General features: G+C 73.4%; 64 protein-coding genes and 1 tRNA gene (2 of these 65 cut by a window edge). 20 read left to right on the forward strand and 45 right to left on the reverse strand.

Translation table 11 applies throughout. The features are described from left to right. Positions 1-171, reverse strand: the start of a protein-coding gene (locus M3673_RS19280; RefSeq protein ID WP_285839329.1) for an Ig-like domain-containing protein. It extends 3,978 nt beyond the left edge of the window; 171 of the gene's 4,149 nt are visible here — the first part of the coding sequence; the start codon lies at positions 169-171; the stop codon falls past the left edge of the window. A gap of 246 nt (positions 172-417) precedes the next feature. Here M3673_RS19280 and M3673_RS13000 point away from each other — a divergent pair, with 246 nt between their 5' ends. Next, a complete protein-coding gene (locus M3673_RS13000; protein WP_193661423.1) occupies positions 418-1,401 on the forward strand; it encodes a LacI family DNA-binding transcriptional regulator in 984 nt (327 codons plus the stop codon). A gap of 33 nt (positions 1,402-1,434) precedes the next feature. Here the strand turns inward: M3673_RS13000 and M3673_RS13005 are convergent, their stop codons facing one another. The 4 genes from M3673_RS13005 to M3673_RS13020 all read right to left on the reverse strand — a co-directional run bounded on the left by M3673_RS13005 (position 1,435) and on the right by M3673_RS13020 (position 6,937). Beyond that, on the reverse strand, positions 1,435-3,483 hold the full coding sequence (locus M3673_RS13005) for a beta-galactosidase (protein ID WP_251534214.1): 2,049 nt from the start codon (positions 3,481-3,483) through the stop codon (positions 1,435-1,437). Positions 3,484-3,592: 109 nt separating this feature from the next. Continuing rightward, a complete protein-coding gene (locus M3673_RS13010; protein WP_251534215.1) occupies positions 3,593-4,936 on the reverse strand; it encodes an ABC transporter substrate-binding protein in 1,344 nt (447 codons plus the stop codon). A 119-nt stretch (positions 4,937-5,055) separates the two neighbouring features. Continuing rightward, positions 5,056-6,033 carry a carbohydrate ABC transporter permease gene (locus M3673_RS13015; RefSeq protein WP_251534216.1) on the reverse strand — a complete coding sequence of 326 codons (978 nt, stop codon included), beginning with the start codon at positions 6,031-6,033 and terminating at the stop codon, positions 5,056-5,058. Between the two features lies 1 nt (position 6,034). Next, positions 6,035-6,937 carry a carbohydrate ABC transporter permease gene (locus M3673_RS13020; RefSeq protein ID WP_228941089.1) on the reverse strand — a complete coding sequence of 301 codons (903 nt, stop codon included), beginning with the start codon at positions 6,935-6,937 and terminating at the stop codon, positions 6,035-6,037. A gap of 155 nt (positions 6,938-7,092) precedes the next feature. Here M3673_RS13020 and M3673_RS13025 point away from each other — a divergent pair, with 155 nt between their 5' ends. Continuing rightward, positions 7,093-7,515 carry a hypothetical protein gene (locus M3673_RS13025; RefSeq protein WP_251534217.1) on the forward strand — a complete coding sequence of 141 codons (423 nt, stop codon included), beginning with the start codon at positions 7,093-7,095 and terminating at the stop codon, positions 7,513-7,515. A 15-nt stretch (positions 7,516-7,530) separates the two neighbouring features. Here the strand turns inward: M3673_RS13025 and M3673_RS19285 are convergent, their stop codons facing one another. The 5 genes from M3673_RS19285 to M3673_RS13045 all read right to left on the reverse strand — a co-directional run bounded on the left by M3673_RS19285 (position 7,531) and on the right by M3673_RS13045 (position 12,470). Then, complete coding sequence (locus M3673_RS19285; RefSeq protein WP_264674740.1) at positions 7,531-7,662, reverse strand: hypothetical protein; 132 nt, start codon at positions 7,660-7,662, stop codon at positions 7,531-7,533. Beyond that, entirely contained in the window at positions 7,659-8,294 is a 636-nt protein-coding gene (kdpC, locus tag M3673_RS13030; RefSeq protein WP_251534218.1) for a potassium-transporting ATPase subunit KdpC, read from the reverse strand. Before kdpC ends, M3673_RS19285 begins: the two co-directional genes overlap by 4 nt. A gap of 12 nt (positions 8,295-8,306) precedes the next feature. After that, on the reverse strand, positions 8,307-10,310 hold the full coding sequence (kdpB, locus tag M3673_RS13035; RefSeq protein WP_193661429.1) for a potassium-transporting ATPase subunit KdpB: 2,004 nt from the start codon (positions 10,308-10,310) through the stop codon (positions 8,307-8,309). Continuing rightward, positions 10,307-11,971, reverse strand: a complete 1,665-nt coding sequence (kdpA, locus tag M3673_RS13040) for a potassium-transporting ATPase subunit KdpA (RefSeq protein WP_251534219.1) — start codon at positions 11,969-11,971, stop codon at positions 10,307-10,309. Before kdpA ends, kdpB begins: the two co-directional genes overlap by 4 nt. A 238-nt stretch (positions 11,972-12,209) precedes the next feature. Next, positions 12,210-12,470, reverse strand: a complete 261-nt coding sequence (locus M3673_RS13045) for a GlsB/YeaQ/YmgE family stress response membrane protein (RefSeq protein WP_056904218.1) — start codon at positions 12,468-12,470, stop codon at positions 12,210-12,212. A 192-nt stretch (positions 12,471-12,662) separates the two neighbouring features. Between M3673_RS13045 and M3673_RS13050 the strand changes: the two genes are divergently transcribed. Continuing rightward, complete coding sequence (locus M3673_RS13050; protein ID WP_056903558.1) at positions 12,663-14,111, forward strand: MFS transporter; 1,449 nt, start codon at positions 12,663-12,665, stop codon at positions 14,109-14,111. Here M3673_RS13050 and M3673_RS13055 read toward each other — a convergent pair. The 6 genes from M3673_RS13055 to M3673_RS13080 are packed head-to-tail and all read right to left on the reverse strand — an operon-like array spanning position 14,108 to position 17,209. Beyond that, a complete protein-coding gene (locus M3673_RS13055) occupies positions 14,108-14,407 on the reverse strand; it encodes a co-chaperone GroES (RefSeq protein WP_056864537.1) in 300 nt (99 codons plus the stop codon). The genes M3673_RS13050 and M3673_RS13055 overlap by 4 nt on opposite strands. Before the next feature lie 50 nt (positions 14,408-14,457). Continuing rightward, positions 14,458-14,715 (reverse strand): DUF3618 domain-containing protein, encoded by a 258-nt coding sequence (locus tag M3673_RS13060; RefSeq protein ID WP_056863675.1) that lies wholly within the window; start codon positions 14,713-14,715, stop codon positions 14,458-14,460. A gap of 9 nt (positions 14,716-14,724) precedes the next feature. Then, a complete protein-coding gene (locus M3673_RS13065; RefSeq protein ID WP_056863674.1) occupies positions 14,725-15,483 on the reverse strand; it encodes an energy-coupling factor ABC transporter ATP-binding protein in 759 nt (252 codons plus the stop codon). A gap of 28 nt (positions 15,484-15,511) precedes the next feature. Further along, positions 15,512-16,180, reverse strand: a complete 669-nt coding sequence (cbiQ, locus tag M3673_RS13070; protein ID WP_251534220.1) for a cobalt ECF transporter T component CbiQ — start codon at positions 16,178-16,180, stop codon at positions 15,512-15,514. A gap of 1 nt (position 16,181) precedes the next feature. After that, positions 16,182-16,514, reverse strand: a complete 333-nt coding sequence (locus M3673_RS13075) for a PDGLE domain-containing protein (RefSeq protein ID WP_251534221.1) — start codon at positions 16,512-16,514, stop codon at positions 16,182-16,184. Next, positions 16,511-17,209 (reverse strand): energy-coupling factor ABC transporter permease, encoded by a 699-nt coding sequence (locus M3673_RS13080; protein ID WP_251534222.1) that lies wholly within the window; start codon positions 17,207-17,209, stop codon positions 16,511-16,513. Before M3673_RS13080 ends, M3673_RS13075 begins: the two co-directional genes overlap by 4 nt. 151 nt (positions 17,210-17,360) lie before the next feature. Between M3673_RS13080 and bcp the strand changes: the two genes are divergently transcribed. Together bcp and M3673_RS13090 are read left to right on the forward strand one after the other, a co-directional pair. Then, complete coding sequence (gene bcp, locus M3673_RS13085) at positions 17,361-17,849, forward strand: thioredoxin-dependent thiol peroxidase (protein ID WP_251534223.1); 489 nt, start codon at positions 17,361-17,363, stop codon at positions 17,847-17,849. Between the two features lie 31 nt (positions 17,850-17,880). Beyond that, positions 17,881-17,953: transfer RNA gene (locus M3673_RS13090), tRNA-Leu, on the forward strand. Positions 17,954-17,976: 23 nt separating this feature from the next. Here the strand turns inward: M3673_RS13090 and M3673_RS13095 are convergent. Genes M3673_RS13095 through M3673_RS13115 form a run of 5 tightly spaced genes read right to left on the reverse strand, consistent with a single transcriptional unit; the run spans position 17,977 to position 21,651 of the window. Beyond that, the gene (locus M3673_RS13095; RefSeq protein ID WP_193661436.1) at positions 17,977-18,552 is read right to left on the reverse strand and encodes a 1-acyl-sn-glycerol-3-phosphate acyltransferase; all 576 of its coding nucleotides are present in this window, start codon (positions 18,550-18,552) and stop codon (positions 17,977-17,979) included. Next, entirely contained in the window at positions 18,549-19,187 is a 639-nt protein-coding gene (locus M3673_RS13100) for a non-canonical purine NTP pyrophosphatase (protein WP_308196138.1), read from the reverse strand. The genes M3673_RS13095 and M3673_RS13100 overlap by 4 nt, the downstream gene beginning before the upstream one ends. Next, positions 19,184-19,906, reverse strand: coding sequence for a ribonuclease PH (gene rph / locus M3673_RS13105; RefSeq protein WP_056863668.1), 723 nt, complete (start codon positions 19,904-19,906; stop codon positions 19,184-19,186). Before rph ends, M3673_RS13100 begins: the two co-directional genes overlap by 4 nt. Positions 19,907-19,927: 21 nt before the next feature. Next, the gene (locus M3673_RS13110) at positions 19,928-20,728 is read right to left on the reverse strand and encodes an ABC transporter permease (RefSeq protein ID WP_251534224.1); all 801 of its coding nucleotides are present in this window, start codon (positions 20,726-20,728) and stop codon (positions 19,928-19,930) included. Next, on the reverse strand, positions 20,725-21,651 hold the full coding sequence (locus M3673_RS13115) for an ABC transporter ATP-binding protein (RefSeq protein ID WP_193661439.1): 927 nt from the start codon (positions 21,649-21,651) through the stop codon (positions 20,725-20,727). The genes M3673_RS13110 and M3673_RS13115 overlap by 4 nt, the downstream gene beginning before the upstream one ends. Positions 21,652-21,778: 127 nt before the next feature. Here M3673_RS13115 and M3673_RS13120 point away from each other — a divergent pair, with 127 nt between their 5' ends. Then, entirely contained in the window at positions 21,779-22,951 is a 1,173-nt protein-coding gene (locus M3673_RS13120) for a histidine kinase (protein WP_251534225.1), read from the forward strand. After that, entirely contained in the window at positions 22,939-23,613 is a 675-nt protein-coding gene (locus M3673_RS13125; protein ID WP_308196139.1) for a response regulator transcription factor, read from the forward strand. Before M3673_RS13120 ends, M3673_RS13125 begins: the two co-directional genes overlap by 13 nt. 17 nt (positions 23,614-23,630) lie before the next feature. Here the strand turns inward: M3673_RS13125 and M3673_RS13130 are convergent, their stop codons facing one another. From M3673_RS13130 to clpS, 9 genes are read right to left on the reverse strand one after another with little or no spacing between them, the layout of a single operon-like run. Then, a complete protein-coding gene (locus M3673_RS13130; RefSeq protein ID WP_251534350.1) occupies positions 23,631-24,398 on the reverse strand; it encodes an MBL fold metallo-hydrolase in 768 nt (255 codons plus the stop codon). 5 nt (positions 24,399-24,403) lie between these two features. Then, positions 24,404-25,222: a glutamate racemase gene (gene murI, locus M3673_RS13135; RefSeq protein ID WP_193661441.1), complete on the reverse strand. Its 819-nt coding sequence runs from the start codon at positions 25,220-25,222 to the stop codon at positions 24,404-24,406. 49 nt (positions 25,223-25,271) lie between these two features. Continuing rightward, a complete protein-coding gene (locus M3673_RS13140; protein WP_056863662.1) occupies positions 25,272-26,219 on the reverse strand; it encodes a PLP-dependent cysteine synthase family protein in 948 nt (315 codons plus the stop codon). Positions 26,220-26,241: 22 nt separating this feature from the next. After that, entirely contained in the window at positions 26,242-26,796 is a 555-nt protein-coding gene (locus M3673_RS13145) for an NYN domain-containing protein (protein WP_056863661.1), read from the reverse strand. A gap of 19 nt (positions 26,797-26,815) precedes the next feature. Continuing rightward, positions 26,816-27,088: a MoaD/ThiS family protein gene (locus M3673_RS13150; protein WP_056863660.1), complete on the reverse strand. Its 273-nt coding sequence runs from the start codon at positions 27,086-27,088 to the stop codon at positions 26,816-26,818. A gap of 40 nt (positions 27,089-27,128) precedes the next feature. Then, a complete protein-coding gene (locus M3673_RS13155) occupies positions 27,129-27,587 on the reverse strand; it encodes a Mov34/MPN/PAD-1 family protein (protein ID WP_193661443.1) in 459 nt (152 codons plus the stop codon). A 22-nt stretch (positions 27,588-27,609) separates the two neighbouring features. Further along, on the reverse strand, positions 27,610-28,872 hold the full coding sequence (locus M3673_RS13160) for a hypothetical protein (RefSeq protein WP_251534226.1): 1,263 nt from the start codon (positions 28,870-28,872) through the stop codon (positions 27,610-27,612). Between the two features lie 7 nt (positions 28,873-28,879). Further along, positions 28,880-29,464 carry a DUF2017 domain-containing protein gene (locus tag M3673_RS13165; RefSeq protein ID WP_251534227.1) on the reverse strand — a complete coding sequence of 195 codons (585 nt, stop codon included), beginning with the start codon at positions 29,462-29,464 and terminating at the stop codon, positions 28,880-28,882. Then, on the reverse strand, positions 29,461-29,757 hold the full coding sequence (clpS, locus tag M3673_RS13170) for an ATP-dependent Clp protease adapter ClpS (protein WP_082502739.1): 297 nt from the start codon (positions 29,755-29,757) through the stop codon (positions 29,461-29,463). Before clpS ends, M3673_RS13165 begins: the two co-directional genes overlap by 4 nt. Positions 29,758-29,791: 34 nt before the next feature. On the opposite strand from clpS, the gene M3673_RS13175 reads away from it, so the two are divergent. From M3673_RS13175 to M3673_RS13185, 3 genes are read left to right on the forward strand one after another with little or no spacing between them, the layout of a single operon-like run. Further along, entirely contained in the window at positions 29,792-31,096 is a 1,305-nt protein-coding gene (locus M3673_RS13175) for a nicotinate phosphoribosyltransferase (protein WP_308196140.1), read from the forward strand. A gap of 9 nt (positions 31,097-31,105) precedes the next feature. After that, positions 31,106-31,660, forward strand: coding sequence for an isochorismatase family protein (locus tag M3673_RS13180; protein WP_251534228.1), 555 nt, complete (start codon positions 31,106-31,108; stop codon positions 31,658-31,660). Beyond that, complete coding sequence (locus M3673_RS13185) at positions 31,653-32,441, forward strand: enoyl-CoA hydratase-related protein (protein ID WP_251534229.1); 789 nt, start codon at positions 31,653-31,655, stop codon at positions 32,439-32,441. The genes M3673_RS13180 and M3673_RS13185 overlap by 8 nt, the downstream gene beginning before the upstream one ends. Before the next feature lie 39 nt (positions 32,442-32,480). On the opposite strand, the gene M3673_RS13190 is transcribed toward M3673_RS13185, so the two are convergent. Further along, positions 32,481-34,340 carry a bifunctional UDP-sugar hydrolase/5'-nucleotidase gene (locus tag M3673_RS13190; RefSeq protein ID WP_251534230.1) on the reverse strand — a complete coding sequence of 620 codons (1,860 nt, stop codon included), beginning with the start codon at positions 34,338-34,340 and terminating at the stop codon, positions 32,481-32,483. 180 nt (positions 34,341-34,520) lie between these two features. Beyond that, positions 34,521-35,054 carry a DUF1697 domain-containing protein gene (locus tag M3673_RS13195; RefSeq protein WP_251534231.1) on the reverse strand — a complete coding sequence of 178 codons (534 nt, stop codon included), beginning with the start codon at positions 35,052-35,054 and terminating at the stop codon, positions 34,521-34,523. A 71-nt stretch (positions 35,055-35,125) separates the two neighbouring features. On the opposite strand from M3673_RS13195, the gene M3673_RS13200 reads away from it, so the two are divergent. The 5 genes from M3673_RS13200 to M3673_RS13220 all read left to right on the forward strand — a co-directional run bounded on the left by M3673_RS13200 (position 35,126) and on the right by M3673_RS13220 (position 39,387). Beyond that, positions 35,126-35,935 carry a transporter substrate-binding domain-containing protein gene (locus tag M3673_RS13200; RefSeq protein ID WP_193661450.1) on the forward strand — a complete coding sequence of 270 codons (810 nt, stop codon included), beginning with the start codon at positions 35,126-35,128 and terminating at the stop codon, positions 35,933-35,935. Between the two features lie 49 nt (positions 35,936-35,984). Beyond that, a complete protein-coding gene (locus M3673_RS13205; protein WP_193661451.1) occupies positions 35,985-36,779 on the forward strand; it encodes an amino acid ABC transporter permease in 795 nt (264 codons plus the stop codon). Then, the gene (locus M3673_RS13210) at positions 36,779-37,531 is read left to right on the forward strand and encodes an amino acid ABC transporter ATP-binding protein (protein WP_193661452.1); all 753 of its coding nucleotides are present in this window, start codon (positions 36,779-36,781) and stop codon (positions 37,529-37,531) included. The genes M3673_RS13205 and M3673_RS13210 overlap by 1 nt, the downstream gene beginning before the upstream one ends. A gap of 135 nt (positions 37,532-37,666) precedes the next feature. Continuing rightward, on the forward strand, positions 37,667-38,140 hold the full coding sequence (locus M3673_RS13215; protein ID WP_056864533.1) for a MarR family winged helix-turn-helix transcriptional regulator: 474 nt from the start codon (positions 37,667-37,669) through the stop codon (positions 38,138-38,140). 38 nt (positions 38,141-38,178) lie between these two features. Continuing rightward, positions 38,179-39,387 carry an MFS transporter gene (locus M3673_RS13220; RefSeq protein ID WP_251534232.1) on the forward strand — a complete coding sequence of 403 codons (1,209 nt, stop codon included), beginning with the start codon at positions 38,179-38,181 and terminating at the stop codon, positions 39,385-39,387. 106 nt (positions 39,388-39,493) lie between these two features. Here the strand turns inward: M3673_RS13220 and M3673_RS13225 are convergent, their stop codons facing one another. Together M3673_RS13225 and hppD are read right to left on the reverse strand one after the other, a co-directional pair. Further along, positions 39,494-40,162 carry a hypothetical protein gene (locus M3673_RS13225; protein ID WP_193661453.1) on the reverse strand — a complete coding sequence of 223 codons (669 nt, stop codon included), beginning with the start codon at positions 40,160-40,162 and terminating at the stop codon, positions 39,494-39,496. Between the two features lie 128 nt (positions 40,163-40,290). Next, the gene (hppD, locus tag M3673_RS13230; RefSeq protein ID WP_193661454.1) at positions 40,291-41,520 is read right to left on the reverse strand and encodes a 4-hydroxyphenylpyruvate dioxygenase; all 1,230 of its coding nucleotides are present in this window, start codon (positions 41,518-41,520) and stop codon (positions 40,291-40,293) included. 82 nt (positions 41,521-41,602) lie between these two features. Between hppD and M3673_RS13235 the strand changes: the two genes are divergently transcribed. Further along, positions 41,603-42,091 (forward strand): Lrp/AsnC family transcriptional regulator, encoded by a 489-nt coding sequence (locus M3673_RS13235; protein WP_251534233.1) that lies wholly within the window; start codon positions 41,603-41,605, stop codon positions 42,089-42,091. Here M3673_RS13235 and M3673_RS13240 read toward each other — a convergent pair. From M3673_RS13240 to M3673_RS13260, 5 genes are all read right to left on the reverse strand, one after another. Beyond that, positions 42,088-42,750, reverse strand: coding sequence for an IclR family transcriptional regulator (locus M3673_RS13240; RefSeq protein WP_056863645.1), 663 nt, complete (start codon positions 42,748-42,750; stop codon positions 42,088-42,090). The genes M3673_RS13235 and M3673_RS13240 overlap by 4 nt on opposite strands. Before the next feature lie 37 nt (positions 42,751-42,787). Continuing rightward, positions 42,788-44,485 (reverse strand): DEAD/DEAH box helicase, encoded by a 1,698-nt coding sequence (locus M3673_RS13245; RefSeq protein WP_251534353.1) that lies wholly within the window; start codon positions 44,483-44,485, stop codon positions 42,788-42,790. Between the two features lie 110 nt (positions 44,486-44,595). Then, a complete protein-coding gene (locus M3673_RS13250) occupies positions 44,596-44,865 on the reverse strand; it encodes a DUF3039 domain-containing protein (protein WP_056863643.1) in 270 nt (89 codons plus the stop codon). Positions 44,866-44,890: 25 nt separating this feature from the next. After that, on the reverse strand, positions 44,891-45,445 hold the full coding sequence (locus tag M3673_RS13255; protein ID WP_193661457.1) for a YqgE/AlgH family protein: 555 nt from the start codon (positions 45,443-45,445) through the stop codon (positions 44,891-44,893). Between the two features lie 33 nt (positions 45,446-45,478). Beyond that, positions 45,479-46,015 (reverse strand): hypothetical protein, encoded by a 537-nt coding sequence (locus M3673_RS13260; protein WP_251534235.1) that lies wholly within the window; start codon positions 46,013-46,015, stop codon positions 45,479-45,481. 166 nt (positions 46,016-46,181) lie between these two features. Here M3673_RS13260 and M3673_RS13265 point away from each other — a divergent pair, with 166 nt between their 5' ends. Further along, positions 46,182-46,886 (forward strand): TetR/AcrR family transcriptional regulator, encoded by a 705-nt coding sequence (locus tag M3673_RS13265; RefSeq protein ID WP_193661459.1) that lies wholly within the window; start codon positions 46,182-46,184, stop codon positions 46,884-46,886. Between the two features lie 30 nt (positions 46,887-46,916). On the opposite strand, the gene M3673_RS13270 is transcribed toward M3673_RS13265, so the two are convergent. From M3673_RS13270 to M3673_RS13295, 6 genes are all read right to left on the reverse strand, one after another. Beyond that, positions 46,917-47,957, reverse strand: a complete 1,041-nt coding sequence (locus M3673_RS13270) for a DUF3048 domain-containing protein (RefSeq protein WP_251534236.1) — start codon at positions 47,955-47,957, stop codon at positions 46,917-46,919. Between the two features lie 156 nt (positions 47,958-48,113). Next, positions 48,114-48,875: an SDR family NAD(P)-dependent oxidoreductase gene (locus tag M3673_RS13275; protein ID WP_056863638.1), complete on the reverse strand. Its 762-nt coding sequence runs from the start codon at positions 48,873-48,875 to the stop codon at positions 48,114-48,116. Positions 48,876-48,966: 91 nt separating this feature from the next. Beyond that, positions 48,967-49,383, reverse strand: a complete 417-nt coding sequence (locus tag M3673_RS13280) for an HIT family protein (RefSeq protein WP_056903538.1) — start codon at positions 49,381-49,383, stop codon at positions 48,967-48,969. Then, positions 49,380-50,783 carry a M15 family metallopeptidase gene (locus M3673_RS13285; protein ID WP_251534237.1) on the reverse strand — a complete coding sequence of 468 codons (1,404 nt, stop codon included), beginning with the start codon at positions 50,781-50,783 and terminating at the stop codon, positions 49,380-49,382. The genes M3673_RS13280 and M3673_RS13285 overlap by 4 nt, the downstream gene beginning before the upstream one ends. An 88-nt stretch (positions 50,784-50,871) precedes the next feature. Continuing rightward, positions 50,872-52,062, reverse strand: a complete 1,191-nt coding sequence (locus M3673_RS13290; RefSeq protein WP_251534239.1) for a glycerophosphodiester phosphodiesterase — start codon at positions 52,060-52,062, stop codon at positions 50,872-50,874. A gap of 85 nt (positions 52,063-52,147) precedes the next feature. After that, positions 52,148-52,681, reverse strand: coding sequence for a hypothetical protein (locus M3673_RS13295; RefSeq protein ID WP_251534240.1), 534 nt, complete (start codon positions 52,679-52,681; stop codon positions 52,148-52,150). A 165-nt stretch (positions 52,682-52,846) separates the two neighbouring features. On the opposite strand from M3673_RS13295, the gene M3673_RS13300 reads away from it, so the two are divergent. The 3 genes in view from M3673_RS13300 to M3673_RS13310 are tightly spaced (each overlapping or abutting the next) and all read left to right on the forward strand, a layout consistent with a single transcriptional unit that may run on beyond the window. Next, entirely contained in the window at positions 52,847-53,269 is a 423-nt protein-coding gene (locus M3673_RS13300) for a YbaB/EbfC family nucleoid-associated protein (protein WP_193661465.1), read from the forward strand. Beyond that, positions 53,266-53,571 carry a type VII secretion target gene (locus tag M3673_RS13305; RefSeq protein WP_193661466.1) on the forward strand — a complete coding sequence of 102 codons (306 nt, stop codon included), beginning with the start codon at positions 53,266-53,268 and terminating at the stop codon, positions 53,569-53,571. Before M3673_RS13300 ends, M3673_RS13305 begins: the two co-directional genes overlap by 4 nt. Then, positions 53,571-53,867: the 5' portion of a WXG100 family type VII secretion target gene (locus M3673_RS13310; protein WP_056903533.1), read on the forward strand. 609 nt of this gene lie beyond the right edge of the window; the window shows 297 of its 906 coding nt (coding positions 1-297); the start codon lies at positions 53,571-53,573; its stop codon lies beyond the right edge, outside the window. Before M3673_RS13305 ends, M3673_RS13310 begins: the two co-directional genes overlap by 1 nt.

The raw sequence follows: 53,867 nt of genomic DNA on the forward strand, positions 1-53,867 counted from the left end.
GTCGTCGGCGGCGGCCGACGGGTCGGGTGCGGCGGCGGGTGCGGCGGTGGGTGCGGCGGTGGGTGCCGCGGCGGGCGCGGCCGCTGCGGCGGTGGGCTGGCAGGCGAGCCCGGCGACGACCGCCGAGACCGCGAGGGCTGCGAGCCCGCGTCGGGGGGTGGGTGCTCTCATGCTGCGCTGCTCTCTGGAGAGGACGGAAGGGCGCGACGAGGGGTGCGCTCCCGCCCCGTCCGTGACAGAATGTTTGCGCAAACATCATCTGTGACGACCGTCTCACCGCACCCCGCGACCGTCAAGCCCCCGCCTTGCCGGGGAGGTCCCCGGCAGGCGAGGATCGTGGTGGCGCCACCACCACCGAGAGCAGGCCCGTTGACCACCACCGAACCCCCTCCCCCGGCCCCGCACCGGCGCGTGTCCATGGCCGACGTCGCCAAGCTCGCCGGTGTCTCGGCGCAGACGGTCTCGCGGGTCTCCAACGGGGCGGGCGACGTCGTCGACGCCACCCGCGAGCGGGTCCTGCGGGCGATGGACGAGCTCGGCTACCGGCCCAACGGTGCCGCACGGGCCCTCAAGCGGGGCGAGTTCCGCACGATCGGTGTCGTGCTCTTCACGCTGTCGACCACCGGCAACATGCGCACCCTCGAGGGCATCGCCGACTCCGCCGCCGAGCAGGGCTACGCGATCACGCTCCTGCCCGTGGCCCCCACCCAGGCCAAGGTCGCCGGCGCCTTCGACCGGCTCAGCGAGCTCGCGGTCGACGGCGTCATCGCCATCATGGAGGTGCACCTGCTCGACACCGCCCAGGCCGTGCTCCCGCCCGGCATGACCATGGTCGTGGTCGACTCCGGCGGCACCGACCGCCACTCCGTCGTCGACACCGACCAGCACCTCGGCGCCCGGCAGGCCGTGCAGCACCTGCTCGACCTCGGTCACGAGACCGTCTGGCACGTCGCCGGCCCCGAGGCCTCCTACGCCGGGGAGAGCCGCTGCGAGGCGTGGCGCACGACCCTCGAGGCGGCCGGTCGCACGGCGCCGCCCCTGCTGCGCGGCGACTGGAGCGCGGAGTCGGGCTACGCGGCGGGCCAGCGGCTGGCCGGCGAGCCGGGCTGCACCGCGGTGTTCGCCGCCAACGACCAGATGGCCCTCGGTCTGCTGCGTGCCTTCCACGAGGCCGGCCGTCGCGTGCCGCAGGACGTCAGCGTCGTCGGCTTCGACGACGTGCCCGACGCGGCGAGCTACATCCCTCCGCTCACCACGGTGCGGCAGGACTTCGCCGGCGTCGGGCGCCACTCGGTGGCCGGGGTGCTGGCCCAGCTGCGCGACCGGCGCACCCCGCCCACCACGGTGCTGGTGCCCACCGAGCTCGTCGTGCGCGAGAGCACCGCTCCCCCGCCCGACTGAGGCCCACCCCGACGGAGGCCCGGCGGGCCCGGCTCAGTCGGCGCTGCGCACGACGACCACCTCGCGCGGGGCGATCACGAGCCGGTCGGAGGCGGGGGCGGCGCCGTCGATCACCTCGCCGGCCGGGGCCGGGAGCTCGACGTAGCCGTCGGTGCGGTTGACGAGGAAGCGGTACTGCTCGCCGTCGCGCTCACGACGGATCAGCTCCACCGCGCCGCGCGCCTCCTCGGGCAGCTCGGAGACCACGCCCGCGTCGCGGGCCAGGTCGGCCAGCACCGGCGCGACGCCGCTCGCGCCCAGCCGGGTCCCGACGTACGACGCGGAGCCCGCACCGACCGGGCGGCGGGTCACGGCGGGCGAGCCGGCGTGCACGCCGTCCTTGTAGCGCACGCGCACCTCGACGGCCGGGTCGACGACGTCGACGCCGTCGGCCCACACCGAGCCCGCCGAGCCGTTGTCGAGGTCGACGCTCGTGCCGGGCTCCAGCGGGCCGAACTCCTCGATCCGCAGGCCGAGCAGGTCGCGCAGCGCGCCGGGGTAGCCGCCGAGCCAGACGTGGTCGTGCTCGTCGACGACACCGGAGAAGTAGGTGGTCACCAGGTGGCCGCCGCCGGCGACGTAGGCCTCCAGCCGCTCGGCCAGGGCCGCCGGCACGACGTGCAGCACCGGCGCCACGACCAGGGCGTAGCCCGACAGGTCGGCGGCCAGGGGCACGACGTCGGCGCGCAGCCCCAGGTCGAGGCAGGCGGAGTACCAGTCGAGCGCCTCCTGGCGGTAGCGCAGCTCCTGGGTGGGGGTGCCGCTGCCCTCGGCGGCCCACCAGGAGTCCCAATCGAAGACGATGGCGATGTCGGCGGGGCGCCGGCTGCTGCCCACGACCGGCGACAGGGCGGCCAGGCGCGCGCCGAGCTCCTGCACGGTGCGGTGCAGGGTGGTGCCGGTGCCGGCGTGGGGCAGCATCGCGGAGTGGTACTTCTCGGCGCCGCCCTGCGACTGGCGCCACTGGAAGTAGCAGACCGCGTCGGCGCCGTGACCCACGTGGGTGAGCGAGTCGCGCACGAGGTGGCCGGGGCGCTTGGGGACGTTGACCGACTTCCAGTTGACCGCGCTGGTGGAGTGCTCCATGAGGAACCACGGCCGGCCGCCGGCGATGCCGCCGGTGAGGTTGGCCGAGAAGGACAGCTCGTCGAGCGGGCGCTCGCCGTCCTGCACGTAGTGGTCGTTGGAGACGAAGTCGACGTCGGCGGCCCAGGCGGCGTAGTCCATGCCGCGCGTCTCCCCCATCACCATGAAGTTGGTGGTGACCGGCACGTCGGGGGTGATGGCGACCAGCACGTCGCGCTCCGCGCGCAGGTGCTCGGCGAGGGCGTCGGAGGAGAAGCGCTGGAAGTCCAGGCGCTGGGTGGGGTTGATGAAGGAGCCGTGGCCGGCGAAGCGCGGCGGCAGCACCTCCTCCCACGCGCCGTAGCGCTGCGACCAGAAGCTGGTGGCCCAGGCGTGGTTGAGGGCCTCGACGCTGCCGTAGCGCGCCTGGAGCCAGGTGCGGAAGGCGCGCGCGGCGTCGTCGGAGTAGTCGTGGACGTTGTGGCAGCCCAGCTCGTTGCTCACGTGCCAGGCGGCCAGCGCGGGGTGCTCGGCGTAGCGCTCGGCCACGGCGCGCACCAGGCGCAGCGCGTGCTCGCGGAAGACCGGCGAGGTGGGGCGCCAGTGCTGGCGGGCCCCGGGCCACACGGTGTGGCCCTCGAAACTCACCGGCAGCACCTCGGGGTGCAGGGTGGTCAGCCACGGCGGCGGCGAGGCGGTGGCGGTGGCCAGGTCGACGGCGATGTCGTGGGCGTGCATGAGGTCCATGACCTCGTCGAGCCAGGCGAAGTCGAAGCGGTCGGGCGCCGGCTGGAGCCGGGCCCAGGAGAAGATCGCGACCGACACGACGTTGACCCCCGCGCCGCGCATCGCGGCGACGTCCTCGGCCCACACCTCCCGCGGCCACTGCTCGGGGTTGTAGTCGGCGCCGAAGGCCATGCGCGGCTCGTCGGGCCGGGTGGGCCAGCGCAGCCAGCGGTGGGAGGTCGGGGCGGTCATGGTGCGTGCTCCTCGGAGGAAGGGACCGTCGGTACGACGGGACCGGGCCGGGCCGGTCCCGTCGCACCGACGGGGGTGGGGTGCTGCGTGCAGCGGGAGGCGGCTCCGGTCAGGAGACGGAGAAGCCCTGCTGCTCGCCGTACTCGGTCATCTGCTCCTGCCAGGCGGCGAGGCCGTCGGCGAGGGGCTCGTCGGAGACGTAGGCCTGGCCGACGGTGTCGTTGAAGATGCTGTTGGCGTAGACCTGGAAGGGCAGGTAGGACCAGCCCTCGGCGACCTGGCCGGCCGACGCGGAGAGCACCTCGTTGACCTTCTGGTCGCCGAAGTACGGGAACTCCTTGCCGACGAACTCGTCGGACTCGATCTCCGCGACGGTGGCGGGGAAGGCGCCGCCGTCGACGCGGGTCTGCACGCCGTCCTCGACGTTGGCGTACTCCAGGAAGGCGTAGGCCAGCTCCTTCTCCTGGGCGTCGGTCGGGATGGTCAGCGAGGAGCCGCCGTTCTCGGCGGTGGTCTCGGCGCCGGCCTCCCACTGCGGCATCGGCGCGACGCGCCAGTCGCCCTTGCCGTCGGGGGCGCCGGACTCGAGGTTGGCCGGCATCCAGGCGCCGGTGACCAGGGTGGCCACGGTGCCGTCGTTGAGGCCGGAGAACCACTCGTCGCTCCACGAGCTGATCGGGGCGAGGAGCTCCTCGTCGATCATGGTCTGCCAGGTGTCGGCGTAGGTCTGCGCGCCCTCGTCGGAGAACTCGATGGTGACGTCCTCGCCCTCGGAGGCGAACGGCTGGGCCCCGGCCTGCCACATGAGGCTGGTCGCGAAGCCGGCGTCGCCGGTGTCGTTGGTGATGTAGACGTCGGGGTCGGCGGCCTGGAGGTCGCGACCGGCCTGCATGAACTCCTCCCAGGTGGTCGGCACCTCGATGCCGTACTCCTCGAAGACCTTCTGGTTGTAGAACATCGCCATCGGGCCGGAGTCCATGGGCAGGCCGTAGATGCCGTCGTTCTGCTGCACCGAGGACCAGGGGCCGGGGGTGAAGGTGTCCTCGAGGTCGGCGGCGCCGAACCCGCTCAGCTCGCTCACGCTGCCGGCCAGGGAGAACTGCGGCAGGGCGTAGTACTCGACCTGGGCGACGTCGGGCACGCCCTTGCCGGCCGAGACCGCGTTCTGCAGGGCGGTGTACTGGTCGTTGCCGGTGCCGGCGTTGACCAGCTCGACGTCGACGTTGGGGTACTCCGCCTCGAAGTCGCTGACGACCTTCTCCAGGGTGGGCTCCCACGCCCACACGGTGAGGGTGCCGCCCTCCTCGAGCGCGGCGTCGACGGCGTCGGCGGAGACCTGCTCACCGCCGGAGGCGGAGTCGTCCCCCGAGCCGCAGGCGCTCAGGCTGAGCGCCCCGACGGCGGCGACGGCGACCGCTCCGAGCCAGCGGTTGCGTCGGTTCGTGTTCTTCATGGTGTGGGTGGTCCTCTCGGATCGTGCCTGCCCTGGACGGTGCGTCCCGGGGGGATCGGTGGGGTGCTGCGGGTGGTGGTGCGGGTGGTGGTGCGGGGTGGTGGGGCGCGGGTGCGCGCTCACTCCTTGACGGAGCCGGCGGCCAGGCCCGACTGCCAGTAGCGCTGGAGCAGCAGGAAGACGGCGACCAGCGGCAGGATGGTGACCGCCGAGCCGGTGATGACGAGGTTGAAGACGGCCTCGCTGCCCGCGGTGGACGCCTGGGCGTTCCACGCGTTGAGCCCGAGGGTGAGGGGGTACCAGTCGGGGTCCTTGAGCATGATCAGCGGCAGGAAGTAGTTGTTCCAGGTCGCGACCATGGTGAAGAGCAGCACGGTGACGACGCCCGGCATGAGCAACGGCAGGCAGATCTGCCAGAACACCCGGAACTCCGAGGCGCCGTCGACGCGCGCGGCCTCCATGAGCTCGGTGGGGATGGCGTCGGTGGCGAAGGTCCACATCAGGTAGAGGCCGAAGGGCGAGATGAGCGACGGGATGATCACCGCCCACGGTGTGTTGGTGAGCCCCATCTGGCTGAACATCAGGAAGGTCGGCACCGCCAGCGCCGTGCCCGGCACCGCGACGGCCCCGATGACGACGGCGAAGACCGCCTTCTTGCCCGGGAAGTCGAAGCGCGCCAGGGCGTAGCCGCCCAGCACCGCCAGCGCGGTGGCGCCGCCGGCGCCGAGCACGACGTAGAGCAGCGTGTTGAGCAGCCAGCGCAGGAAGATGCCGTCGTCGTAGGTGAAGGTCTCGGCGAGGTTGGACCACAGCGAGAAGTCGTCGGAGAACCACAGCCCGAAGGAGGTGAAGAGGTCGCCCTGGGTCTTGGTGGCGTTGATGACCAGCCACAGCAGGGGCACCAGGCTGTAGACGAGCACGATGCCGGTGAGAGCGGTCAGCAGCGGGCTGCGCCGGGCGCGGCGCTCGGCGGGGGCCCCGGTCACCGGGACGCCGCCGCGGCGGGCGCCGGAGCGGCTGGAGCGCAGGCGGGGGCCCGGGCGGACGGGGGCCGCGCCACGGTCGGGCGGGGTGGGGGCCAGGGGCGTGGTGGTCACGTCAGAGCTCCTTGCGCATGCCGCGCAGCTGCACCACGTAGGCGATGACCATGGTCACCAGGCCCATCACGATCGCGACGGTGGCGGAGTAGTTGTACTGCTGGCCGGAGAAGGACAGCGAGTAGGCGTAGAGGTTGGGCGTGAAGTCGGTGGTGATCGCGTTGGGCGCCAGGCTCTGCAGGATGCTCGGCTCGTTGAAGAGCTGGAAGCTGCCGATGATCGAGAAGATCGTCGCCACCACGAGCGCGCCGCGGATGGCGGGCAGCTTGATCGAGGTGATCACCCGCCACTCGCTGGCCCCGTCGATGGAGGCGGCCTCGTAGAGGCTGGTGGGGATGGTGCGCAGGGCGGCGAAGAAGATCAGCATGTTGTAGCCGACGAACTCCCAGGTCACGATGTTGCCGATCGAGGCCAGCACCCAGGTGGGGCTGAGCGGGTCGGGCAGCGAAGTGCCGAAGGCGTCGTTGACGTTGCCGACCAGGCCGAAGCGGTCGCCGTACATGAAGCCCCACATGAGCGAGGCCACGACGGCGGGCACGGCGTAGGGCAGGAAGATCGAGATCCGGAAGAACGACGCGCCGTAGAGCCGCCCGCTGTCGATGGCCAGCGCCACCAGCAGCGCGAGCAGCAGCATCACCGGCACCTGCACGACCAGGAAGAGGCCGACGCGGGTGAGCGACTCCCAGAAGGCGTCGTCGCCGAGCACCTGGGTGTAGTTGTCGAGCCCGACGAACGACGTGCCGCCGATGAGCTGGTCGCGGAAGAGGCTGAGGTAGACCGAGTAGACGATCGGAGCCAGGAACACCAGCGCGAAGACCGCGACGAACGGCGCCAGGAAGCCCCAGCCCGTCCACCGGCGGCGGTTGCGCGGGGCGCGGTCTGCGATCGGTTGCTGGACCGCCATCGGCCTGCCTCCTCGGGGTGTCGCCGGATGTGATGTTTGCGTAAACATCGCGTTGTGAGGATGGTTACATCCCGCCCCGGCGTCCGTCAACGCCCCGACCGTCACTTCCTCGCCCGGGACTCGTTGGACAGGTCTCCGCCCCTGAGGAGCCACCCGTGTCCAGCACCCCGACCAGCCCGCTCGTCGACCCCGCCCTGCTGCAGCACTGCCGCCGCTCGGCCCAGGCTGGGTTCCCCTTCCGCGTGCGCACGCCCGCGGTCGCGGCGACCCTGCTCCTCCAAGGGCTGGCCACCCGCGACGCGAGCGACCCGCTGCTGCTCACCGGACTCCCGCTCGCGCTCACCTGGGCCCCGCCGGCCCGCGACCCGCTGCCGCTGCGACCCACGGCTGCGTCCGCCGCCCCCGACCGCCCGCGGCGCTGCGCGAGCGGTCATCACCTCTCCCCCGTCGCCGCCGAGGTCACCGGGGTCCGTCAGCGGGGGGCCGCCGACGTCCTCGGCGGCGAGCGGGTCGAGCTGTGCGCCCGCTGCGCCTCGATGCTCGCCGACGCGGGCTACTTCACCGCCCGGCCGGCCTGAGGGCCCGGCACCGCCTCAGTCGAGCAGCACCCGCAGGCCGGTCGCGAGGAGCGCGGCCAGGGCGCACGCGGCCGCGACGAGCAGCAGCCCGCCGTCGTGGGCGATGCGTGCCCGCGGTCCCGGGTGGGGTGACGACGGGCGCCTCACCGGTCGCCCCCCGTGGTCTCCAGCCCCGCCGCGTCCACCACGGCGAGGTTGAGCCCGAGCACGTCGACGCGGGGCTCGCCGAGCACGCCGAGCGTGCGACCGGCGGTGTGCTCGGCCACCAGCTCGCGCACGGCCGCCTCCGGCAGGCCGCTCGCCGCGGCGACGCGCGGCACCTGCAGGGCGGCGTACCGCGGCGAGATGTCGGGGTCGAGCCCGGAGGCCGACGCGGTGACCGCGTCGGGCGGCACGTCGGCGACGTCGACGCCCTCGCGGGCGGCGACCTCGGCCTGCCGCGCGGCGATGAGGTCGAGCAGCTCGGGGCTCTCGGGGCCGAGGTTGGAGCCGTAGGTCGCGAGCATGTCGTAGCCCTCGCCGGCGGCCGAGGGACGGGGCCGGAAGAGCCGGTCGTCGTCGACGACCTGTCCGACGAGGGCGGAGCCCGCGGCCTCGTCGGGGTCGGTGGTGCGCTCCCCCTCGACGGTCACCAGCGAGCCGTCGGCCCGCCAGGGGAAGGCGACCTGGGCGACGCCGGTGACCAGCAGGGGGTAGGCCACGCCGAGCAGCAGCGTGGCGGCCAGCAGCACGCGCAGGCCGGCGAGGCTCTGGCGGGAGAAGGCGAGCAGGGTCTTCACGCGGGGGTCCTCTCAGAGACCGGGGACGAGGGAGACGAGGAGGTCGAGCAGCTTGATCCCGACGAAGGGGGCGACCAGGCCGCCGACGCCGTAGAGCAGCAGGTTGCGCCGCAGCAGGTCGGCGGCCGACGACGGCCGGTAGGCGACGCCGCGCAGCGCCAGCGGCACCAGCGCGACGATGACCAGGGCGTTGAACACGACGGCCGACACGATCGCCGACTCCGGGCTGCTCAGGCGCATCACGTTGAGCACCTCCAGCTGCGGGAAGGCGACCACGAACATGGCCGGCAGGATCGCGAAGTACTTCGCGACGTCGTTGGCGATCGAGAAGGTGGTCAGCGCCCCGCGGGTGATGAGCAGCTGCTTGCCGATCTCCACGACCTCGATCAGCTTGGTGGGGTCGGAGTCGAGGTCGACCATGTTGCCGGCCTCCTTGGCCGCGGTCGTGCCGGTGTTCATCGCCACCCCGACGTCGGCCTGGGCCAGCGCAGGTGCGTCGTTGGTGCCGTCGCCGCACATCGCGACCATCCGGCCGCCCTGCTGCTCGCGGCGGATGAGCGCGAGCTTCTCCTCGGGCGTGGCCTCGGCGAGCACGTCGTCGACGCCGGCCTCCTGGGCGATCGCGTGGGCGGTCACCGCGTTGTCGCCGGTCACCATCACCGTGCGGATGCCCATGGCGCGCAGTTCCGCGAAGCGCTCGCGCATGCCGTCCTTGACGACGTCCTTGAGGTGCACCACCCCGAGCAGGCGGGCCGGCCCGTCGCCGACGCGCTCGGCGACCACCAGCGGCGTGCCGCCGCTCGCGCTCACCTCCTGCACGGCGGCGTCGACCTCCGGGGAGGCCACGCCTCCGCCGTCGAGCACCCACCGCGACGTGGCCGAGGCGGCTCCCTTGCGCACGCTGCGACCGTCGAGGTCCAGCCCGCTCATCCGGGTCGTGGCGCTGAACTCCACCAGCGACGCCCCCGCCGGCACCCCGTCGTACGTCGAGCCCACGAGGTCGACGATGCTGCGCCCCTCGGGGGTCTCGTCGGCCAGGGAGGCGAGGAGCGCGGCCTCGGCCAGCTCCGCCTCCGGGACGCCGCCGGCCGGGAGCAGCGCGCTGGCGCGCCGGTTGCCGTGGGTGATGGTGCCGGTCTTGTCGAGCAGCAGCACGTCGACGTCCCCGGCCGCCTCCACGGCACGCCCGCTCATGGCCAGCACGTTGCGTCGCACGAGCCGGTCCATGCCGGCGATGCCGATGGCCGAGAGCAGGGCCCCGATCGTCGTGGGGATCAGGCACACCAGCAGCGCCACGAGCACCACCACCGACTGGTCGGCGTCGCTGTGGTCGGCGATGAGGTAGAGCGTCGCGCAGACGACGACGAAGACGATGGTCAGCGCCCCCAGCAGCACGCCGAGCGCGATCTCGTTGGGGGTGCGCTGGCGCTGCGAGCCCTCGACCAGGGCGATCATCCGGTCGACGAACGACTGCCCCGGCGCGGAGGTGATGCGCACGACGATGCGGTCGGAGAGCACCGTGGTGCCGCCGGTGACGGCGCACCGGTCGCCCCCGGACTCCCGGATCACCGGGGCCGACTCCCCGGTCACGGCCGACTCGTCGACCGAGGCGACGCCCTCGACGACGTCGCCGTCACCGGGGATCCGCTCTCCCGCCTCCACCACGACGAGGTCGCCGACGCGCAGCGAGGTGCTCGACACCTGCTCCTCCTCGCCGCGGCGGTCCAGGCGACGTGCGGTGGTCTCCTGCTGCAGCGCCCGCAGGCTCGCGGCCTGGGCCTTGCCCCGACCCTCGGCCACCGACTCGGCGAGGTTGCCGAAGAGCACGGTGAGCCACAGCCAGAGCGAGACGAGGACCGCCAGTGCGCTGGGGTCGAGGACGCTGAGCACGGTGGTCGTCACGGCCCCGACCTCGACGACGAGCATGACCGGGGTGGCGAGGAGGAGACGCGGGTCGAGCTTGCGCAGGGCGCCGGGCAGCGCCGCGCTGACGGTCGTCAGCAGGGAGGTGGTCACGAGAGGGACTCCACGATCGGGCCGAGCACGAGCACGGGCACGTAGGTCAGACCGACCAGGACCAGGGCGACGCCGGCGAGCAGGGTGACGAAGAGGGGACGGTGGGTCGGCAGCGTGCCGGCCCCGGGCGGTCGTGGGTGCTGCTCGGCGAAGCGCCCGGCGAGGGCGAGCACCAGCACCATCGGCACGAAGCGGCCCAGCAGCATGCACAGGCCGAGCAGGGTGTTCCAGAACGGCGTGCCCGACGTCAGCCCACCGAAGGCGCTGCCGTTGTTGTTGCTCGCCGACGTCACGGCGTAGACCGCCTCCGTCAGCCCGTGGGGGCCGCCCTCCTGCAGCCCGGCCAGACCGGCCGGAGCGGTGAGGGCCACGGCGCTGCCGACGAGCACGAGCACGGGGGTGGTGAGCACGTAGCCCGCCACCAGCACGATCTCGCGCTGGCCGATGCGCTTGCCGACGTACTCCGGTGTGCGACCCACCATCAGACCGCTGAGGAAGACGGTCACGACGGCGAGCATCAGCATGCCGTAGAGCCCCGACCCGACACCGCCGGGCGAGATCTCGCCGAGCATCATGTTGAAGAGGGCGATGCCCCCGCCGGGGGCGGTGAGCGAGTCGTGCATGGCGTTGACCGCACCGGTCGAGGTGCCGGTCGTGACCGCCGCCCACAGGGCCGACCCGGCGGTGCCGAAGCGGACCTCCTTGCCCTCCAGCGCTCCGCCGGCGAGCTCGGGTGCGGAGCCGGGCCCGGCCATCTCGGCCCAGGTCAGCAGGGCCACCGAGGTCGTGAGCAGCAGGGCCATGACCGCCACCACGGCGCCGCCCTGACGGCGGTCGCGCACGAGGTGGCCGAAGGCCCAGGCCATCGCGAAGGGCACCAGCAGCATTAGGTACGTCTCGAGCAGGTTGCTGGTCGGCGACGGGTTCTCGAAGGGGTGGGCGGAGTTGACGTTGTAGAAGCCGCCGCCGTTGGTGCCGAGCTGCTTGATCGCCTCCTGGCTGGCCACCGGTCCGCCGGTGATCTCCTGGGTGGCGCCGCTCAGCGTGGTCACGGCGTGGGGCTCGGCGAGGTTCTGCACCGCCCCGAGCGCCACCAGCAGCAGCGCGGAGAGCAGCGCGATCGGCAGCAGCACCCGCACGACGCCGCGCACGAGGTCGGTCCAGAAGTTGCCGACCCGACCGTCGCGGCCGCTGCGGGCCAGGCCGCGCGCCAGGGCCGCCGCGACGGCCATGCCGACCCCGGCCGAGACGAAGTTCTGCACCGTCAGACCGGCCATCTGCATCGTGTGGCCCAGGGCGGCCTCGCCGGAGTACCACTGCCAGTTGGTGTTGGTCACGAAGCTGACCGCGGTGTTCCAGGCACCGTCGGCGGGCAGCGCCGGGAAGCCGAGGGACAGCGGCAGGTGCTGCTGGAGGCGCCCGAGGGCGTAGAGCCCGAGCACCCCGACCATCGAGAAGCCGAGCACCGACAGGGCGTAGGTGCGCCAGTGCTGGTCGGCGTCGGGGTCGAGGCGCAGCAGGCGGTAGGCCGCCGACTCGACGCGCAGGTGGCGCGGGGAGAGGTACATCAGCGCCAGCCGGCGCCCGAGGACGGGCACGGTGAGCGCGAGCAGCGCGGCGAGGAGGAGGACCTGGCCGAGCGCGGGGCCGAGCGCGCTCACCGCAGCGCGCCGACGAGCAGCGTCAGCAGGAGGAAGGAGACCAGGGTCAGCAGGAGGAAGGCGAGATCGGGCACCCCCCTTGTCTAGGGCCGCCGCCTGGCGCCGCCGCCGGGTCTTGACGCTTCCCTGACGCCCTGCCGGCCGCTGTTGACGCATCCCTGGCGCGTGGACCCCGGGACGCAGACCGCCCCGCCGCGCGGGTGCGCGGCGGGGCGGGAGGTCGTGCGGTGGGAGAGCGTCAGACGCGGGTCTTGTTCTTGCCCGCGACGCTCTCGGCGACGCCGATGAGGAGCACGGCGGCGATGACGGCGAGCACGAAGCCGATGACGTTCAGCTCGAAGATGCCGCCGGTGCCGAAGAGCTGCGCGATGAGCCCTCCGATGAGGGAGCCGACGAGGCCGAGACCGAGGGTCGCGAGCAGCCCCAGGTTCTGCTTGCCGGGCTTGATGAGGCGCGCGAGCGCGCCGATGATGAGGCCTGCCACAAGGAATCCGATCATGGAGCAGACGCTACGCACGGGGGCGGCCCGACCCATCACCCGTGGAGGTGACACGTCGGGGCACAGGCGTGCTCCCGCGCCGGGGCGGGCGCCGGTGGGAATGCCGCACCCCGGGTCGTGGTTGAGTCACGGTTGACCCGCGCAACCAACCGCGCGGCCCGCCCCACGAGCCCCACCCAGGAGCCCCTCCCCGTGTCACCAGCGATCCGTGGCAACCAGAGCCTCACCTTCGCCGTCCTCACCGTCGCGGTCTCGTCCTTCGCGCTGCTGCAGTCGCTCATCGTGCCGGTGCTGGCGCAGATCCAGCTCGAGTACGACACCGACCAGACCACCGTGACGTGGGTGCTGACCGCCTACCTGCTCTCGGCGTCGATCGCGACCCCGCTGCTGGGCCGGATCGGCGACGCCGTGGGCAAGAAGAAGATGCTCGTGGTCACCCTGAGCGCCCTGGCCGTGGGCTCGCTCATGGCCGCGCTGGCGCCGAGCATCGGCTGGCTGATCGTCGCCCGGGTGGTGCAGGGCCTCGGCGGCGGCGTGCTGCCGCTGTCGTTCGGCATCATCCGCGACGAGTTCACCGGCCGGGTCACCGGCGCGCTCAGCGTGATCGCCTCGCTCACCGCGGTCGGCTTCGGCGCCGGCATCGTGGTGGCCGGCCCGATCGTCGACTCGCTGGGCTACCACTGGCTGTTCTGGCTGCCGATGATCGCCACCGCCGTCGCCGCCCTCGCCGCGCTGGTGCTGGTGCCCGAGTCGCCCGTGCGCACCCCCGGGCGCCTGCCCGCCCTGCCCGCCGTGCTGCTCGCCGGCTGGCTGGTCGCCCTGCTGCTGGCCGTGAGCCAGGGCAACAAGTGGGGCTGGGCCTCGGTCGAGGTGCTGGGCCTGCTCGCGGCCGCCGCCGTCCTCGCCGCCCTGTGGGTGCGCGTCGAGACGCGGGTGCCGGTGCCGCTCATCGACATGCAGATGATGCGCCTGCGCGGTGTGTGGACGACCAACGTCGTCGGCGCCTTCGTCGGCTTCGGCATGTTCGCCTCCTTCGGCTTCCTGCCGCAGTTCCTCCAGACCCCGTCGGCGGCCGGCTACGGCTTCGACGCCACCATCACCGAGTCGGGCCACCTGCTGCTGCCCAGCGCCGTGGCCAGCTTCGTGGTCGGCTTCCTCACCGCCCGCCTCATCGGCCGCTTCGGCGCCCGCCTGGTCATCGTCACCGGCACCCTGATCAGCGGTGCGGCCTTCGCCTCGATGGCGCTCTTCCACGACACCACCGCCCAGCTCTACGCCGCCACCACGGCCCAGGGCCTCGGCTCGGGCCTGGTCTTCTCCAGCCTGGCCGGCGTGGTCATCGCCAGCGTGCCGCGCGAGCAGACCGGCGTGGCCAGCGGCATGAACGCCAACATCCGCACCATCGGCGGCTCCATCGGCTCGGCCGTCATGGCCGGCATCGTGACCGCCCGGATGAACCCGGCCGGCTTCCCCGAGGAGAGCGGCTACACGATCGGCTTCGCGATCCTGGCCGTCGGCATGCTGGTGGCCGCGGCCGCCGCGATGCGGATCCCCGACATCCACGACCCCGCGACCGAGCAGACCGACGACGCGGTCGAGCTCGAGCCGGAGGCCCCCTCGCCGCAGCCGGTCAACGGCTAGAGGTAGAGCCCGGTGGCCTCGTCGCCGAGCCGCTCGGCGGCCACGGCGTGCACGTCGCGCTCGCGCATGACGACGTAGAGCTCGCCGTGCACCTCGACCTCGGACTTGTCGTCGGCGTCGAAGAGCACGCGGTCGCCGGTCTCGACCGAGCGGGCGCTGGGCCCGGTGGCCACGACGCGGGCCCACGAGAGCCGGCGCGCGCCCATGGCCGCGGTCGCCGGGATCACGATGCCTCCCGACGAGCGGCGCTCGCCGGCCTCGGCGTCGATCTCGACGAGCACGCGGTCGTGCAGCATCTTGATCGGCAGCTTGTCCGACACGGGCTCGGCCTGTCCGGGGGGCGGCGTCAGCGCACGACGCGGCGCACGACGACGAGCGTCACCACGACGCCGACGACCACACCGACGGTCTTGAGGATGTTGTCGGTGCGCGGCTCACCGGAGTCGACGTCGACGTAGTGGGCCTTCAGCGAGTAGGCCTGGCGCCCCGCGATGGTCTTGGGGCTGGCCCGGTGCAGCAGCTGGTCGATGGTGCCGGCCAGACGCTCACGGGTCTCCTCGATCTCACGCTCGAGGGCGCTGGGCTGCTTGGGCTCGTTGGTCACCCGCTCACGCTACCAACCCGCGCCGCGGCCGAGGCTGCGCGGGTCGAAGCCGAAGGGCAGCTCGAGGCGGTGGCGGCGCATCAGGTCGTCGTCGGTCAGCACGTCGTAGGTCGCGCCGTCGGCCACGACCGTGCCGTCGTGCAGCACCACCGAGCGCGGGCAGAGCTCCAGGGCGTAGGGCAGGTCGTGGGTCACCATGAGCACGGTGACGTCGAGCGAGCGCAGGATGTCGGCGAGCTCGCGTCGCGAGGCGGGGTCGAGGTTGGAGGAGGGCTCGTCGAGCACGAGCACCTCCGGCTCCATGACCAGCACGGTCGCCACCGCGACGCGGCGACGCTGGCCGAAGGACAGGTGGTGCGGCGGCCGGTCGGCGTAGTCGGCCATGCCGACCTGCTCGAGCGCGGCCATGACGCGACGGTCGAGCTCGGCGCCCCTGACCCCGAGGTTGGCGGGCCCGAAGCCGACGTCGGCACGCACCGAGCCCATGAAGAGCTGGTCGTCGGGGTCCTGGAACACGATGCCCACGCGTCGCCTGACCTCGGCGAGGTTCTCCTTGGTCACCGGCAGCCCGCTGACGCTCACGCTGCCGGCCCCGGCGGTGTGGATGCCGTTGAGGTGGAGCACGAGGGTGGTCTTGCCGGCGCCGTTGGGGCCCAGCAGCGCGACGCGCTCGCCGCGGTGCACGTGCAGGTCGACGCCGTAGAGGGCCTGGTGGCCGTCGGGGTAGGCGTAGGCGAGGCCGCGGACGTCGAGCACGGGCGTGGTCATGGGCACATCATCGCGCCGGCGCCCGCGCTCATCGCGGCATGGTGCCGGTGTAGCCCCGCGAGAGCATCGCGAGGTGCACCCGCTCGCCGCGCTCGTAGGAGCGGATGAAGAGCGACCCCATGGAGCGCGCGAGCACCGGCCAGTGCCGGGGGTTGCGCGCGGAGAAGCCCCGCGACTCCCGGGCGACCCTCATCCGCTGCAGCTCGGTGGTGACGACCTCGAGGTAGCGGATCATGAAGCCCATGATCTGCACCAGCAGGCTGGGCAGGCGCAGGCGCTCCAGGCCGCGCAGCAGGGCCTGCGGCTCCGTGGTGGCGGCCAGCGTCAGGCTGGCCAGCACCCCGAGGGTGCCCTTGGCCAGCAGCGCCCAGGCGGCCAGCAGCCCCGGGCCGCTGACCGAGACCCCGAGCACCTCGACCCGCTCGCCGTGGGCCACGAAGGGCAGCAGCAGCGCGAAGATCACGAAGGGCACCTCGACCACCATGCGCTTGAGCAGGTACATCGGGGGCACCCGCGATAGCGCGACGACCCCGAGCAGCACGACCAGGAAGCCGGCGTAGGCCGCGAACCACTCACGCGGCGTGGCCACCACGACCACCATGAACGCCACGAGCGCGACGATCTTCAGGTGGGCCGGGGCCCGGTGGACCGCGGAGTGGCCGTGGAAGTGCAGCGTGTGGCCGTGACCGGCGCCCACGTCAGCGGTCCTGGTCGACGGGCTCGCCCCTGCGGCGCACCAGCAGGGTCAGCCCCCCGGCCAGCGCGAGCACGACGAGCACGCCGACGACGCCGGCCACTCCGCCGGAGAGCCGCTCGTCGGAGATGAAGCTGCTGCCGTAGCCGGCGAAGGGTCCGTCGCCGGACGCGTGGTCGGTCTCGGTGTCGGCGAAGCCCTGGTCCTGGGAGACCTTGGTCAGCCCGTCGGGGGCGCTGGCGGCGTAGAAGCTCACGACGCCCGCGAGCAGCAGCGAGACGACGAGCACCCCGAGGAGCACCGTGCGGGTGCCGGGGCGGGTGCCGGGGCGCCTCATGCCGCGCTCGCCGTCGGGGAGGTGCGGACCTCGAGGGTGCGCTGGGCCAAGACCCGGCGTGCCCCGTGGACGAGGTCGGGGCGCACGGCGATGATCGAGCCGACCGCGAGGAAGGTGATGACCCCCTCGCCGACGCCGATGAGCAGGTGCACCCCCAGCATCGCGGTGGTGAGGTTGTCGAGCGGGAGCGGCGCGACGCCGCCCACGGCGTAGAGGCCGACGAAGACCAGCGCCGCGACCGGCACCGACACGAAGGCCCCGATCCCGGCGGCCAGCGGCACCATGGACACCCGCTTGGGCAGCACCGCCTGGAGCAGCCGGAAGACGCCCCAGCCGACGGCGCAGGTCACGACGCCCATCAGCACGATGTTGGTGCCCAGCGCCGTGATGCCGCCGTCGGCGAAGAGCAGGGCCTGCACGACGAAGACCACGCTGGTGCAGAGCACCCCGGTCCACGGCCCCACGAGCACCGCGGCGATCGCCCCGCCCATGAGGTGGCCGGTCGTGCCCGCCGCGACGGGGAAGTTGAGCATCTGGGTGGCGAAGACGAAGGCCGCGACGAGGCCGGCCAGCGGCGCCGTGCGGTCGTCGAGCTCACGGCGCGCACCGCGCAGGGCCAGGCCGACAGCGGCGGCGGCCACCACGCCGGTGCCGACCGACGTCGGTGCGTCGAGGAATCCGTCGGGCACGTGCATGCGGGTCTCCTGCGGTCGGGCGTGGCGAGGGGCGGCCGGGCGTGGTCGGTTACGGTTCGACACCGACGAGTGCCACGGATGGGTCGTTGCCCTCGTGACGTTATTGCACACCGTGTGCGACAACACTACCCGACCGGACAGGACCAGCCCGATGAGCGAGACCGCAGCCCCCACCCGCCTCTCCCCCGGCGACCCGGCCCCCGACCTGACCCTGGGCGACGACACCGGCGCCACGGTCTCGCTGGCCGACCTGCGCGGGCGCAAGGTGATCGTGTACTTCTACCCCGCGGCGATGACCCCGGGCTGCACCAAGCAGGCCTGCGACTTCACCGACTCGCTGGAGTCGCTGCGCGCCTCCGGCTACGAGGTGCTCGGCGTCTCCCCCGACAAGCCGGCCAAGCTGGCCAGCTTCCGCGAGCGCGACGGCCTGGGCATCACCCTGCTCTCCGACCCCGACAAGAGCGCCATGGCGGCGTGGGGCACCTTCGGGGAGAAGAAGATGTACGGCAAGATCGTCCAGGGCGTCATCCGCTCCACGTTCGTCGTCGACGAGCAGGGCACGATCGAGCTCGCGCAGTACAACGTCAAGGCCACCGGCCACGTCGCCAAGCTGCGCCGTGACCTGGGCCTCGACGCCTGAGCCCGGGTCGGGCACGCGATACTGGGGCCCGGCGCCCGTAGCCCAACGGCAGAGGCAACAGGTTTAGGTCCTGTCCAGTGAGAGTTCGAATCTCTCCGGGCGCACTCCGGTCCGGGGACCGGGCGGCTCAGCCCTCCTCGCGCAGCCGGGGCGGGGTGAACTGGTCGGGGTGGAATCCGCGCTTGTCGGCGTAGAACGCCCGCACCCGGTCCATGTCGGCCACCACGTCGCCGGTCGTGGGGAAGGTCGGACCCCAGCCGACGGTGCGGCTCGGGGCGTCGAGGAAGGCCAGGGTGATCGGCAGCCCGGTCTGCTGGGAGATCCGGTAGAAGCCCGACTTCCACAGCTCGCCGCGGCTGCGCGTGCCCTCGGCGGCGATCCCCAGCAGGAAGGTCTCGTCGACGGCGGCGTCGGCGACCAGGGCCCGGATGGTGCCGCCGGGGTCGCGCCGGTCGAGGGCCACCGCGCCGGTCGCCCGCAGCAGCGGGGCCAGCGGACCCTTGAAGAACTCCTTCTTCACCAGCAGCCGGATCTGCACGTCGCTGTCCCACGCCAGCAGCATGGTCAGCACCCAGTCCCAGTTGGAGGTGTGGGGGGCGCCGACCAGCACCCCCTTGGTCGGCACGGTGCCGACGGTGCGCCAGCGCGCGAGGCGCAGGAGCAGTCGGGCGAGGTTCCTGCGGACGAAGAAGTGCCGGCTCATCGCACGACCGTAGCGGCGAGGACCGGTCCGAGCGCGCGCAGCGCGTGGCCGCGGTGGGAGATGGCGTCCTTCTCCTCGCGGGTCAGCTCCGCGGTGCTGCGGCCCGGCTCGTCGTCGGCCTCGAAGAGCCCGTCGTAGCCGAAGCCGCCCTCGCCCCTGACCTCGCGCAGCACGCGGCCGGTCATCTCGCCGAGCACGACCTCCTCGCCGCCGGGGTGGCACAGCGCCACGGCGCACGCGAAGCGGGCCCCGCGACGCTCGTCGGGCACGTCGGAGAGCTGGGCGAGCAGCAGCGCGTTGTTGCGGGCGTCGACCTCCTCGCGGGCGACCCCGTCGCGGGGGCCCGACCACCGGGCGCTGAGGACACCCGGCATGCCGTTGAGCGCGTCGACGCAGAGCCCGGAGTCGTCGGCGACCGACGGCAGGCCCGTGGCGGCCAGGCCCGCGCGCGCCTTGAGCAGGGCGTTGCCCTGGAAGGTGGGCTGGTCCTCGACCGGCTCGTCGTAGTCGACCCCGAGGGCGGGCAGGTCGTCGAGCCCGACCACCTCCACCCCGGGCACGTGCTCGCGCAGGATGCGCTCCATCTCCTCGATCTTCTTGCGGTTGCGCGAGGCGAGGAAGATCCGGGTGCTCACGAGCCGAGCGCCTCCTGCTGCAGGCGCGTCAGGTCGGCGCAGCCCTTCTCGGCCAGGCCCAGCAGCGCGTCGAGCTCGCGGCGGTCGAAGGGCGCGCCCTCGGCGGTGCCCTGCACCTCCACGAAGCTGCCCGTGCCGGTCATCACGACGTTCATGTCGGTCTCGGCGCGCACGTCCTCGACGTAGGGCAGGTCGAGGCGGGGCACGCCGTCGATGATGCCGACGCTGACCGCCGCGACCGAGCCGGTGAGCGGGGCGCCCTTGAGCGCCCCGGTCTGACGCAGGTGGGCGACCGCGTCGACCAGGGCGACGTAGGCACCCGTGATGGCGGCCGTGCGGGTGCCTCCGTCGGCCTGCAGCACGTCGCAGTCGAGCTGGATGGTGTTCTCGCCCAGCGCGTCGTAGTCGATGACGGCGCGCAGCGAGCGGCCGATGAGCCGGCTGATCTCGTGGGTGCGCCCACCGATGCGGCCCTTGACCGACTCGCGGTCGGAGCGGGTGTTGGTGGCCGCGGGGAGCATGGCGTACTCCGCGGTGACCCAGCCCTTGCCCGAGCCCTTGCGCCAGCGCGGCACCCCCTCGGAGGCCGACGCGGCGCAGAGCACCTTCGTGCGGCCGAACTCCACCAGCACCGACCCGGCGGCGTGGTCGAGCCAGTGGCGGGTGATCGTGATCGGGCGGAGCTCGTCGTCGGCGCGGCCGTCCTCGCGTGCAGTCATGACCGCGACCCTAACGGCGCCTCACTTCATCTCGGCGCGCAGCAGGCGCAGGATGCCGAAGGTCAGCGGCACGACCAGCCAGATGATGCTGGCCGTGGCCAGCTGCGCCCACTCCTCGCCCGAGGGCCGGAATTCGCCGGTGAAGAGCGGGGTCTGGGCGGTGTTGAGCTCGATCCAGGGCGTGAGGTCCTGGAACCAGCCGACGAAGGCGCCGATGATGCCCACGACCGTGGGGATGATGAGGGAGTAGACGAAGTAGCCGACGATCGCCGCCGGGGTGTTCATCAGCAGCATCGCCAGCGCGAAGCCGATCAGCACGCCGATGAGGTTGGCGAGCACGAAGTTCTGCACCTGGCTGTACTCCAGCGACCAGGACACCTCGAAGCCTCGCAGCGAGGCCAGCACCGCCCCGACCGCGGCGATCACGGCCGCGAGCACCAGCACGCCCAGGGAGATGATCAGCCCGGCGCTCAGCTTGGCCGCGACGATCCGGGGCCGTCGGGGCTCGAGGGTGAAGGTCACCAGGCCGGTGCGCTGGCCGAACTCACCGGTGACCAGCAGGATCGGGATGATCGGCAGGAAGAACCCCAGCGTGCCGCCCATGGCGAGCAGGAAGTCGCTGAAGTCCTGGAAGCCCTCGTCGAAGAGCAGGGCGATGACCAGCATCACGACGACGCACAGCCCGACGACGCTGAGGCTGTAGGCGCGACCGGCTCGGGTGTCGAAGCTCTTGCGCAGCTCCACCGAGACCAGGCGCCCGAAGGGCACCGCGGGGGTCTGCGAGACGTCGAGGGTGGGGAGCGGGGCGGAGGTGGCGCTCATGCCAGGTGTCCTTCCGTGGCGGGGGCGGGCGCGACGGCGTCACGCTGGGTGTCGGAGGTGAGCTGGAGGAAGAGGTCCTCCAGGCCGGCGGAGCCGGTGCGCAGGTCGGTGAGCACGACGCCGGCCTCGAGGGCGGCGCGGCCGACCTCGACGGCCTCGCACTCCGCGCGCAGGCCGTCGCCGGCGGGCGTGACCTCGACCCGGCGAGCGACGAGGGCGTCGGCCAGGGCCCGGTTGTCGAGCGAGGTGACGAGGGTGGAGGCGTGCTCGCCGGCCAGCAGGGTCTTCTTGTCGCCCTGGGCCACGATCCTGCCGCGCCCGATGAGGATCATCTCGTCGGCGATGATCTCGACCTCGTGCAGCAGGTGGCTGGAGAGCAGCACCGTGCCGCCGCGCTCGGCGTAGCCCTTGAGCAGGCCGCGCATCCAGCGGATGCCGGCGGGGTCGAGGCCGTTGGCGGGCTCGTCGAGGATCAGCACCGACGGGTCGCCGAGCAGCGCGTGGGCGATGCCGAGGCGCTGCTTCATGCCGAGGGAGTAGTTGCGCAGCCGGCGACCGGCCTCCTTGTCGTCGAGGGAGACCAGGGCGAGCATCTCGTCGACGCGCGAGGCGGGCAGCCCCATCGTCCGGGCACCGATCGTGAGGATCTCGCGCCCGGTGCGGCCCGCGTGCTGGGCCGAGGCGTCGAGGAGCACCCCGACGTGGCGGCCGGGGTTGGGGATGTCGCGGTAGAGGTGGCCGCCGATGGTGACGCGCCCGTGGGTCGGCGGGGTGAGGCCGACCATGACCCGCATGGTGGTGGTCTTGCCCGCGCCGTTGGGCCCGAGGAAGCCGGTGACCCGGCCGGGCTGGCAGGTGAAGCTGACGTCGTCGACGGCGGTGAACGCGCCGTACGTCCTGGTGAGTCCTTCGACTGAGATCATGCGACCACCCTGCCCGCCACGGCGCGGGCGCACACCGGACCCCGGGCTGCGGTGGCGTGACCAAAGTAGGGGGTGGGCGCGACCGGGGGCGCTGCCCGGCGGGGTCGCGACGCCCTAGCCTGGTGACGTGCAGCGGCCGAACCCCGAGGACTACCAGCCGCCGCTGTCGTGGTGGCGCCACGGGTGGCGGCTGCTGCTGTGCGTGGTGATCAGTGCCATCGTGTGGCCGCAGTTCGCGCCCGAGCAGCTCGACGTCATGCCGGTGCTGTTCTGGCTCGACCTCGGCGTCGGCCTGGCGTCCTACGTCGTGGTCCTGGGGCGCCGGCGGTGGCCGGTGGCGGTCGCGGTGGCGACCAACGCGATGACACTTGTCTCCGGCGTGGCCGCCGGACCCGCCACGCTCGCGGCGGTCTCGATGGCCACCCGCCGCCGCCTGCTGCCGATCCTCGTGACCTCGCTGGTCGCCGTGGTGGCCTCGATGCTCTACACCGAGCTCGAGCCCTCGGCGGTCGACGACCCGTTCTGGATCTCGCTGACCGCCACGGTCATCGCGGTGGCGGCCAGCATGGGCTGGGGCATGTACATCGGCTCGCGCCGCGAGCTGCTGTGGACCCTGCGCCACCGCGCCGAGCGGGCCGAGGCCGAGCAGGAGCTGCGGGTGGGCCAGGCCCGCGGCCAGGAGCGCTCGCGCATCGCCCGCGAGATGCACGACGTGCTGGCCCACCGGATCTCGCAGATCTCGCTGCACGCCGGCGCCCTCACCTTCCGCGACGACCTCACCGCCGCCGACATGCGCGCCAGCGCCGAGGTCATCCAGACCACGGCCCACCAGGCCCTCACCGACCTGCGGACCGTGCTGGGCGTGCTGCGCGACGACGAGGGCAACGCCCTCGACGCCCCCCAGCCCACCTACGCCGACCTGCGCGCCCTGGTGGCCGACGCCGAGGCGGCCGGCCTGCGCGTGGAGTACGCCGACGACGTGCGCGCCGCCGACGGGGCCGACGGGGTGCCCGACGCGCTCGGCCGGGCGCTCTACCGCATCGTGCAGGAGGGCATCACCAACGCCCGCAAGCACGCCCCCGGCGCGACGCTGCTGATCAGCCTCAGCGGCTCGCCCGACGACGGGATCGCCGTGGAGCTGCGCAACCGCCTCGGCTTCGCCGCCGCGGCCGCGCCTCCCGGGGCGGGCCTGGGCCTGGTCGGACTCTCGGAGCGGGCCGCGCTGCGCGGCGGGCGCCTGGAGCACCGCCGCGACGCCGACGCCTTCGTGCTGCGGGGGTGGCTGCCGTGGGCGGCCTGACCGGCGAGACCGCGGTGCGGGTGCTGGTGGTCGACGACGACCCCCTGGTGCGCTCGGCGCTGGTGCTGATGCTGGGCGGCCAGGAGGACCTCGAGGTCGTCGGCGAGGCCGTCGACGGCCGCGAGGCGCTGGCCCGCGTGGCCGACCTCTCCCCCGACGTCGTGCTCATGGACATCCGCATGCCGCGCCTCAACGGCCTCGACGCCACCCGCGAGCTGCACCGCGCCCCTCACCCACCGCGGGTCATCGTGCTCACGACCTTCGACGCCGACGAGCACGTCGTGGGGGCGCTGGGCGCCGGCGCCGACGGCTTCCTGCTCAAGGACACCCCGCCGGCGCAGATCGTGGCCGCCGTGCGCTGCGTCGCGGCCGGCGACCCGATGCTCTCGCCGTCGGTGACCCGCACCCTCATCGACCGGCTGCGCGAGCAGGCGCCCGACGACCGGGAGGCCGCGGCCACGCGGCGCCTGCGCGCCCTCACCGAGCGCGAGCTCGAGGTGGCGCTGTGCGTGGGCCGGGGCCACAGCAACGCCGAGATCGCGGCGGCCCTGCACCTGTCGGTGCCGACGGTCAAGGCCCACGTCTCGCGGCTCTTCGACAAACTCGGCGCCACCAACCGGGTGCAGATCGCCATCTGCGTGCACGACGCCGGCCTGCTCTAGGTCCGGTCGGGCCCGCCTCAGATCTCGTACGTCGTGCCCGCGACCGCCAGCTCCACGGGCCCGTCGTAGGCGGCGACGGCCTCGGCGAGCATGTCGGCGGGGTCGAACCACGGCGGCACGTGGGTGAGCACGAGGCGGCGGGCGCGGCTGCGCGTGGCCACCTCGCCGCAGTCGGTGCCGGTGAGGTGCAGCGAGGCGGGGTTGTCGTCGCAGGAGCGGAAGGACGCCTCGGCCAGCAGCAGGTCGGCGTCGACGCTGATCTCGTCGAGCCCCGCGCAGGGGCCGGTGTCGCCGCTGTAGGCCAGGGTGGCGCCGGCCACCTCGACCCGCAGGCCGAAGGCCTCGACCGGGTGGTCCACGGGCACCGCGCGCACCGTGAAGGGGCCCACCTGCACGACCGGCTCCCAGGTGCGGAAGTCGAACTCCTCGTGCATGCCGGGGTCGACGGGCAGGTCGTAGGCCCGGGCCATCCGGTCGGCGGTGTCGGAGGGACCCCACACGGGGATCCGCGGCTGCGGGCCGGTGGGGTGGTACTTGCGCATCACGTAGTAGCCCGACAGGTCCAGGCAGTGGTCGGCGTGCAGGTGGCTGAGCAGCACCGCGTCGACGGCGAGCGGGTCGGCGTAGCGGTGCAGGGCCCCGAGCGCGCCGCTGCCGAGGTCGAGCAGCACGCGCCAGGTGCGCACGCCCGTGCCGTCGTCGTGCTCGGCCTCGAGCAGGTAGCAGCTGGCCGGCGAGTCGGGGCCGGGGTAGGAGCCCGAGCACCCCACGACGGTGAGCCGCATCGCGCTCACGCCAGCCCTCCGGCGAACTGGCTGGCGGCGTGCATCTCGGGGCCCAGGAAGCGCCGCCCGATCGACTCGAACTCCGTGGGCGAGCCGGTGGTGAGGAAGCGGTGGGAGGGCTCCCCGCCGGCGCGGGCCAGGCCGGTGCGCAGCAGCATCTTGTAGACGTCCTTGCCGCACTCCTCGGCGCTGCTGACGAGGGTGACCTGGTCGCCCATGACGTAGGAGATGACGCCGGTGAGCAGGGGGTAGTGGGTGCAGCCGAGGATGAGGGTGTCGACGCCGGCGGAGGTGAGCGGGTCGAGGTACTCGTGGGCCACCGCCAGCAGCTCCTCGCCCCCGGTGACACCGGCCTCGACGAAGTCGACGAAGCGCGGGCAGGCCCGGGTGGTGAGCTCCACGTGGGGCGCGGCGGCGAAGGCGTCGTCGTAGGCCTGGGACTCCGCGGTCGCACGGGTGCAGATCACGCCGATGCGGCCGGTGCGGCTGGCGGCGACGGCGCGGCGGGTGGCGGGCAGGATCACCTCGACCACCGGCACGTCGTAGCGCTCGCGTGCGTCGCGCAGCATCGCGGCGCTGGCGGAGTTGCAGGCGATGACGAGCGCCTTGACGCCCTGGGCCACGAGGTGGTCGAGGCACTCCAGGGCGTACTCGCGCACCTCGCCGATGGGCTTGGGGCCGTAGGGCTGGCGTGCGGTGTCGCCGACGTAGAGCACCGACTCGTGGGGCAGCTGGTCGATGACCGAGCGGGCCACGGTCAGCCCGCCGAACCCGGAGTCGAAGATCCCGACGGGGGCGTCCGGGTCGGGGGCGAGGGGCGGCACGTCGTGAAGGTTATGTCCTGCGCGCACGCATCGCACGACCCGGCTCGCCCTAGGCCCAGAGCTGGCCCTCGAGCTTGTCCTCGGCCTCGTCGATCGTGCCCTCGTAGGCGCCGGTGGAGAGGTACTTCCAGCCGCCGTCGCAGACGATGAAGGCGATGTCGGCGCTCTCGCCGGCCTTGACCGCCTTCGCGGCCTGACCCAGCGCGGCGTGGAGGATCGCGCCCGTGGAGATGCCGGCGAAGATGCCCTCGAGCTCGAGCAGCTCGCGCACCCGGCGCACGGCGTCGCGCGGGCCCACCGAGAAGCGGGAGTCGATGAGGTCGGCGTCGTAGAGCTCGGGCACGAAGCCCTCGTCGAGGTTGCGCAGGCCGTAGACCAGCTCGCCGTAGCGGGGCTCCGCGGCGACGATGCGCACGTCGGGCTTGGCGCGGCGGAAGAAGCGGCTGGTGCCCATGAGCGTGCCGGTGGTGCCCAGCCCGGCCACGAAGTGGGTGATCGAGGGCAGGTCGGCCAGCAGCTCGGGGCCGGTGCCCTCCTCGTGGGCGAGGGCGTTGGCGGCGTTGCCGTACTGGTAGAGCATCACCCAGTCGGGGTGCTCCTCGGCGACGCGCTTGGCCACGCGCACGGCCTCGTTGGAGCCGCCGGCGGCCGGGGAGGAGATGATCTCCGCGCCCCACATGCGCAGCAGCTGGCGGCGCTCCTCGGAGGTGTTCTCCGGCATGACGCACACGATGCGGTAGCCCTTGAGCTTCGCCGCCATGGCCAGCGAGATGCCGGTGTTGCCCGAGGTCGGCTCGAGGATCGTGCAGCCGGGGCGCAGCGTGCCGTCCTTCTCCGCCTCCTCGATCATCTTCAGCGCCGGGCGGTCCTTGACCGAGCCGGTGGGGTTGCGGTCCTCGAGTTTGGCCCACAGCCGGACGTCGGCGCTCGGCGAGAGCCGCGGCAGCCCGACGAGCGGGGTGCCGCCGACGGAGGCGAGCAGGTTGTCGTAGCGCATGGTGGCTCCAGGCCCGCGGCGGCTACCGCAGGAAGGTCTCGGGGTCGAAGGCGTCCAGGTCGATGATGCGGACCCGGGGCAGGGGGACGTTGAAGGCGGCCACGTCGTCCTCGAGGTCGTAGAGCTCGACGTCGAGGGCGCTGAGGTGCGTGGAGGTGTACTCCCGCAGCGCCATGAGCCCGACGCGGCGGTGGCCGGTGAGCAGCCGCTGGACGTGGGGCGCGAAGTCGCTGTCGTGGCTGACCAGCATCACGTCGGCGTCGCGCGAGAGCAGCGCGTCCAGCGTGCGCTGGATGCCGATGTCGACGACCTTCTCGTCGGCGCGGCCGGCCAGCGGCACCGGGCGGTAGTCGAGGGCCAGCAGGGCCTGCACGAAGCTGGCCGGCAGGTGGCCGTTGCTGGCGTTGAGGAAGAACAGGCCGGTGACCGGCTGGCCCCACTGCTCCTCGGCGAAGGCGGTCACGCGCTCCCAGCGCGGCCGCTCCTCGGGCGTGGGCCGACGCCCCAGCAGGGAGTTGCCGAGCGTGGCGTCGATGTTCTCGCCGTCGACGAGGACGTAGGTGCGACGCTCGGTCATCGGATCCACGCTCCGTGCGTCAGCCGCCGGCGACGGCCGGCAGCACGACGACCTGGTCGCCGTCGCTGAGGGGCGCCTCGAGGCCGCCGATGAAGCGGACGTCCTCGTCGTTGATGTAGACGTTGACGAAGCGGCGCAGGTCGCCGTCGTCGATGAGGCGGTCCTTGATGCCGGGGTGGTGGGCCTCGAGGTCGTCGATCAGCGCGGTCAGGCTGGCTCCCTCACCGTGGACGGCCTTCTCGCCGCCGGTGTAGGTGCGCAGGATGGTCGGGATGCGGACCTCGATGGCCATGGGTGGTGACTCCTCGGTGGTGGGGTGCGGTGCAGCGGGGTCAGGCGGGCTGGCTCGTGCGGGGCAGGGCGTCGACGACCGCGACCTCTTCCTCGGTCACCTCGCCGTCGACGATCCTGTAGGACCTGAACTCCACGGGACCGTCGTTATTCCCGTCGTCGGTGAAGCAGTCCCGGGTGCTGACCAGCACGTAGTGGGCGTTCGGCTCGCTGGCCAGGCCCACGTCGGTGCGGCTGGGGTAGGCCTCGGTGGCGGTGTGGGAGTGGTAGACGACCACCGGCTCCTCGTCGCGCGCGTCCATCTCCTTGTAGAGCTGGAAGAGGTCGGTGGAGTCGAACTCGTAGAACGTCGGGCTCCCCGCGGCGTTGACCATCTCGACCAGCCGCTCGGGGCGGTCGCTGCCCTCGGGGCCGGCGACGACGCCGCAGGCCTCGTCGGGGTGGTCGCGCTTGGCGTGGGCCACGATGGCGTCGTAGGTCGCCCGGTCGATGGTCAGCACGCGCCCAGCCTAGGGCCCCGGGTCAGGGCCCGGTCTCCAGGCCCAGCACCTCGTACGCCGGGGCGCCGTCGACGGTGCCGGTCACCAGCACCAGCCCGTCGGCCAGGACCCGGTCGAGGCGGCCCGGCACCTGCTCGCCGGCGAGGCGCCCGGCCCGGTCGAGCAGCCAGACGCCGTCGGCGCCCTGCACGACCACGTGGCCCAGCGTCGTGCCGAGCAGCCGCGGCGAGGCGTCGGTCAGCACCGTCGCCGGCAGGGGCGCGGTCACCGGCCGGTCCTCGCCGGAGGCCAGCGTGGCCAGCTCGACCGCCCCGCTCTCGTGGTCGGCCTCCACCCAGGCCAGCAGCGCGTCGCCGCCGACCCCGGAGCCCGCGGCGACGCCGGTCTGGAGCTGCTCCACGCGCTCGGTCGCGGCGTCGACGAGCACGGCGCCGGCCTGACCGGGCACGGTGAGGGCGTAGACGTCGTCGGTGCCGCCGGCGAAGTAGCCCGGCTGCGAGGAGCGCCAGGTCTCCTCCCCCGTCGCGTCGTCGAGCAGCACGACCGTCTGGGCACCGGACGCGGTCGAGGGCACCGAGGCCACCACCACGCCGCCGGTGGCCGCGGCGCCCGCCACGCCGCCGACCCGCCAGCGCACCTCGCCGGTGGTCAGGTCGAGGCCGAGGGTGCTCACGTCGTCGGGGCGGCCGGTCGGGTCGTCGACGCGCCCGGGTGGCGCCACCCGCACCACGACGACGTCCGACCCGACGCCGGCGGTGCGCGCCGCCAGCCCGGCCGGCGGCGACCAGCGCCACCGGTAGGACCCGTCGCCCTGCGACAGCGCCACGAGACCGCGTCGGCGCCCCTCGGCGTACGGCACGATCACGGGGAGGCCGGCGTCGCGGCCGAGGCGGGCGTCGGTGAGGTCGAGGGTGACGCGGTCGGCCCCGTCGCCCACCACCAGCGGCTGCGCGCCGGTGCGCTCCCAGCGGGTCTCCCCGGTGGCGCGGTCCACGACCTGCAGCGCGGGGCCCGACCCGTCGGAGGCGTCGCCGCGCACCAGGATCGAGCGCTCCCCCACCCCGGCCGGCACGGCAGCGCCCAGGCTGGAGTCGAGGGTGGTCCACTGCGGCTCGCCGACGACCACGGAGGGCGCGGCGACGGCCTCCGCGACGGCGGGCGACGTGGGCTGCGCGGTCGACGCGGCCTCCTCGCCCGCGGAGCACCCGGAGGCGAGCACGGCCAGCACGACCAGCAGGGCGAGCCCGTCGGCGACGGCCGACACGGGCCGCGTGCGGGACCTCACCGTCCGGTCACCGCGACAGCGCCCCGACGAGGGTCTCCTGCAGGTAGCCGACCCAGTCGTAGATGTCGTGGGCCTGCGAGCGCGGGTCGTCGTCGGGCAGCGAGGCCCAGTAGTCCTCGTCGTCGTCCTCGATCCCCAGCCGGGTGGCCAGGGCCAGGCGCAGGTCGGTGAAGGAGCGCATCCAGGTCTCGGCGGTCGGCTCGTCGAGCTCGACGTCGATCATCAGGCCGTCCTCGCTGAGCTCGGGCGGCAGCCCGGCCTCCTCCAGACCGTCGATGATCGCGACCGCGGCGGCCGCCTTGCCGTCGCGCAGACCGCCCTCGGTGAACCGGCGGAACTCCGCGGCCGCCTCGGGGTCCTCGCGGTACGCGGTGGGGAAGAGCCGCGCCAGCACCGGGTCCTCGGGCTCGGTCTCCGGGCCCGAGAAGTCCATCATCGCCTCGAAGGGGTCCTGGTCCTCGCGGGGCACCGCGGCCTCGTTGCGCAGCAGCTCCACGAGCTGGGAGGCCAGGGAGCGCAGCAGGTCGGCCTCGAAGCCGGAGAAGGTGGCGATGACGCGGCGGCTGCGGCGGTGGCGGGCGAAGCCGCTCATTCCTGCTTCTCCATCGTGGCCCACAGGCCGTACTCGTGCATGGCCTGCACGTCGCGCTCCATCTCCTCGCGGCTGCCCGAGGAGACCGCCGACTTGCCGTCCTCGTGCACCTCCATCATCAGCTTCTCGGCCTTCTTCCTCGAGTAGCCGAAGTGCTTCTGGAACACGTAGGAGACGTAGGACATGAGGTTGACCGGGTCGTTCCACACGATCGTCACCCACGGGGTCGCGGGGAGGACCATCTCGTCGGGGGTGAGGGTCGGCTCGACCTCGACAGGGCTGGGCGCGGACACGTCTCCATGCTCGCACACGCCTACGCTGGCCCCCGTGACCCGCTCCTCGACGGCGCTGATGACCGACCACTACGAGCTGACCATGCTCCAGGCGGCCCTCGCCTCGGGCACGGCGCACCGGCGGGCGGTCTTCGAGCTCTTCCCGCGGCGCCTCCCGGAGGGCCGGCGCTACGGCGTGGTCGCCGGCGTCGGGCGGGCCCTCGACGCGCTCGAGGACTTCCGTTTCGACGACGACGTGCTGGGCGCCCTCGACGGCGTCGTCGACGAGCCGACACGGGCGTGGCTGGCCGGCTACCGCTTCTCCGGCGACGCCTGGGGCTACCCCGAGGGCGAGGTCTACCTCCCCCACTCCCCGCTGATGGTGGTGGAGGCCTCCTTCGCCGAGGCGGTGCTGCTCGAGACGCTCCTGCTGTCGATCTACAACCACGACTCCGCCATCGCCTCCGCGGCCTCGCGGATGACGCTGGCCGCCCGGGGCCGGCCCTGCATCGAGATGGGCTCGCGGCGCACCCACGAGGAGGCAGCGGTCGCCGCGGCCCGGGCCGCCCACGTCGCCGGCTTCGCCGCCACCTCCAACCTCGCCGCCCGCCAGCGCTACGGCGTGCCCTCCACCGGCACCAGCGCCCACAGCTTCACGCTGCTGCACGACTCCGAGCGCGACGCCTTCCGCGCCCAGGTGGACTCCCTCGGCGTCGGCACCACCCTGCTCGTCGACACCTACGACGTGGCCGAGGCCGTGCGCCTCGGGGTCGAGGTCGCCGGCCCGGGGCTCGGCGCGGTGCGCCTCGACTCCGGCGACCTGGGCGTGCTGGCCCACCGGGTGCGCGCGCAGCTCGACGACCTCGGCGCCCACGACACCCGCATCGTGGTGACCTCCGACCTCGACGAGTACGCCATCGCCTCGCTGGCCTCCGCCCCCGTGGACGGCTACGGCGTCGGCACGCAGCTGGTCACCGGCAGCGGGCACCCCACCTGCGGCTTCGTCTACAAGCTGGTGGCGCGCGAGGGCGCGTCGGGCGAGCTGGAGCCGGTGGCCAAGCGCTCCCCCGACAAGGCCTCGGTGGGCGGTCGCAAGTGGGCGCTGCGTCGTCGTACGCCGGGCGGCGTGGCCGAGGCCGAGGTCGTGGGCATCGGCGCGCCGCCCACCGACGACGGCGACGACCGCGCGCTGCTCGTGCCGCTGGTGCGCGACGGCGAGGTGGTGGGCCGTGAGCCGCTCGAGGCCGCCCGCCAGCGGCACGAGCGCTCGCGGGCCGAGCTGCCGGAGGCCGCGCAGTCGATGACCCGCGGAGAGGCCGTGATCCCGACCCTGGTCCAGGACGCCGCCGCCAACGCCTAGGCTCGCACCATGACGCGTGCACTGATCGTCGTCGACGTCCAGAACGACTTCTGCGAGGGCGGCTCGCTGGCCGTGGCCGGCGGCGCGCGGGTCGCGGCCGACGTGACCGCGCTGCTGCGCGGCGACCACGGCTACGACCACGTCGTGGCCACGCAGGACCACCACGTCGACCCCGGCGCCCACTGGTCCGGCGACCCCGACTACGTCGACTCCTGGCCGGTGCACTGCGAGGTCGGCACGGCCGGTGTCGAGCTCCACCCCGACCTCGACCCGGCCCCGCTCGAGGAGCTCTTCCGCAAGGGCGAGCACGTCGCGGCCTACTCCGGCTTCGAGGGCCGCTCCGCGACCGGCGACTCGCTGGCCGACTGGCTGCGCGAGCGCGGCGTGGACCGGGTCGACCTGTGCGGGATCGCCACCGACCACTGCGTGCGCGCCACCGCGCTCGACGCGGTGGCCGAGGGCTTCGCCACCCGCGTGCTCACCGATCTGGTCGTCGGGGTCGCCCCCGCCACCACCGAGGCCGCGCTCGCGGCCCTGCGCGAGGCCGGTGTCGAGATTGCCTGACCAGACCTCCGAGCAGGACCTGCTCGTCGACCTCGCCGACGGGGTGCTGCGGCTGACCCTGAACCGTCCCCGCGTCTACAACGCCCTCTCCCCCGCCCTGGTCGAGGCGCTGACCGCCGAGATCGAGGGCGCCACGGCCCGCGACGACGTGCGCGTCGTGGTCGTCACGGGCGCGGGGGCGGCGTTCTCCACCGGCGCCGAGCTCGCCGGCGAGGACCCGATCGCGGGCTTCGACATCACCTCCATGGACCGCGCCAACCGTCTCGTGCGCGCCGTCGTCGGCCTCGACAAGCCGGTCCTCGCCGCGGTCAACGGCGTGGCCGCCGGCGTCGGCTGCTCCCTCGCCCTGGCCGCCGACCTGGTCGTCGCCTCCTCGCAGGCCTCCTTCCTGCTGGCCTTCGCCCGGATCGGCTTCATGCCCGACGGCGGCACCTCGGCCTCCGTCGCCGCCTCGATCGGACGGGCCCGGGCCATGCGGATGGCCCTGCTCGCCGACCCCCTCAGCGCCCAGGAGGCCTCCGACGCCGGGCTGGTCAGCCACCTCGCCCCGGCCGAGGAGTTCCCCGCCCTCGTCGACACCCTCGCCGCGCGCCTGGCCGCCGGCCCGCCGCTGGCGATGGCCGCGACCAAGAAGGCGGTCAACGCCGCCACCCTCACCGAGCTCGACGCCGCCCTCGAGCGCGAGCGCCTGGGCCAGTCGACCCTGATGCGCACCGCCGACGCCGCCGAGGGCATGCGCGCCTTCACCGAGAAGCGTCGCCCCGCCTTCCGCGGCGAGTGACGCGGGAGGCGGGGCGCGCGAGCTGCCGGGTGACCCGGCTCAGCCGGTGATGGTCACCGGTTGGTCGCCGGAGACCAGGCGCCAGTCGACGGAGGCGAAGAGGGCGGGGTCGATCGTCTCGTTGGCGATCACCCAGTCGATGAGCAGCTGGCGGATCTCCTGCTGGCCGTTGACGACGACGGGCGCGGTGGAGACGGCGGGGAAGCCGCCGCCTCCGGACTGGCGGTAGTTGTTGACCGCGAGCACGAACTCCTGGGCGTCGGCGACGGGGACCCCGCCGTAGGCGAGGTCGCGGATGCGCGAGCCCGGCGCCGCGGCGACGTCGATGTCGTAGGTCAGCGGCTCGTCGAGGCCGAACACGGAGTCGAAGTTGTAGTCGGGGGTGCCACCCGGTGCCGTCGCGGTGACGGCGTTGGTCAGCTCGGCGATGCTCGCGGTGGTGTCGCCGGCGGCCAGCTGCTGGAAGTAGCGGGCGGAGAACTCGAGGTAGTCGCGCAGCTGGGCCCCGGTGATCCGCACCCCGAGCAGGGTGTTGTCGAAGACGTAGAGCCCGGCGACGTCGCGCACGGTGATCTCACCGGCCGGGAAGACCGCCGAACGGCTGAAGGGAGCGGCGATCGAGAGCACCGGCAGCGCGGCGTCGGCGCCGGTGAGCCCCCGCTTGACCGCGTCGGCCTGGACGTACTGGACGAAGTCGATGATCGGCACGTCCTCGACGACGCCGCGCGCCGCGGGCAGCCGCTCCACCGAGGTGCCGACGACGGAGTTGACGTAGTCGCGCACGGTCTGGTGGGCCTCGGCCACGGCCGCCACGACCTCGGCGTCGGCGTCGACGGTGTTGGAGTTGAGCGTCTGCGAGCGGGCGCCGAGCAGCTTCCAGCGCTTGGCGCGACCGTTGCGGTCGCGCACCAGCCGCAGCTCGAGGTCCATCACCGCGACCCGCATGCCCCAGTAGAGCGGCTCGCACAGCAGCACCTGCTGGCCGGTGCGCTCGTTCTCGACGTAGCGCTGGGCGATCTCCTTGTGGGCGTGGCCCACGAGGATCGCGTCGATGCCGGGCACCTGCTGGGCCAGCAGCGAGGAGGCGTTCTCCGGGTAGGGCAGCGCGTCGCCGTAGGAGGAGGAGGTGTCGGCGCCGGAGTGGGCCGAGACGATCACGACGTCGCAGCCCTTGCGGCGCATCTCGGGCACGAACTTCCTGGCCTGCTCGACCAGGCCGGGGAACTCCATGCGCCCCTCGACGTTGGCCTTGTCCCAGATCGCGACGCCGGGGTTGGTGAGGCCGAGGATGCCGACCCGGAGCCGGCGACCGGTGCCGGTGGCGACGGTCTTGATGACGTAGGGCGCGAAGACCGGGCGCTGGGTGACCGGGTCGACGACGTTGGCGCCGAGCAGCGGGAAGTCGAGCTGGCTCTCGAAGGTGCGCAGCGTGTCGATGCCGTAGTTGAACTCGTGGTTGCCCAGGGCGGCGGCGTCGTAGCCGACGAGGTTCATCGCAGCGGCCATCGGGTGGACCACGTCGCGGGAGATCTTCTCGATGCGTGCGTAGTAGTAGGCCAGCGGCGTGCCCTGGAGGGTGTCGCCGGCATCGAGGGTGATGACCGGCCCCTGGCCGCGCCGCTTCTCGCGCACCGCCTCGATGAGGGTGCGGGCCTTGGCCAGCCCGATGTCGTCACCGGCGGCGTTGGTGAACTCCGCGTCCTTGAAGTAGTCCCAGTTGAGGACGTTGCCGTGCAGGTCGGTGGTGCCGAGCACGGTGAGGCGGACGTGGTTGTCGCCGCGCGGCTTGGCGGCGAGGCCGGGGGCGGCGTCGGCCGGGGTGGCGACGTAGCCGGCGGCGGCGAGGGCGGCGGCACCGGTCAGGACGGTGCGGCGCGAGGCGGGCAGGGCGTGCGACATCGAGGGGGTCCTCCCGAGACGTGGGCGCGCGGCGGGATCACCGCGCGGGACGGTTCTACCCGAGCGCACCGACACCGGTCGAGCCCTGCGACCGAGTCGTCACCCGACCGACACCCCGCCGTACGCCGCGAGCGCCCGGCCGACCCCGGCCGACCCCGGCCGACCCCGGCCGACACCGCCTCAGCCGCACCACCGCTCGCGCACGGTGCGCAGCACGCGCACGTTGCGGTTGGTGGCGACGCCGAGGTGGCGCTCCACGACGGCGTTGCCCAGCCGGGCGGTGTGCACGTCGACGGGCAGCAGCAGGTGCACCGCCCGACCCACCACGCGGGCCGTCTCACCCGCACGCCCCGGCGCCTCCAGCCGGCGCACGGCCTCGGGGTCGGGATCGGCCTTCAGCAGCGACACCGTGTGGACGCCGGCGTGGCCGGCGCCGATCCGGTCGGCGTCGGCGACCACGTCGCGCAGCTCCTCGACCGACAGGGCCACCGTGGGCACCTCGAAGCCCCGGTCGGCCAGGAACGCCGCCTCGAGCGCCGTCTCGACCTCGCGGCGCGAGGCGGCCTCCAGCGTCAGCCGCACGTTGCCGGTGCCGAGGTGGCTGGCGACGTCGAGCCCGCCGGCGGCGACCACGGCGGCGAGCACGTCGTCCTTGGGGAACGTGCGCCGCGCTCCGAGGTTGATGGCGCGCAGGAAGGCGATCCAGGTGGTCACGGGTCCATCCTGGCCCTCTCGCCGTGGTCCCGTTGCCTCGCTGTGACCTTGGATCGTTAACGTGTCGGCCCATGACCCCGCGATCCAGCAAGCGCGTCCTGTCCACCCTGGCCCTCGCCGGCGCCCTCGGCCTCACCGCCACGGCCTGCGCGACCGAGACCACCACGACCGAGAGCGGCGTCCAGGTCGTCTCGGAGGGCGAGCTCACCGTGTGCACCTCGCTGCCCTACAAGCCCTTCGAGTACCGCCAGGGCGACGAGGTCGTCGGCTTCGACATGGACCTCATGCAGCGCGTCGCCGAGGCCAACGACCTCGACCTGAGCGTCGAGGTGACCGGCTTCGAGGGCATCCAGTCCGGCCAGGCCCTCAACTCCGGCACGTGCGACGTCGCCGCCGCCGGCATGACGATCACCCCCGAGCGCGAGGAGGCGGTGGACTTCTCCGAGCCGTACTTCGACGCCACCCAGGCCCTGCTCACCACCGACGAGTCCATCGACTCCCTCGAGGCCCTCGACGGCATGACCCTCGGCGTCATGAGCGGCACGACCGGCGAGCTCTACGCCGAGGACAACGCCCCCGAGGGCGTCGAGATCAAGTCCTTCGAGGACCTCGGCCTGCAGACCCGCGCCGTGCAGGGCGGGCAGGTCGACGCGATCATCCAGGACAACGGCCCCCTCCTCGACTTGGCCAAGGAGAACGACGACCTCTTCGTGACCGCCGAGTTCGACACCGGCGAGTCCTACGGCTTCGCGGTCCGCAAGGACCAGAACGACCCGCTCCTGGAGAGCATCGACACCGTGGTCTCCGACGCCCGCGACGACGGCTCCTACGACGAGATCTACGAGAAGTGGTTCGGCCAGGCCCCCACCGACGCCCGGTGACGTCGCCCGGCACGACCGCCCCCGTCCCGGCCGACGTCAGGAGACCGACATGGCCATGAGTCCCCGCAAGCGCGCGCGCGTCAGTCGCGCGGTCCAGTACGTCGTCCTGGCCGTCCTCGTGGTCGCCGTCGCCCTCGTGGCCGACTGGAAGACCCTCGGCTCGACCTTCCTCGACCCCGACCTGGCGCGCGAGCAGTTCCCCGACATCATCTCGGTGGCGCTGAAGAACACGATCCTCTACACGATCGGTGCGTTCGTCTTCGGTCTCGCGCTCGGCCTCGTGCTGGCCCTGATGCGGCTGTCGTCGGTGGGGCCCTACCGCTGGCTGGCCACGACGTTCATCGAGTTCTTCCGCGGCGTGCCGGCGCTGATCGTCTTCATCGGCTTCTACTTCGGCCTGCCGATCGCCTTCCCGGGCCGCCAGATCCCCGGCGGCACCTTCGGCGTCGTCGTCATCGCCCTCGGCCTGGTGGGGGCGGCCTACATGGCCGAGACCATCCGCGCCGGCATCCAGGCGGTGCCGAAGGGGCAGATGGAGGCCGCCCGGTCGCTGGGCATGTCGCACTCGCGCGCCATGGTCACGATCATCGTGCCCCAAGCCTTCCGCATCATCCTGCCGCCGCTGACCAACGAGCTGATCCTGCTCACCAAGGACTCCTCGCTGGTCTACGTCGTCGGGCTGACCTTCGCCGACTACGAGCTGACCAAGTTCGGGCGCGAGGGCCTCAACGACAACGCCAACCTCACGCCGCTGTTCCTGGCGGCGCTGTGCTACCTGCTGATCACCGTCCCGCTGTCCATCGTCGTGCGACGCATGGAAGCCCGATCCGAGAGGGCCCGCTGATGACCGAGCGCACCCGCGAGTCCGGGGCGGCGATCGACGTCCTGCAGCTGCACAAGTACTTCGGCGACAACGAGGTGCTCCAGGGCATCGACTTCCACGTCGGCAACGGCCAGGTCGTCTGCGTCATCGGCCCCTCGGGCTCGGGCAAGTCGACGCTGCTGCGCTGCGTGAACCTGCTGGAGACGCCCACCTCGGGCAAGATCTTCATCGAGGACACCGAGATCACCGACCCCGACGTCGACGTCGACGCGGTGCGCAGCCGCATCGGCATGGTCTTCCAGCAGTTCAACCTCTTCCCGCACATGACCGTGCTGAAGAACCTCACCGTCGCCCAGCAGAAGGTGAAGGGACGCGGCAAGGACGAGGCGGTCGAGTGCGCCCGCCGCAACCTGGCCAAGGTGGGGCTGGCCGAGCGCGAGGACGCCTACCCCGCGCACCTCTCCGGCGGTCAGCAGCAGCGCATCGCGATCGCGCGGGCGCTGTCGATGGACCCCGACATGATGCTCTTCGACGAGCCGACCTCCGCGCTCGACCCCGAGCTGGTCGGTGACGTCCTGGGCGTCATGAAGGACCTCGCCTCCGAGGGCATGACCATGATGGTCGTGACCCACGAGATGGGCTTCGCCCGCGAGGTCGGCGACAAGCTGGTCTTCATGGACGGCGGCGTGATCGTCGAGGAGGGCGACCCCGTCGCCGTGCTCGGCGACCCCCAGCACGAGCGCACGCAGTCGTTCCTCTCCAAGGTGCTCTGAGCCCAGCCGCCCACCGCACCGCACCACGTACGCCGCACGGCGCCGGTCCCCCGCGGGGGGCCGGCGCCGTTCGGCGTACGTGAGCCGGCACACGTCCGCTGGATTGCATAGCCTTCCTATGCAACAGTGGAGGACGTGGACGACGAGACCGCTGCACCAGCCCCCGGCACCGGGACACGCGAGCGGGAGAACGACGAGCTGCGCGCGCTGAGCAACGACCTCGTCGTCCACGCCGCCCGCCTGGTGCGCGCCGTGCGCCGCCAGCACCCCTTCCCCGCGGGGATCCGGGTGCTCTCGCTGCTCGACGAGCACGGCGCCACCGGCGTCAGCGCCCTCGCCGCCCTCGACCGCTGCTCGCAGCCCACGATGTCCAACGCCGTGAGCCAGCTCGTCGAGCGCGGCTGGGTCGGCAAGCAGCCCTCCCCCGACGACGGCCGGTCCACGCTGGTGGCCCTGTCCGAGGCGGGCCGCCAGGAGCTGCGCCGCACCCGCGACCTCAACGCCTCCGTCGTGGCCGAGCGCGTCGCCGCCGGCCCGCACACCACCGAGGACCTCGCCACGGCCGTCGCCGTCCTGCGCGACCTCCTCGACACCGAGAAGGGAATCTGAACGTGACCACCTCGCACGCACCAGCGCAGGGGACCTCCATGCTGCGTCAGCCCCGGGCCGTCTGGGCCGTGGCCTTCGCCTGCGTCATCGCCTTCATGGGCATCGGCCTGGTCGACCCGATCCTCAAGGACATCGCCGCCCAGCTGCAGGCGACGCCGAGCCAGGTCTCGCTGATGTTCACCAGCTACATGGCGATCATGGGCGTGGCGATGCTGGTCACCGGCGTGGTCAGCAGCCGCATCGGCCCCAAGCGCACGCTGCTCGCGGGTCTCGCCCTCATCATCGTCTTCGCCGGCCTCGCCGGCGCCTCCGACACCGTGGGCCAGATCGTCGGCTTCCGCGCGGGCTGGGGCCTGGGCAACGCCCTCTTCGTGGCCACCGCGCTCTCCACGATCGTCTCGGCCGCGGCCGGCTCGACCGCGCAGGCGATCATCCTCTTCGAGGCCGCCCTGGGCATCGGGATCGCCTCCGGCCCGCTCGTGGGCGGGCTGCTCGGCGAGCAGTCGTGGCGGGCGCCGTTCTTCGGCGTCTCGGTGCTCATGCTCCTCGCCCTGGTCGCGACGGCCGTGCTGCTGCCGGCCACGCCGCCGACCGGACGCCGCACCTCGCTGGCCGACCCCTTCCGCGCGCTGCGCCACCGCCCCCTGCTGCTGCTCGGCGTCACCGCGATCTTCTACAACATCGGCTTCTTCACCATCCTGGCCGCGGGCCCCTTCGCCCTGCCGGAGGCCGGCATCCTCGAGATCGGCTGGATCTTCTTCGCCTGGGGCCTGCTGCTGGCCTTCACCTCGGTCTTCGTGGCCCCGCTCGTGCAGCGCGCGGTCGGCACCGTGCCCGCGATCATCGCCATGCTGGCGCTCTTCGCGCTCGACCTGGCCATGATGGCCGTCTTCACCACCCACGTGCCGGTGGTCGTCGCGGGCATCGTCGCCTCGGGCGCCTTCATCGGCATCAACAACACCCTCATCACCGAGGCGGTCATGGGCGCGGCCCCGGTGGATCGGCCCGTCGCGTCGGCGGCGTACTCCTTCCTGCGCTTCTGCGGCGGCGCCGTGGGCCCGTTCGTGGCGCTCAAGCTCGGCGAGAGCGTCGACGAGCACGCGCCCTTCGTCTTCGGCGCCGCCGCGGTGCTGGTCGGCGTGGTCGTGCTGGCGGCCGGGCGCCACGTGGTGGCGGGGCGCACGCCGCACGCCGAGGTGGGCAGCCGCGCGGAGGCCGAGGCCGTCCTGGTGGGCGACGTCGACTGACCCGGGACCCTGACCGCCGACCGTCTGGACGAAGCAGCGCCCGGAGCCCGAGGGCTCCGGGCGCCTGCTCCCCCACGGAAGGCCGTCCAGCGGGTCCGGCGGTGGCTCAGCCCTGGGGCAGGGCCACCGTGATCGTGGCGACGCCGACCAGGAAGTCGCCGGGGATGGCCTTCTTCCCGCTCAGGCCGTAGGTGGAGTTGAGCAGCTTGGCCGCCACCGGCGAGACGAGGACCTTCGTGCCCTGCAGCGTCGCGGTGGAGTCGGTGGTCTTGAGCGGGTTGAGCGTGCGCCCGTCGAGCTGGAAGAGGAACGCGCTGCTCACCGCGGTCTGGCCGTTGACCGCGACGTCGCCGTAGACGCGCGAGACGCCCGGGTCGACGTTGAGGTTCGACAGCCGCACCGTCGTGCCGCCGGCGCTGAGGGTCAGACCCGAGCCCTCGTGCTGGACCTGGCCGATCACGTAGGGCGAGACCTCGCCGGGCTCGAAGACCGTCACGTTGCCGCCGGTGATGGGGAAGACCAGCGAGCCCTTGACCAGCTTGGCCGTGCCGACCACGCCGGGCGTCACGCCGAGGGAGGACAGCGCGTCGGTGAAGCCCTTGTCGAGCTTGACCGCGGTCGTCTTGCCCCGCAGCGCGTCGATCGAGGCGACCGCCGCCGGCGCGCTCCCGGCGCCGCCACCGTCGTCGTCGCCGCAGGCGGCCAGGGGCAGGGTGAGCAGGGCGAGGCCTGCGAGCGCGGCGACGCGGCGGCGCGAGGGGGCGAGGAGCGGCATGGAGCGTCCTAGGAGGCGCGGAGGGAGGAGCTGACGTCAGGCGATTCGGTGACCTGGCTCACCCGGATTGGTCCCGCGCCGCCGCGGTCTGGTCCACCGGGGCTCCGCGCCGCCGGCGGCGGGCGCGCTCAGAGGTTGCCGCGGCGGTCCTGCTCGCGCTCGATGGCCTCGAAGAGCGCCTTGAAGTTGCCCTTCCCGAAGCCCAGCGACCCGTGGCGCTCGATGAGCTCGAAGAACACCGTGGGGCGGTCGCCGACGGGCTGGGTGAAGATCTGGAGCAGGTAGCCGTCCTCGTCGCGGTCGACGAGGATGCCGCGCGCCTTCAGCTCCTCGATCGGCACCCGCACCTCGCCGATGCGCGCGCGCAGCTCGGGGTCGTCGTAGTAGGAGTCGGGCGTGGCGAGGAACTGCACGCCGCGGGCGCGCATGACGTCGACGCTGCGCAGGATGTCGCCGGTGGCCAGCGCGAGGTGCTGGCAGCCGGGGCCGGCGTAGAAGTCGAGGTACTCGTCGATCTGCGAGCGCTTCTTGGCCACGGCCGGCTCGTTGAGCGGGAACTTCACGCGGTGGTTGCCGCTCGCCACGACCTTGCTCATCAGCGCGGAGTAGTCGGTGGCGATGTCGTCGCCGACGAACTCCGCCATGTCGGTGAAGCCCATGACCCGGTGGTAGAAGTCGACCCACTCGTCCATCCGGCCGAGCTCGACGTTGCCCACGCAGTGGTCGACGGCCTGGAAGAGGCGGGCCGGGTCGCCGGCGCGCCGCTCCACGGTGCCCGTGCGGGCCACGTAGCCGGGCAGGTAGGGGCCGTCGTAGCGGCTGCGGTCGACGAGGGTGTGGCGCGTCTCGCCGTACGTCGCGATCGCTGCGGTCCGCACGGTGCCGTGCTCGTCGCTCTCGTCGTGGGGCTCCACCAGCACCGTGGCCCCGCAGGCGCGGGCGTGGGCGACGCAGCGGTCCACGTCGGGCACCTCCAGGGCCAGGTCGACCACGCCGTCGCCGTGGCGGCGGTGGTGGTCGGCCAGCGGGCTGGCGGGGTCGACGGCGCCGGTGAGCACGAAGCGCGCGCTGCCCGAGCGCAGCACGAAGGAGACCGCCTCGCGGTGGCCGGTCTCGGGGCCGCGGTAGGCGACCAGCTCCATGCCCATCGCCAGCTGGTACCACCCCGCGGCCATGGTGGCGTTGCCGACCACGAACCCCACGGCGTCGAGGGCGTTGACCGGGAAGGGGTCGCGGCTCGGGTCGTGCTCGACCAGGCCCACCAGCTGCTGGAGCTGCTCGAGGGTGAGGTCGGCACGCAGCTCCTCGGGGGTGAGGGCACGGTGCGCAGCGGTCGTGGTCTCGGGGGTGGCGGTCATGGCCTCAGGATGGTGAGGGGCGGTCAGGATGTGCAACAGTTCTCCGGATCACTGGACAACCTGCACGGTCGAGGAGGCGCACGTGGACGATCTCGACCGCAGGGTGCTCGAGCTCTTCGCCGAGCAGCCCCGCCTCGGCGTGCTGGAGGCCTCCCGACGCCTCGGGGTGGCCCGCGGCACCGTGCAGGCCAGGCTCGACCGCCTCGCCGCCCGCGGTGTCGTCACCGGGTGGGGCCCCGACCTGTCGCCCGAGGCGCTCGGCTGGCCGGTCACGGCGTTCCTGACCCTGGAGATCCGTCAGGACTTCTCCCCCGACGGCGGCGCCCACGACGTGGTGGGCGAGCACCTCGCCGGCATCCCCCAGGTGCTCGAGGTGCACACCACCACCGGCTCCGGCGACCTGCTCGCGCGGGTCGTGGCCCGCTCCAACACCGACCTGCAGCACGTCATCGACCGGGCGCTGGCCCACCCCGCGATCCTGCGGTCCTCGACCACGATCGCCCTGGCCACGCCGGTGCCCCACCGGGTGCTGCCCCTCGCCCGCCTGGCGGCGGGCCGGCCCCCGGGCTAGACCTCGTCGGGCGGCGGGGGCGCGGGGGCGAGGGCGGCCGTGACCTCCCGGGCGGCGCGCATGACGTGCTCGGCGACCGTGCGCTCGTCGACGTCGCCCATGCTGACGATGCCCACGCTGCCCTCGAGGCCGTCGACGTCGATGGGGGCGGCCAGGCCCTGGGCGCCGGTCTGGAGCTCGCCGAGCGTCACGACGTAGGGCGGGCGCGGCCCCTGGGCCCGGCCGGCGAGGATCGCCTTGCCCGCCGCGCCCTGGAGGAGGGGGTGGCGCGTGCCGACCCGGTAGGAGACGTGGAAGTCGGTCCACGAGGGCTCCACCACCGCGACGGCGAGCGCCTCGTTGCCCTCGGCCACGGTTAGGTGGGCGGTGTGGCCCACGGCCTCGGCCAGGGTGCGCAGCACCGGCCCGGCGACGTCGCGCAGCACGGGGTGGACGGCCGAGGCGATGTGGAGCACGCCGAGCCCGACGTGGAGCCGCCCCCGTGCGTCGCGCCGCACCATCGAGTGCTGCTCCAGCGTGCTGACCAGGCGGTAGACGACCGTGCGGTTGACCTCGAGGGCCGCCGCGAGCTCGGTGACCGTGAGCCCGCCCGCCGAGGCGGCCAGCACGTCGAGGACGCGCAGGCCCCGGTCCAGGGTCTGGGACGTCTCGGCCGACATGGGGCGAGTCTAGGACGGCCCTCGCCCGGGGTCGGGCTCAGCCCGACTTGCGCGCCGCCCAGTCGCGGATGCGGTCGATGCGGGCCCGCAGCTGCTCGGCGTTGGCAATGGCCGCCGCCGGGCCGCCGCACTCCTTGCGCAGCGCGGCGTGGGTGATCCCGTGGGCCTGGCCGGTGCGGTGGTGCCACGCGGCCACGAGCCCGTTGAGCTCGCGCCGCAGCACCGCCAGCTGCTCGTGGGTGCTGACCTGGGTCACCGAGTCGGCCGGGCGCGTCTGCGCCGCGCTCGGGGGCGCCGCCGCCTTCTGCTTGCGCGCCCGGTCGCTCTGGCGCTGCTGGAGCAGCTCGCGCATCTGGGAGGGCTCGAGCAGGCCGGGGATACCGAGGAAGTCCATCTCCTCCTCCGAGCCGACGTGCACCTCGCCCTCGTGGCCGAACTCGCCACCGTCGTAGAGCACCCGGTCGAAGCGCGCCTCGGAGCCGAGCGCCTCGAAGGGCAGCTTGTCCTCCTCCGCGGAGGCCGACTCCCCCTGCTGCGCCTCGGCGAGCAGGTCGTTCTCGGCGGCGAAGATGTCGTCCTCGTCGGTGACCGTGCGCCCGAGCACGTGGTCGCGCTCGACCTCCATCTCCGAGGCGAAGCCGAGCAGGCGCGGCACCGACGGCACGAAGACCGACGCCACCTCGCCGCGGGTGCGCGCACGCACGAAGCGGCCCACGGCCTGGGCGAAGAACAGCGGCGTGGAGGTGGTCGTGGCGTAGACCCCCACGGCCAGGCGCGGCACGTCGACGCCCTCGGAGACCATGCGCACCGCGACCATCCACCGCGAGTCGTCCTCGGCGAAGGCGGTGATCTTCTTCGAGGCCGCCTTCTCGTCGGAGAGGACCACGGTGGCCGACTGCCCGGTGATCTGGCGCAGGGTCTTGGCGTAGGAGCGCGCGGAGTCCTGGTCGGTGGCGATGACCAGGCCCCCGGCGTCGGGCACGTGACGGCGCACCTCGGTCAGCCGGCTGTCGGCGGCGGCCAGCACCGAGGGGATCCAGGAGCCGCCGGGGTCCAGCGCGGTGCGCAGGGCCTGGTTGGTGAGGTCCTTGGTCAGCGGCTCCCCGAGGCGGGCGGCCACCTCGTCGCCGGCGCGGGTGCGCCAGGTCATCTCCCCGGAGTAGGCCAGGAAGAGCACGGGGCGCACGACGTGGTCGGCCAGCGCGTGGGCGTAGCCGTAGGTGTAGTCGGCCACCGACCGCGGGATGCCGTCGCCGCCCGGCGCGTAGGTGACGAACGGGATCGGGTTGACGTCGGAGCGGAAGGGCGTGCCGGTGAGGGCCAGCCTGCGCGCGGCGGGCTCGAAGGCCTCGCGCACGCCCTCGCCCCACGACAGCGCGTCACCGGCGTGGTGCACCTCGTCGAGGATCACCAGCGTCTTGAAGCGCTCGGTGCGGATCCGCATGGCCAGCGGGTTGACCGCGACGCCGGCGTAGGTCACCGCGATGCCGACGTAGTCCTCCGACGTGCGGCCCTTGCCGGCGGAGTAGGCCGGGTCGATCGGGATGCCCGCGCGCGCGGCGGCCTCGGCCCACTGGAGCTTGAGGTGCTCGGTGGGGGCGACCACGGTGATGCGGTCGATCATCCGGCGCCCCAGCAGCTCGGCGGCCACCGACAGCGCGAAGGTCGTCTTGCCCGCGCCGGGCGTCGCCACGGCGAGGAAGTCGCGGGAGGGCCCGTCGAAGTACTTCTCCATCGCCGCCTGCTGCCAGGCGCGCAGCGACGGGGCCGTGCCCCAGGCGGCGCGCTGCGGGAAGGCGGGACTGAGCGCGGGGACGAGGTGGGGTGCGGGCTCGGAGCCGCCCGTCACGCGTCGTCGCCCGCGTCGTCCTTCATGTTCTCCCAGGCGTCCTTGCACTCGGGGCACACGGGGTACTTCTCCGGCGCGCGGCTCGGCACCCAGACCTTGCCGCACAGGGCGACGACCGGGGTGCCCATGACCATCGCCTCGGTCAGCTTGTCCTTCTCGACGTAGTGGGAGAAGCGCTCGTGGTCACCGTCGTCGGTCGGGACGGTGCGCTGGTCCTCGCGGACCTTCTCGTCGACCGCGGTGCCGGTTCCGAATCCGAAGCTCACCCGCCCAGTGTAGGCGAGCCGGACCTCAGTTGAGCTCGGGGTCGGCGGGCCGGGTGGCGTGCCAGGCCAGCTCCCCCGGCTGGCGCCGCACGACGTCGCGACGCAGGTCGGTGACGTCGTCGCGGAAGACGTCGTCGGCGGTGCCGGGCACCACCAGCCAGTCACCCCCGGCGATCTCGCCCTCGAGCTGTCCGGCGCCCCATCCGGCGTACCCCGCGAAGACCCGTACGCCGAGGAGCGCGTCGGCCACCTGCTCCACGGGCGTGCCGAGGTCGACCAGCCCGAGCCGGTCGACGACGGCGCGGAAGCCCGCGGGCGGCTCCCCCGGCCCCAGCAGCGCGAGCGCGATCGCCCCGTCGGCGGAGACCGGGCCGCCCTGGAAGAGCACGTCGGGCTCGACGACCAGGCGGTCCCAGCCCTCGAGCACCTGCTCGACGCTCACCGGGGTGGGCCGGTTGAGCACGACGCCGACCGCGCCCTCGGCGTCGGCGTCGAGCAGCAGCACGACGGTGTCGGCGAAGTGGGGGTCGAGCAGACCCGGCCCCGCCACCAGCAGCATGCCCGCACCGACCTCGCTCATGGGGCCATCATGGCACCGGGGCGGTGGGTGCGATCAGGCCGCGAGAGCCGCGCGCAGGCGCCCGAGCAGGCCGGCGGACCGGTGGGCCACCGCGGGCTCGAGGCTCGCGCCCGGCCGCCAGCCGGCGCGCGCCCGCGCCTCGATGCGGGCCCCGGCGCGGGCCGCGGCGGCGGTGGCGTGGGTGCCGGCCTGCCCGGCCATCACGGCCAGCAGGTGGTGCTCCTTGGCCGACGCCTTGCGCAGCGCGGCGGCCATCACCTCGTCACGGGGCTCGGCGCGGTAGTGGTCGAGCACGGCGCGCACCCCGGGCATCTCGTCGGCCGTGCCGCGCCAGGCGGCGACGACGGCGTCCTCGAGCGCCACCGGCTGGTGGACCAGCTCGCGCTCGATGCGGCCCGACAGGCGGGTGTGCCAGCGCAGCTGGAGGGCGCCGAGCAGGTCGAGCTCGTCGTGGAAGGCGGTCGTGGCGCCCTCGACGTCCAGCGGGAGCAGGCCGTCGACACGGGCGTCGGCGGCGGCGATCACGGCGCGGAGGATCTCCCCGCGGTTGCGGTGGCTGTTCCAGGTCATGGTCACTCCTCGGTCGTTCACGGTTCACGTACCGTGAGTACGTACCGATGGTAGGGCGGCATACCGGCGGTATCCAAGCACCACAGGGGTGACCTGGGCCCGATCCGGCGTGATCCCGCCCACCCGGCGCCACCGGGCCGTGGCGGCGGCCACATAGGGTGGGCCCATGGCGAAGTCCTCGGTCTCCAAGCTGGTCCCCAAGGTGCCCGCGGTGCCGGGCGTCAGCCGTCGCCAGCAGTACTCCGCGTCGACCAAGCGGGCCCTCGTCGACGTGGCCGAGCAGATGTTCACCGAGCACGGCTACGCCTCCACCTCGCTGGACTCGATCGTGGCCGGGGCCGACGTCACCAAGGGCGCCCTCTACCACCACTTCAGCGGCAAGCAGGCCCTCTTCGAGGCCGTCTTCGAGCGGGTGGAGTCCGACGCGGCGCGTGCGATCCAGAAGGTGCTGCGGGGCAAGAAGGACCCCTGGGAGAAGGCCCGGGCCGGGCTGCGCACCTTCCTCGAGGTGGTCCAGGAGCCGGGCTACCGCCGCATCGTCGTGCAGGAGGGCCCGGCCGTGCTGGGCTACGAGCGCTACCGCGAGCAGGAGGAGCGCTCCACCTACGCCAACGTCCTGGAGATCATGCGCTCGGTGCTCGGCGCCGGCCCGTGGGAGCTCGAGGACGAGATGCTGCAGACCTTCTCCCGCATCTTCTTCGGCGCCATGGCCTCGGCCGGGGAGTCCGTGGCCGGCTCCGACGACCCGATCGCGGCCGCCGCCCGGGTCGAGGCCGCCATCGGCTTCATGATCGCCGGCTTCCAGGCCCTCGCCGACGCCGGCGTGATGCTGCCGACCGGTCCGCTGGGGCCGATCACCACCACCGACTGACGCCGACCGGACCAGCGGTCCCGGGCCGGGCTACTTGGCGAAGGTGACCGAGCCGCCGTCGGTGGGCACCAGCTCGATCCAGGTGCGTCCGGCCGGCACGCTCAGCGCGCCCGCCCTTGTCGACAGCTCGAGCGGCTGGTCGAGCCCCGGCTTCGTCCAGGTGCCGCGCACGAGCGTGCCGCCGTGGAAGAGCATCGCCTCGCCCTTGCCCTCGAGGGTCGTCTCGGGCACGGGGTTGCCGGCCGGGTCGAGGTAGCCCGCGTCGCCGACCGGCACGCGCAGCACGAGCACCGTGTCGGCGGGGAACTCGTCGCCCTGCGCGGCGAAGGTGTCGGTGTTGGTGTAGCCGCCGTCGGCGTAGGTCCAGCTCGTGGTGTGGCTGCCGGAGAAGCTCGCGGCCAGCGACCGCGCCGGCTGGCCCGCGGGCAGGTCGGACTCCTCGCCCCAGGGCAGGTAGTCGCTGGGCCGCTCGGCGGCGCCGTCGGTCAGCGTCGTGGTCGCCGCGAGGTCGGTGAAGAGGTTGTAGGGCGCGCTGCGCGAGGAGTCGCGGAAGAAGCCCTTGGACCCCTCGGCGAAGAAGGTGATCCCGGCCTGCTTGATCCGCCCGATCGTGACCGCGGCGGCGCCGCTGGTCACCACGGCGGCGTCGGCGGGGGACACGATCCCGATGTCGCTGGCCCGCATCGAGCGCACCGGACCCACCGTGCCGGGGATCTCGGAGTAGAAGAAGGCGGCCAGGCGGGTCATCCCGCCCTCCACCAGCTCCTCGACCACCAGGTCGGCCTCGCCCAGGCCCAGCTGCGGGGCCGCGGAGGAGGTGTTGTCCATCTTCAGCACCATGACCGGGTGGCGCTGGGCGGCCGACTCCCCCTTGCCCACCGGCAGGCCGGTCAGCGGCCACGTCGCCTCGAGCCGCTCCCCCGCGGCGACGTCCTGGGCCTCGGCGCCGCCCCCGGAGCCGTCGGAGGACTCCTCGCCCCCGCCGCACCCGGCGAGCACCAGGGCGGCGGCGGCGAGCAGGGCGGTGGCGCGCGCGGCGCGCCGGCGGGTCGGGACGGGACGGATGAGCACGTCGGGCTCCGATCGGTGGGAGGTGCGGAAGGACGGAAAGGCTACTGAGTCGATCGACAAAACCAGCGACCGCCCCCAGTGTGCGACCCGGACGCGCCCCGTGGACGGAGGCGCGCGGGCCGCAGCACCGACGGCGGTCGGCTGCGCGGTGCGGGATCAGCCGCGGGAGATGGTGGCCCCACCGTCGACGTAGAGGGTCTGACCGGTGATGTAGGACGCCTCGTCGCTGGCCAGGAAGGTCACCGCGGCGGCGATGTCCTCGGGGTGGCCGACGCGCTTCACGGGGTTGGCCTCGCCGCTGAGGCGGCGGAACTCCTCGACGTCCATCTTGAGCCGCGCGGCGGTCTGGTCGGTCATGTCGGTGGCGATGAAGCCCGGCGCGACCGCGTTGACGTTGACGCCGAAGGCGCCCAGCTCGAGGGCGAGGGTCTTGGTGAAGCCCTGCAGGCCCATCTTGGCCGCGGAGTAGTTGGCCTGGCCGCGGTTGCCCAGCGCCGAGGTGCTGGAGGTGTTGACGATCTTGCCGTAGCGCTGCTCCACGAAGTGCTTCTGCGCGGCCTGGCTCATCAGGAAGGCGCCCTTGAGGTGCACGCCCATGACGAGGTCCCAGTCGAGCTCGGTCATCTTGAAGAGCAGGTTGTCGCGGGTCACGCCGGCGTTGTTGACCAGGATGTGCAGGCCGCCGAGCTCCTCGACCACGCGGGCCACGGCCGCCTCGACCGAGGCCTTGTCGCTGACGTCGCAGCCGATGCCGACCGCCTGGGTGCCCAGGGTGGCCGCCGACTCCGCGGCGGCGGACTCGTCGAGGTCCACGATCGCGACCGCGGCCCCCTCCTGAGCGAAGCGCTGGGCGGTGCCGAGCCCGATGCCGCGAGCGGCTCCGGTGATCACGGCCACGCGTCCGTCGAAACGACCCATGCTGCTGTCCTCCTCAGTGGCCGCGGGCGCGGCCGGTGGTGTACGTCGAGACGCCGGTCACCCTAGGTCACCAGGCCCGGGGGCGGTGACGTCAGTCCAGCGCCGACCGCAGCCGCGCGGCGTACGACGCACGCTCGCCGTCGTCGTAGCGCTGCCGCGGCCAGAAGAAGCCCCGCAGGCCGTCGCCCTTGGTGCGCGGCACGACGTGCAGGTGCAGGTGGGGCACCGACTGGCTGACGGTGTTGTTGACCGAGACCCAGCTGCCCTGCGCGCCCAGCGCCTCGACCACCGCGGTGCAGAGCCGCTGGGCCGCGGCCAGGAACGGGTCGCGCAGCTCGCCGGGCAGGTCGGGCAGGGTCACGACGTGGGTGCGCGGCACGAGCAGCACGTGGCCGCGGAAGACCGGTCGCTGATCGAGGAAGGCGACGAGGTCGTCGGTCTCCAGCACGAGGTCGGCCGGGGTCTCCCCCGCCACGATCGCGCAGAAGACGCAGCCGGCCTCGCTCACTCGCACACGACCCCGGCGCAGCGCGGGTCGAGCACGACGCGGCCGGCGCCCGCGCTGGCGTCGAAGTGGTGGGCGTCCTGCACGCCGTAGGTCCAGCGCAGGCCGTGGGCCCGCATGGCGCTGACCACGGCGTGGGCCGAGGAGCGCCACGCGACCCTCGGGTGTGAGCGGGAGGGCCACCAGGTGTTGGGCACCGTGCCCTGCTGGGAGCGGTAGGGGTTCTCCCACGGGTTGACGTCGAGGGAGCGGCCGTAGGAGTGCGGGGAGCGCACGCCCGGGCGCCCGACGACGTCGCGGCAGTTGAAGGCCGAGGTGTTGTCGGCGGCCATCGAGGCGTAGTCGTCGGCGCCACCGAGGCGCTTCGACCAGCCGAAGCGGTCCACGCGGTACATCGCGCGGATCGGCAGCTGCTCGCGGTACATCTGGCTCAGCGCGCCCGCCATCTGGCCGACGGCGCCGGTGGCGGCCACCAGCTCACCGCGGTAGCGGTAGCCGTCGAAGCCCCAGTAGTTGATGCGCAGCAGCCGCAGGCCGGAGCGGCCCACGGGGCAGCCGGCGTGCCAGCTGCGGCCGGTCATCTGCTTCCAGACCCCGTCGGGGATGGTGGTGACGACCGGGCGGGCGCCCTCGCCGGTGGCGCGGGGCTGGCGGGGCAGGGAGATGCGGGGCCGCGGGGCGCCGGCGGGCAGTGCGACCGGGGTGCCCGGCGGGCGGTTGTCGACCAGGTGCGTGCCGCTGACCGAGCGCTCGAGCCAGGCCTTGGCGGGGGCGAGGGCGCGGTAGACGGTGTCGACGCGAGGGCGCACCGTCAGCGAGGCGCGGCCCTGGTCGTCGGTGCGCACCCGGACCGGGTCGCTCCACGCCTTCGCGCCTCGCGGCTTGCTCTGCACCGTGACGCGCCCCGCCACCGGCGTGCCGCTGCCGGTGGTCCACCGCACCGCGAGGTCCACCGACCGCTCGTCGACGACCTTCCCGGGCCCGCCCAGGCGCAGGTCGGAGCCGCGCTTGCGCAGCGGCAGCACCGTGGTGACCTCGGCCGCCGGGTGGGCCGCGTCGCCGGCGAAGGACGCGCGCACGACGTTGTCCTTCGGCGCGCGGGCGACCACGACGTCGACGACCACCGCGCCGGCCTCGTCGGTCAGGGCGCGGGCGACCTCGGCCCACTCCCCTCCCCGGCGCCGCTCGACGACGACCTCCGCCCCGGTGACCGGGGCGCCGGCGTCGTCGCGCAGCGTCGCCGTGAGCGGCGTGGCGGTGTCGGCGTACCGCGCGGGCGCCTCGAGGCTCAGCCCCGGTGCGGGGGCCGCACCCGCGGGCACGACCGTCAGGGCCGCGCCCGCGAGGGCGGCACAGACGAGCAGGACGAGCAGGCGCAGAGGGGCCTGCAGCAGGGACGGCATGGCGCTCAGTGTGCCGATCCCCCGCGCCGATGGGCAGCCCCCACGCGGGCGAGGCACGCGCGGGGCCCGCCCCGGTCCCGGCCGCCGGCTACCGCCCCGCGACCCAGGTGTCGCGCGCGTAGACCGCGGAGTCGGGGTGGTCGGCGAAGACCCCGTCGACCCCGGCGTCGAGGAAGGCCTGCACCTCGGCGAAGACGTCGCCCTTGGCGTCGGGGTCGGTGCCGGTGCGGAAGTCGGTGGCCATGAACTGGTTCTCGTCGCGCACGGTGAACACCACGACCCGCAGGCCCGCCGCGTGGGCGTCGTCGACGACGTCGCTGGGCCCGGTCAGCGCCCCGGAGGCGTCGCGCGGCAGCACGACGTCCTTGTTGGGGCCCAGCCAGTCGGCGTAGCGCGCCACCTTCGCGAGCCCCGCCGGCGTCACGAGGTCGGCGTACGTCGTGTCCTTGCCGGCCGCGACGAGGTCGTAGGGCGCGCCGGTGGCGTCGACCAGCTGCTCGACGGGCGCCTCGGTGAGGCGGTCGATCTGCTTGAGGTTGGTGGTCTCGAAGGACTGGATGAGCACCTTGCTGCGCTTCTCGTCCAGGCCGAAGCGCTTGAGCTCGCGCAGCATCGGCTCCTCCAGGGACAGCCCGATGGAGTCGAAGTAGGTGGGGTGCTTGGTCTCCGGCGCGACGCCGATCCTGCGGCCGGTCTCCCGGGAGGCCGTGCGGGCCAGGCGCAGCACCTCGGTGAAGGTCGGCACCCGGAAGCGGCCGTCGTAGCGGGTGTTGTCGGGGCGCACCTGCGGCAGCCGCTCCACGGCCCGCAGGGTGCGCAGCTCGCGCAGCGTGAAGTCCTCGGTGAACCACCCGGTGACCTCGCGGCCGTCGATGGTCTTGGTGGTGCGGCGGTCCGCGAACTCGGGGTGCTCGGCGACGTCGGTGGTGCCGCTGATCTCGTTCTCGTGGCGGGCCACGAGCACGCCGTCCTTGGTCGGGACCAGGTCGGGCTCGATGTAGTCGGCGCCGAGCTGGACGGCCAGGCGGTAGGAGGCGAGCGTGTGCTCGGGGCGGTAGCCCGAGGCGCCGCGGTGGCCGACGACGACCGGGGTGCGCAGCTGGGTGACGGGCCGCTCGGCGGCAGGGGCCTGGGCGGCGCGCTCCTGCTCGAGCGCGCCGGCGCCGCCGGCGGGGCGGGCCCCGGCGGGGGCGAGGAGGCCGGGCCCGGCCAGGAGGGCCAGGGCGGTGAGCCCGGCGACGGGCAGCAGGGTGCGGGGGGAGGTCTTCCGAGAGGTCATGGGCGCACCGTAGGACGACGCCGGTGGCCGGTCGGGGAGGCGGCCGTGAACGGCGGGCGACGCGCAGCGGTCCAGCGCGGGACCCTCAGCGCACCCCGGGGGCGTAGATCACCTCGGGTCGCTCGATGCACAGGCGGGTCTCGTCGTCGGCGGCGAGCTCCGGGTGCGCGGCCAGGGCGGGCTGCAGCTGGGCGGCCAGGACGTCCATGCGGGGCACGAACGGGGTGGAGACGCCGATGTCGGCCTGGCCCGGCCGCCGTACGTCGAGGAACCAGCGCCCCGTGTTGCCGGGTGCCGACGACGACACGAAGCGGTGGATCCGCACGGTCGTCGGCGGAGCCAGCGGGGCCTCGCGCCGCTGCCAGAGTGCCCGCTGGTGGAAGGTCCCGGTGGTCTGGTCGATCCAGACCCGCGAGGTCCACACGATCCCGATGCCCAGCAGGAGCGCGAGCGAGAGGAGCCCGAGCAGGGGCACGACCACGACGGTCAGCGTGGTCCAGTCCATGGTGCCCCGCACCACGCGCAGCAGGTTCCACCCGAAGCCCGCGACCACGAGCGCGGCGACGGCGGTCATCAGCAGCCGCCACAGGATCGAGGGCCGCATCGTCTGGTCGCTCATGGTGCCTCCGAGGGGTGACCGCCCGCGACGGCGGGGAGGGGCGGGAGGGTCGGGTGGTGACTGCTCCCCGACCCTAGCCGCTGCTCGGCAGCGGTGTTTCGCGGTGCGCGCCGGGGGGCAGTGTGCCGTCGACGCCACCCCCACGCCGGACGAGAGGAACCCGCCATGCTGACCGGAGAATCCGAGGCGAGAGCCCGCATCGAGCGCGCCGCCGCCCAGGCGGAGGACAACTTGCGACGGGCCCAGCGGATGAACGGCGAGCTGGCCGAGGTGAGGTCGGTGGGCCATTCCCGCGACGGCGGGGCCGAGGTCACCGTCAGCGCCTCGGGCGTGCTGGTCGACCTGCACGTCACCGCGAAGCTCGCGCAGCGCCCCGCCGAGGAGATCCGCGCCGCCATCCTGCAGGCCAACGCCGAGGCCTGCGCGCAGGCCCAGCAGCAGGTGCGCGAGGTCTCCGGTCGTTGGCTGGGTGAGCGCAGCGAGTCGGCCGCGGAGATGGACCGGCACTTCGGCTCGATGCTCGACCAGGCCGCGACCCCGCCGGAGGACGGGCCGCGGGGCTCGGCGGGCAGTGGGGTGCTGCGATGAGCATCGACGTCACCCTGGGTGAGATGAGGGCCCACGCCTCGCACCTCGACGACATCGCGGAGACCGCCACCGAGGGTGTCGACGCCGGTCGCGCCGTCTCCATCCACGGCGACGCGTTCGGCCTGCTCTGCGCCTTCATCGGCGAGGCGCTGGAGCCGGTGCAGGCGGTGGGCGTCGACTCGGCCAAGGCGGCGGTCGCCGGCGTGTCCGGCACCGCCGACGCCGTCCGTGGCCTGGCCGACATCTTCGGCTGGACCGACGACGTCGTGAACGACCTCTTCAACGTCTTCAAGGGGCAGTGATGACCGATCCGCTCGTGGCCCCCGAGGTCGACTCGACGGCGTGGTACACCGGCGCCGGGCCGGTGGAGAGCCTGGCGGCCAGCGGGGTGGCGCTCTCGGAGGGCGACTGGGTCGAGGGCGCGGTCAACGGCGTCTTCGGCGGCCTCGAGACGCTCGCCGACATGACCGACCCCTTCGGCGCCGTCGTCGGCATGATCGGCGGCTTCATCATGGAGCACGTCGCCCCCTTCCCCGAGTGGCTGGACCAGCTCGCCGGCAACCCCGACGAGATCCGTTCCTTCGCCACCACGTGGATG

It is taken from the genome of Nocardioides sp. P86, assembly GCF_023712465.1.
Classification (GTDB): domain Bacteria; phylum Actinomycetota; class Actinomycetes; order Propionibacteriales; family Nocardioidaceae; genus Nocardioides; species Nocardioides kribbensis.

Bases quoted from the DNA above. Each gene is read 5' to 3' on its own strand.
- M3673_RS13115 (WP_193661439.1), bottom strand. From the start codon at position 21,651: ATGATCTCAGTCGAAGGACTCACCAGGACGTACGGCGCGTTCACCGCC.
- M3673_RS13075 (WP_251534221.1), bottom strand. From the start codon at position 16,514: ATGAGGCGCCCCGGCACCCGCCCCGGCACCCGCACGGTGCTCCTCGGG.
- M3673_RS13165 (WP_251534227.1), bottom strand. From the start codon at position 29,464: ATGAGCGGCTTCGCCCGCCACCGCCGCAGCCGCCGCGTCATCGCCACC.
- M3673_RS13210 (WP_193661452.1), top strand. From the start codon at position 36,779: ATGACCGAGCGCACCCGCGAGTCCGGGGCGGCGATCGACGTCCTGCAG.
- M3673_RS13110 (WP_251534224.1), bottom strand. From the start codon at position 20,728: ATGAGCGCCACCTCCGCCCCGCTCCCCACCCTCGACGTCTCGCAGACC.
- M3673_RS13245 (WP_251534353.1), bottom strand. From the start codon at position 44,485: ATGGAGAAGTACTTCGACGGGCCCTCCCGCGACTTCCTCGCCGTGGCG.
- M3673_RS13275 (WP_056863638.1), bottom strand. From the start codon at position 48,875: ATGGGTCGTTTCGACGGACGCGTGGCCGTGATCACCGGAGCCGCTCGC.
- M3673_RS13290 (WP_251534239.1), bottom strand. From the start codon at position 52,062: ATGACCTCTCGGAAGACCTCCCCCCGCACCCTGCTGCCCGTCGCCGGG.
- M3673_RS13065 (WP_056863674.1), bottom strand. From the start codon at position 15,483: ATGACCACGCCCGTGCTCGACGTCCGCGGCCTCGCCTACGCCTACCCC.
- M3673_RS13190 (WP_251534230.1), bottom strand. From the start codon at position 34,340: ATGTCGCACGCCCTGCCCGCCTCGCGCCGCACCGTCCTGACCGGTGCC.
- M3673_RS13000 (WP_193661423.1), top strand. From the start codon at position 418: ATGGCCGACGTCGCCAAGCTCGCCGGTGTCTCGGCGCAGACGGTCTCG.
- M3673_RS13240 (WP_056863645.1), bottom strand. From the start codon at position 42,750: ATGTCGGCCGAGACGTCCCAGACCCTGGACCGGGGCCTGCGCGTCCTC.
- M3673_RS13260 (WP_251534235.1), bottom strand. From the start codon at position 46,015: ATGACCTGGAACAGCCACCGCAACCGCGGGGAGATCCTCCGCGCCGTG.
- M3673_RS13180 (WP_251534228.1), top strand. From the start codon at position 31,106: ATGACGCGTGCACTGATCGTCGTCGACGTCCAGAACGACTTCTGCGAG.
- M3673_RS13285 (WP_251534237.1), bottom strand. From the start codon at position 50,783: ATGCCGTCCCTGCTGCAGGCCCCTCTGCGCCTGCTCGTCCTGCTCGTC.
- M3673_RS13205 (WP_193661451.1), top strand. From the start codon at position 35,985: ATGGCCATGAGTCCCCGCAAGCGCGCGCGCGTCAGTCGCGCGGTCCAG.
- M3673_RS13220 (WP_251534232.1), top strand. From the start codon at position 38,179: ATGCTGCGTCAGCCCCGGGCCGTCTGGGCCGTGGCCTTCGCCTGCGTC.
- rph (WP_056863668.1), bottom strand. From the start codon at position 19,906: ATGACTGCACGCGAGGACGGCCGCGCCGACGACGAGCTCCGCCCGATC.
- M3673_RS13130 (WP_251534350.1), bottom strand. From the start codon at position 24,398: ATGCGGCTCACCGTCGTGGGGTGCTCGGGCTCCTACCCCGGCCCCGAC.
- M3673_RS13150 (WP_056863660.1), bottom strand. From the start codon at position 27,088: ATGGCCATCGAGGTCCGCATCCCGACCATCCTGCGCACCTACACCGGC.
- M3673_RS13300 (WP_193661465.1), top strand. From the start codon at position 52,847: ATGCTGACCGGAGAATCCGAGGCGAGAGCCCGCATCGAGCGCGCCGCC.
- M3673_RS13095 (WP_193661436.1), bottom strand. From the start codon at position 18,552: ATGAGCCGGCACTTCTTCGTCCGCAGGAACCTCGCCCGACTGCTCCTG.
- M3673_RS13295 (WP_251534240.1), bottom strand. From the start codon at position 52,681: ATGAGCGACCAGACGATGCGGCCCTCGATCCTGTGGCGGCTGCTGATG.
- M3673_RS13055 (WP_056864537.1), bottom strand. From the start codon at position 14,407: ATGCTGCACGACCGCGTGCTCGTCGAGATCGACGCCGAGGCCGGCGAG.
- M3673_RS13145 (WP_056863661.1), bottom strand. From the start codon at position 26,796: ATGACCGAGCGTCGCACCTACGTCCTCGTCGACGGCGAGAACATCGAC.
- M3673_RS13020 (WP_228941089.1), bottom strand. From the start codon at position 6,937: ATGGCGGTCCAGCAACCGATCGCAGACCGCGCCCCGCGCAACCGCCGC.
- M3673_RS13305 (WP_193661466.1), top strand. From the start codon at position 53,266: ATGAGCATCGACGTCACCCTGGGTGAGATGAGGGCCCACGCCTCGCAC.
- M3673_RS13080 (WP_251534222.1), bottom strand. From the start codon at position 17,209: ATGCACGTGCCCGACGGATTCCTCGACGCACCGACGTCGGTCGGCACC.
- bcp (WP_251534223.1), top strand. From the start codon at position 17,361: ATGAGCGAGACCGCAGCCCCCACCCGCCTCTCCCCCGGCGACCCGGCC.
- M3673_RS13140 (WP_056863662.1), bottom strand. From the start codon at position 26,219: ATGCGCTACGACAACCTGCTCGCCTCCGTCGGCGGCACCCCGCTCGTC.
- M3673_RS13005 (WP_251534214.1), bottom strand. From the start codon at position 3,483: ATGACCGCCCCGACCTCCCACCGCTGGCTGCGCTGGCCCACCCGGCCC.
- M3673_RS13255 (WP_193661457.1), bottom strand. From the start codon at position 45,445: ATGAGCGAGGTCGGTGCGGGCATGCTGCTGGTGGCGGGGCCGGGTCTG.
- hppD (WP_193661454.1), bottom strand. From the start codon at position 41,520: ATGACCGCCACCCCCGAGACCACGACCGCTGCGCACCGTGCCCTCACC.
- M3673_RS13010 (WP_251534215.1), bottom strand. From the start codon at position 4,936: ATGAAGAACACGAACCGACGCAACCGCTGGCTCGGAGCGGTCGCCGTC.
- M3673_RS13265 (WP_193661459.1), top strand. From the start codon at position 46,182: ATGGCGAAGTCCTCGGTCTCCAAGCTGGTCCCCAAGGTGCCCGCGGTG.
- M3673_RS13045 (WP_056904218.1), bottom strand. From the start codon at position 12,470: ATGATCGGATTCCTTGTGGCAGGCCTCATCATCGGCGCGCTCGCGCGC.
- M3673_RS13225 (WP_193661453.1), bottom strand. From the start codon at position 40,162: ATGCCGCTCCTCGCCCCCTCGCGCCGCCGCGTCGCCGCGCTCGCAGGC.
- M3673_RS13200 (WP_193661450.1), top strand. From the start codon at position 35,126: ATGACCCCGCGATCCAGCAAGCGCGTCCTGTCCACCCTGGCCCTCGCC.